This is a genomic window from Mycolicibacterium gilvum (assembly GCF_900454025.1).
GTDB lineage: Bacteria > Actinomycetota > Actinomycetes > Mycobacteriales > Mycobacteriaceae > Mycobacterium > Mycobacterium gilvum.
The window spans coordinates 3,273,908-3,327,906 of sequence record NZ_UGQM01000001.1; the positions used below are offsets into that span (position 1 = coordinate 3,273,908).

64 protein-coding genes and 1 pseudogene (2 of these 65 running past the window's edge) are annotated in these 53,999 nt (G+C 68.0%); 27 read left to right on the forward strand and 38 right to left on the reverse strand.

The features are described 5' to 3' along the window. On the reverse strand, positions 1-1,122 hold the 5' portion of the coding sequence (locus tag DYE23_RS15245; protein WP_115327560.1) for a cytochrome P450. 147 nt of this gene lie to the left of the window's left edge; only the first 1,122 of its 1,269 coding nucleotides appear in the window; the start codon lies at positions 1,120-1,122; its stop codon lies beyond the left edge, outside the window. A 157-nt stretch (positions 1,123-1,279) separates the two neighbouring features. Between DYE23_RS15245 and DYE23_RS15250 the strand changes: the two genes are divergently transcribed. After that, positions 1,280-1,789, forward strand: coding sequence for a hypothetical protein (locus DYE23_RS15250; RefSeq protein ID WP_115327561.1), 510 nt, complete (start codon positions 1,280-1,282; stop codon positions 1,787-1,789). Here the strand turns inward: DYE23_RS15250 and DYE23_RS15255 are convergent. From DYE23_RS15255 to DYE23_RS15270, 4 genes are all read right to left on the reverse strand, one after another. Beyond that, positions 1,786-4,047, reverse strand: coding sequence for a molybdopterin-dependent oxidoreductase (locus DYE23_RS15255; protein WP_115328988.1), 2,262 nt, complete (start codon positions 4,045-4,047; stop codon positions 1,786-1,788). The two genes, DYE23_RS15250 and DYE23_RS15255, sit on opposite strands and share 4 nt — an antisense overlap. Positions 4,048-4,055: 8 nt before the next feature. Continuing rightward, positions 4,056-4,640 (reverse strand): TetR/AcrR family transcriptional regulator, encoded by a 585-nt coding sequence (locus tag DYE23_RS15260; protein WP_115327562.1) that lies wholly within the window; start codon positions 4,638-4,640, stop codon positions 4,056-4,058. Positions 4,641-4,790: 150 nt separating this feature from the next. Continuing rightward, the gene (locus DYE23_RS15265) at positions 4,791-5,924 is read right to left on the reverse strand and encodes a nitronate monooxygenase (protein ID WP_011894147.1); all 1,134 of its coding nucleotides are present in this window, start codon (positions 5,922-5,924) and stop codon (positions 4,791-4,793) included. 53 nt (positions 5,925-5,977) lie between these two features. After that, the gene (locus DYE23_RS15270) at positions 5,978-6,745 is read right to left on the reverse strand and encodes an HAD family hydrolase (RefSeq protein WP_013471610.1); all 768 of its coding nucleotides are present in this window, start codon (positions 6,743-6,745) and stop codon (positions 5,978-5,980) included. Between the two features lie 203 nt (positions 6,746-6,948). Between DYE23_RS15270 and DYE23_RS15275 the strand changes: the two genes are divergently transcribed. Continuing rightward, positions 6,949-7,338 (forward strand): STAS domain-containing protein, encoded by a 390-nt coding sequence (locus tag DYE23_RS15275; RefSeq protein ID WP_011894145.1) that lies wholly within the window; start codon positions 6,949-6,951, stop codon positions 7,336-7,338. Between the two features lie 45 nt (positions 7,339-7,383). After that, a complete protein-coding gene (locus tag DYE23_RS15280; protein ID WP_011894144.1) occupies positions 7,384-7,830 on the forward strand; it encodes an ATP-binding protein in 447 nt (148 codons plus the stop codon). Here the strand turns inward: DYE23_RS15280 and DYE23_RS15285 are convergent, their stop codons facing one another. Continuing rightward, positions 7,831-8,907 (reverse strand): NAD(P)H-dependent amine dehydrogenase family protein, encoded by a 1,077-nt coding sequence (locus DYE23_RS15285; protein WP_011894143.1) that lies wholly within the window; start codon positions 8,905-8,907, stop codon positions 7,831-7,833. 80 nt (positions 8,908-8,987) lie between these two features. On the opposite strand from DYE23_RS15285, the gene DYE23_RS15290 reads away from it, so the two are divergent. The 3 genes from DYE23_RS15290 to DYE23_RS15300 are packed head-to-tail and all read left to right on the forward strand — an operon-like array spanning position 8,988 to position 11,324. Further along, positions 8,988-9,734 carry a glucose 1-dehydrogenase gene (locus DYE23_RS15290; protein ID WP_011894142.1) on the forward strand — a complete coding sequence of 249 codons (747 nt, stop codon included), beginning with the start codon at positions 8,988-8,990 and terminating at the stop codon, positions 9,732-9,734. A gap of 44 nt (positions 9,735-9,778) precedes the next feature. After that, positions 9,779-11,047 carry a competence/damage-inducible protein A gene (locus DYE23_RS15295; RefSeq protein WP_011894141.1) on the forward strand — a complete coding sequence of 423 codons (1,269 nt, stop codon included), beginning with the start codon at positions 9,779-9,781 and terminating at the stop codon, positions 11,045-11,047. Positions 11,048-11,099: 52 nt separating this feature from the next. Further along, positions 11,100-11,324 (forward strand): hypothetical protein, encoded by a 225-nt coding sequence (locus DYE23_RS15300; RefSeq protein ID WP_011894140.1) that lies wholly within the window; start codon positions 11,100-11,102, stop codon positions 11,322-11,324. 5 nt (positions 11,325-11,329) lie between these two features. Here DYE23_RS15300 and DYE23_RS15305 read toward each other — a convergent pair whose 3' ends face one another. From DYE23_RS15305 to DYE23_RS15320, 4 genes are all read right to left on the reverse strand, one after another. Next, positions 11,330-12,247, reverse strand: a complete 918-nt coding sequence (locus DYE23_RS15305; RefSeq protein ID WP_011894139.1) for an alpha/beta fold hydrolase — start codon at positions 12,245-12,247, stop codon at positions 11,330-11,332. A 24-nt stretch (positions 12,248-12,271) separates the two neighbouring features. Further along, positions 12,272-13,132 (reverse strand): hypothetical protein, encoded by an 861-nt coding sequence (locus DYE23_RS15310; RefSeq protein ID WP_011894138.1) that lies wholly within the window; start codon positions 13,130-13,132, stop codon positions 12,272-12,274. A 62-nt stretch (positions 13,133-13,194) separates the two neighbouring features. After that, complete coding sequence (locus tag DYE23_RS15315) at positions 13,195-13,560, reverse strand: hypothetical protein (RefSeq protein WP_011894137.1); 366 nt, start codon at positions 13,558-13,560, stop codon at positions 13,195-13,197. A 1-nt stretch (position 13,561) separates the two neighbouring features. Continuing rightward, on the reverse strand, positions 13,562-13,810 hold the full coding sequence (locus DYE23_RS15320; RefSeq protein WP_011894136.1) for a hypothetical protein: 249 nt from the start codon (positions 13,808-13,810) through the stop codon (positions 13,562-13,564). Positions 13,811-13,942: 132 nt separating this feature from the next. Between DYE23_RS15320 and DYE23_RS15325 the strand changes: the two genes are divergently transcribed. Then, on the forward strand, positions 13,943-14,446 hold the full coding sequence (locus DYE23_RS15325; protein WP_011894135.1) for a hypothetical protein: 504 nt from the start codon (positions 13,943-13,945) through the stop codon (positions 14,444-14,446). 1 nt (position 14,447) lies between these two features. On the opposite strand, the gene yaaA is transcribed toward DYE23_RS15325, so the two are convergent. The 6 genes from yaaA to DYE23_RS15355 form a co-directional block, all read right to left on the reverse strand. Further along, positions 14,448-15,194, reverse strand: a complete 747-nt coding sequence (yaaA, locus tag DYE23_RS15330) for a peroxide stress protein YaaA (protein WP_115327563.1) — start codon at positions 15,192-15,194, stop codon at positions 14,448-14,450. 26 nt (positions 15,195-15,220) lie between these two features. Beyond that, a complete protein-coding gene (locus tag DYE23_RS15335; protein WP_115327564.1) occupies positions 15,221-15,832 on the reverse strand; it encodes an NlpC/P60 family protein in 612 nt (203 codons plus the stop codon). A gap of 267 nt (positions 15,833-16,099) precedes the next feature. Next, complete coding sequence (locus DYE23_RS15340; RefSeq protein WP_115327565.1) at positions 16,100-17,233, reverse strand: alkaline phosphatase family protein; 1,134 nt, start codon at positions 17,231-17,233, stop codon at positions 16,100-16,102. 1 nt (position 17,234) lies between these two features. After that, positions 17,235-17,675 carry a response regulator gene (locus DYE23_RS15345; RefSeq protein WP_011894131.1) on the reverse strand — a complete coding sequence of 147 codons (441 nt, stop codon included), beginning with the start codon at positions 17,673-17,675 and terminating at the stop codon, positions 17,235-17,237. After that, positions 17,672-19,261, reverse strand: a complete 1,590-nt coding sequence (locus DYE23_RS15350) for a sensor histidine kinase (RefSeq protein WP_115327566.1) — start codon at positions 19,259-19,261, stop codon at positions 17,672-17,674. Before DYE23_RS15350 ends, DYE23_RS15345 begins: the two co-directional genes overlap by 4 nt. Next, the gene (locus DYE23_RS15355) at positions 19,258-20,433 is read right to left on the reverse strand and encodes a PP2C family protein-serine/threonine phosphatase (protein WP_011894129.1); all 1,176 of its coding nucleotides are present in this window, start codon (positions 20,431-20,433) and stop codon (positions 19,258-19,260) included. The genes DYE23_RS15350 and DYE23_RS15355 overlap by 4 nt, the downstream gene beginning before the upstream one ends. Before the next feature lie 230 nt (positions 20,434-20,663). On the opposite strand from DYE23_RS15355, the gene DYE23_RS15360 reads away from it, so the two are divergent. The 4 genes from DYE23_RS15360 to DYE23_RS15375 all read left to right on the forward strand — a co-directional run bounded on the left by DYE23_RS15360 (position 20,664) and on the right by DYE23_RS15375 (position 23,428). Next, a complete protein-coding gene (locus tag DYE23_RS15360) occupies positions 20,664-21,878 on the forward strand; it encodes an acyltransferase family protein (protein ID WP_115327567.1) in 1,215 nt (404 codons plus the stop codon). A 60-nt stretch (positions 21,879-21,938) separates the two neighbouring features. After that, complete coding sequence (locus DYE23_RS15365) at positions 21,939-22,628, forward strand: Rv0518 family GDSL lipase (protein WP_115327568.1); 690 nt, start codon at positions 21,939-21,941, stop codon at positions 22,626-22,628. A gap of 29 nt (positions 22,629-22,657) precedes the next feature. After that, positions 22,658-22,951 carry a Dabb family protein gene (locus DYE23_RS15370; RefSeq protein WP_115327569.1) on the forward strand — a complete coding sequence of 98 codons (294 nt, stop codon included), beginning with the start codon at positions 22,658-22,660 and terminating at the stop codon, positions 22,949-22,951. A gap of 102 nt (positions 22,952-23,053) precedes the next feature. Then, a complete protein-coding gene (locus DYE23_RS15375; protein ID WP_011894125.1) occupies positions 23,054-23,428 on the forward strand; it encodes a group I truncated hemoglobin in 375 nt (124 codons plus the stop codon). Positions 23,429-23,437: 9 nt separating this feature from the next. Here the strand turns inward: DYE23_RS15375 and DYE23_RS15380 are convergent, their stop codons facing one another. Beyond that, a complete protein-coding gene (locus DYE23_RS15380; protein ID WP_115327570.1) occupies positions 23,438-24,181 on the reverse strand; it encodes a glutamine amidotransferase in 744 nt (247 codons plus the stop codon). Positions 24,182-24,205: 24 nt separating this feature from the next. Then, positions 24,206-25,354 carry an ABC transporter permease gene (locus DYE23_RS15385; RefSeq protein WP_115328989.1) on the reverse strand — a complete coding sequence of 383 codons (1,149 nt, stop codon included), beginning with the start codon at positions 25,352-25,354 and terminating at the stop codon, positions 24,206-24,208. A 45-nt stretch (positions 25,355-25,399) separates the two neighbouring features. On the opposite strand from DYE23_RS15385, the gene DYE23_RS15390 reads away from it, so the two are divergent. After that, positions 25,400-26,173 (forward strand): O-succinylbenzoate-CoA synthase, encoded by a 774-nt coding sequence (locus DYE23_RS15390; protein WP_011894122.1) that lies wholly within the window; start codon positions 25,400-25,402, stop codon positions 26,171-26,173. A gap of 6 nt (positions 26,174-26,179) precedes the next feature. On the opposite strand, the gene aceA is transcribed toward DYE23_RS15390, so the two are convergent. The 5 genes from aceA to tenA form a co-directional block, all read right to left on the reverse strand. Next, positions 26,180-28,468, reverse strand: coding sequence for an isocitrate lyase ICL2 (gene aceA, locus DYE23_RS31125; protein WP_115327571.1), 2,289 nt, complete (start codon positions 28,466-28,468; stop codon positions 26,180-26,182). Positions 28,469-28,526: 58 nt separating this feature from the next. Continuing rightward, entirely contained in the window at positions 28,527-29,162 is a 636-nt protein-coding gene (gene upp / locus DYE23_RS15400) for a uracil phosphoribosyltransferase (protein ID WP_011894120.1), read from the reverse strand. Continuing rightward, on the reverse strand, positions 29,162-30,394 hold the full coding sequence (locus DYE23_RS15405) for a URC4/urg3 family protein (protein ID WP_115327572.1): 1,233 nt from the start codon (positions 30,392-30,394) through the stop codon (positions 29,162-29,164). The genes upp and DYE23_RS15405 overlap by 1 nt, the downstream gene beginning before the upstream one ends. Then, positions 30,391-31,629, reverse strand: coding sequence for a GTP cyclohydrolase II (locus tag DYE23_RS15410; protein ID WP_099961695.1), 1,239 nt, complete (start codon positions 31,627-31,629; stop codon positions 30,391-30,393). The genes DYE23_RS15405 and DYE23_RS15410 overlap by 4 nt, the downstream gene beginning before the upstream one ends. A 62-nt stretch (positions 31,630-31,691) precedes the next feature. Beyond that, positions 31,692-32,441, reverse strand: a complete 750-nt coding sequence (tenA, locus tag DYE23_RS15415; protein ID WP_115327573.1) for a thiaminase II — start codon at positions 32,439-32,441, stop codon at positions 31,692-31,694. A gap of 89 nt (positions 32,442-32,530) precedes the next feature. On the opposite strand from tenA, the gene DYE23_RS15420 reads away from it, so the two are divergent. From DYE23_RS15420 to ripD, 3 genes are all read left to right on the forward strand, one after another. After that, the gene (locus DYE23_RS15420; RefSeq protein ID WP_115327574.1) at positions 32,531-33,226 is read left to right on the forward strand and encodes a DUF899 domain-containing protein; all 696 of its coding nucleotides are present in this window, start codon (positions 32,531-32,533) and stop codon (positions 33,224-33,226) included. A 42-nt stretch (positions 33,227-33,268) separates the two neighbouring features. Then, positions 33,269-33,766, forward strand: coding sequence for a thiol peroxidase (gene tpx, locus DYE23_RS15425; RefSeq protein WP_011894115.1), 498 nt, complete (start codon positions 33,269-33,271; stop codon positions 33,764-33,766). A 197-nt stretch (positions 33,767-33,963) separates the two neighbouring features. Next, positions 33,964-34,584, forward strand: coding sequence for an NlpC/P60 family peptidoglycan-binding protein RipD (gene ripD, locus DYE23_RS15430; RefSeq protein ID WP_115327575.1), 621 nt, complete (start codon positions 33,964-33,966; stop codon positions 34,582-34,584). Between the two features lie 18 nt (positions 34,585-34,602). On the opposite strand, the gene DYE23_RS15435 is transcribed toward ripD, so the two are convergent. Next, positions 34,603-35,565, reverse strand: a complete 963-nt coding sequence (locus DYE23_RS15435; protein WP_172527784.1) for an oxygenase MpaB family protein — start codon at positions 35,563-35,565, stop codon at positions 34,603-34,605. Between the two features lie 147 nt (positions 35,566-35,712). On the opposite strand from DYE23_RS15435, the gene DYE23_RS15440 reads away from it, so the two are divergent. Beyond that, the gene (locus DYE23_RS15440) at positions 35,713-36,309 is read left to right on the forward strand and encodes a TetR/AcrR family transcriptional regulator (protein WP_041787878.1); all 597 of its coding nucleotides are present in this window, start codon (positions 35,713-35,715) and stop codon (positions 36,307-36,309) included. A gap of 415 nt (positions 36,310-36,724) precedes the next feature. Next, complete coding sequence (locus DYE23_RS15445) at positions 36,725-37,804, forward strand: PE-PPE domain-containing protein (RefSeq protein ID WP_235660413.1); 1,080 nt, start codon at positions 36,725-36,727, stop codon at positions 37,802-37,804. 30 nt (positions 37,805-37,834) lie between these two features. Here the strand turns inward: DYE23_RS15445 and DYE23_RS15450 are convergent, their stop codons facing one another. Beyond that, positions 37,835-38,443: a YdcF family protein gene (locus DYE23_RS15450; protein WP_011894110.1), complete on the reverse strand. Its 609-nt coding sequence runs from the start codon at positions 38,441-38,443 to the stop codon at positions 37,835-37,837. Positions 38,444-38,564: 121 nt separating this feature from the next. Between DYE23_RS15450 and DYE23_RS15455 the strand changes: the two genes are divergently transcribed. Beyond that, positions 38,565-39,128: a hypothetical protein gene (locus DYE23_RS15455; protein ID WP_115328991.1), complete on the forward strand. Its 564-nt coding sequence runs from the start codon at positions 38,565-38,567 to the stop codon at positions 39,126-39,128. Between the two features lie 30 nt (positions 39,129-39,158). On the opposite strand, the gene DYE23_RS15460 is transcribed toward DYE23_RS15455, so the two are convergent. Next, complete coding sequence (locus DYE23_RS15460; protein ID WP_011894108.1) at positions 39,159-39,911, reverse strand: alpha/beta hydrolase family protein; 753 nt, start codon at positions 39,909-39,911, stop codon at positions 39,159-39,161. 103 nt (positions 39,912-40,014) lie between these two features. On the opposite strand from DYE23_RS15460, the gene DYE23_RS15465 reads away from it, so the two are divergent. Continuing rightward, positions 40,015-40,893, forward strand: coding sequence for a TIGR03854 family LLM class F420-dependent oxidoreductase (locus DYE23_RS15465; protein WP_115327577.1), 879 nt, complete (start codon positions 40,015-40,017; stop codon positions 40,891-40,893). Here DYE23_RS15465 and DYE23_RS15470 read toward each other — a convergent pair. After that, complete coding sequence (locus DYE23_RS15470) at positions 40,865-42,424, reverse strand: class I adenylate-forming enzyme family protein (protein ID WP_115328992.1); 1,560 nt, start codon at positions 42,422-42,424, stop codon at positions 40,865-40,867. The two genes, DYE23_RS15465 and DYE23_RS15470, sit on opposite strands and share 29 nt — an antisense overlap. A 61-nt stretch (positions 42,425-42,485) precedes the next feature. On the opposite strand from DYE23_RS15470, the gene DYE23_RS15475 reads away from it, so the two are divergent. Beyond that, positions 42,486-42,998 carry a DinB family protein gene (locus DYE23_RS15475; protein ID WP_011894105.1) on the forward strand — a complete coding sequence of 171 codons (513 nt, stop codon included), beginning with the start codon at positions 42,486-42,488 and terminating at the stop codon, positions 42,996-42,998. Between the two features lie 53 nt (positions 42,999-43,051). Then, on the forward strand, positions 43,052-43,435 hold the full coding sequence (locus DYE23_RS15480) for a DUF4267 domain-containing protein (RefSeq protein ID WP_081437671.1): 384 nt from the start codon (positions 43,052-43,054) through the stop codon (positions 43,433-43,435). Here DYE23_RS15480 and DYE23_RS15485 read toward each other — a convergent pair. Then, positions 43,343-43,963, reverse strand: a complete 621-nt coding sequence (locus tag DYE23_RS15485) for a class I SAM-dependent methyltransferase (RefSeq protein ID WP_115327578.1) — start codon at positions 43,961-43,963, stop codon at positions 43,343-43,345. The two genes, DYE23_RS15480 and DYE23_RS15485, sit on opposite strands and share 93 nt — an antisense overlap. A 10-nt stretch (positions 43,964-43,973) precedes the next feature. Further along, the gene (locus DYE23_RS15490) at positions 43,974-44,324 is read right to left on the reverse strand and encodes a DUF3253 domain-containing protein (RefSeq protein WP_011894103.1); all 351 of its coding nucleotides are present in this window, start codon (positions 44,322-44,324) and stop codon (positions 43,974-43,976) included. A 113-nt stretch (positions 44,325-44,437) separates the two neighbouring features. Here DYE23_RS15490 and DYE23_RS15495 point away from each other — a divergent pair, with 113 nt between their 5' ends. Then, on the forward strand, positions 44,438-44,704 hold the full coding sequence (locus DYE23_RS15495; RefSeq protein ID WP_041800123.1) for a hypothetical protein: 267 nt from the start codon (positions 44,438-44,440) through the stop codon (positions 44,702-44,704). Positions 44,705-44,766: 62 nt separating this feature from the next. Here the strand turns inward: DYE23_RS15495 and DYE23_RS15500 are convergent. Next, positions 44,767-45,722, reverse strand: a pseudogene (locus DYE23_RS15500) (alpha/beta hydrolase). A gap of 177 nt (positions 45,723-45,899) precedes the next feature. Between DYE23_RS15500 and DYE23_RS15505 the strand changes: the two are divergent. Then, on the forward strand, positions 45,900-46,145 hold the full coding sequence (locus DYE23_RS15505) for a hypothetical protein (protein WP_099961688.1): 246 nt from the start codon (positions 45,900-45,902) through the stop codon (positions 46,143-46,145). A gap of 4 nt (positions 46,146-46,149) precedes the next feature. Here DYE23_RS15505 and DYE23_RS30890 read toward each other — a convergent pair whose 3' ends face one another. From DYE23_RS30890 to DYE23_RS15525, 3 genes are read right to left on the reverse strand one after another with little or no spacing between them, the layout of a single operon-like run. Continuing rightward, positions 46,150-46,926, reverse strand: coding sequence for a DUF6498-containing protein (locus DYE23_RS30890; protein ID WP_172527785.1), 777 nt, complete (start codon positions 46,924-46,926; stop codon positions 46,150-46,152). 6 nt (positions 46,927-46,932) lie between these two features. After that, positions 46,933-47,298 carry an Hsp15 family ribosome-associated heat shock protein gene (locus tag DYE23_RS15520; protein WP_011894099.1) on the reverse strand — a complete coding sequence of 122 codons (366 nt, stop codon included), beginning with the start codon at positions 47,296-47,298 and terminating at the stop codon, positions 46,933-46,935. Positions 47,299-47,327: 29 nt separating this feature from the next. Further along, the gene (locus tag DYE23_RS15525; protein ID WP_099961686.1) at positions 47,328-47,909 is read right to left on the reverse strand and encodes a TetR/AcrR family transcriptional regulator; all 582 of its coding nucleotides are present in this window, start codon (positions 47,907-47,909) and stop codon (positions 47,328-47,330) included. 74 nt (positions 47,910-47,983) lie between these two features. On the opposite strand from DYE23_RS15525, the gene DYE23_RS15530 reads away from it, so the two are divergent. Further along, complete coding sequence (locus tag DYE23_RS15530) at positions 47,984-48,826, forward strand: alpha/beta fold hydrolase (protein WP_011894097.1); 843 nt, start codon at positions 47,984-47,986, stop codon at positions 48,824-48,826. On the opposite strand, the gene DYE23_RS15535 is transcribed toward DYE23_RS15530, so the two are convergent. Then, entirely contained in the window at positions 48,801-49,379 is a 579-nt protein-coding gene (locus tag DYE23_RS15535) for an FKBP-type peptidyl-prolyl cis-trans isomerase (RefSeq protein WP_011894096.1), read from the reverse strand. The genes DYE23_RS15530 and DYE23_RS15535 overlap by 26 nt on opposite strands. Before the next feature lie 100 nt (positions 49,380-49,479). Between DYE23_RS15535 and DYE23_RS15540 the strand changes: the two genes are divergently transcribed. The 3 genes from DYE23_RS15540 (at position 49,480) to DYE23_RS15550 (ending at position 50,829) form a co-directional block, all read left to right on the forward strand. Next, positions 49,480-49,800: an ArsR/SmtB family transcription factor gene (locus DYE23_RS15540; protein ID WP_013471590.1), complete on the forward strand. Its 321-nt coding sequence runs from the start codon at positions 49,480-49,482 to the stop codon at positions 49,798-49,800. 12 nt (positions 49,801-49,812) lie between these two features. Beyond that, positions 49,813-50,301: an SRPBCC family protein gene (locus DYE23_RS15545; protein ID WP_011894094.1), complete on the forward strand. Its 489-nt coding sequence runs from the start codon at positions 49,813-49,815 to the stop codon at positions 50,299-50,301. 63 nt (positions 50,302-50,364) lie between these two features. Continuing rightward, positions 50,365-50,829: an SRPBCC family protein gene (locus tag DYE23_RS15550; protein WP_011894093.1), complete on the forward strand. Its 465-nt coding sequence runs from the start codon at positions 50,365-50,367 to the stop codon at positions 50,827-50,829. Between the two features lie 20 nt (positions 50,830-50,849). Here the strand turns inward: DYE23_RS15550 and DYE23_RS15555 are convergent, their stop codons facing one another. The 4 genes from DYE23_RS15555 to DYE23_RS15570 form a co-directional block, all read right to left on the reverse strand. Continuing rightward, positions 50,850-51,416: a dihydrofolate reductase family protein gene (locus tag DYE23_RS15555; protein WP_115327581.1), complete on the reverse strand. Its 567-nt coding sequence runs from the start codon at positions 51,414-51,416 to the stop codon at positions 50,850-50,852. A gap of 78 nt (positions 51,417-51,494) precedes the next feature. Then, positions 51,495-51,644: a hypothetical protein gene (locus DYE23_RS15560; protein WP_085981132.1), complete on the reverse strand. Its 150-nt coding sequence runs from the start codon at positions 51,642-51,644 to the stop codon at positions 51,495-51,497. 63 nt (positions 51,645-51,707) lie between these two features. Next, on the reverse strand, positions 51,708-53,384 hold the full coding sequence (locus DYE23_RS15565; protein WP_011894091.1) for a GMC family oxidoreductase: 1,677 nt from the start codon (positions 53,382-53,384) through the stop codon (positions 51,708-51,710). 36 nt (positions 53,385-53,420) lie between these two features. Continuing rightward, positions 53,421-53,999, reverse strand: the 3' portion of a protein-coding gene (locus tag DYE23_RS15570; protein WP_147292288.1) for an LLM class flavin-dependent oxidoreductase. The gene runs 324 nt beyond the window's last position; the window shows 579 of its 903 coding nt (coding positions 325-903); its start codon lies off the right edge, out of view — the gene reads right to left on this strand; its stop codon occupies positions 53,421-53,423.

A 53,999-nucleotide genomic window follows, 5' to 3' on the forward strand; every position in this document is an offset into this window, starting at 1 on the left:
GAACATCAGGTCGATCGTCATCCGCGCCAGATTGGCGCCGATGCAGTAGTGCGCACCGGTTCCGCCGAATCCGACGTGCGGGTTCGGGTCGCGCAGGATGTCGAACCTGAACGGGTCCTCGAAGACCTCCTCGTCGAAGTTCGCCGACCGGTAGGACATGACGACCCGCTGGCCCTTCCTGATCTGCACTCCCGACAGTTCGTAGTCGGTCAGCGCGGTGCGCTGGAAAGAGGTCACCGGCGTGGCCCACCGCACGATCTCGTCGACCGCGGTGACGGGGCGCTCGCGTTTGTAGAGCTCCCACTGGTCGGGGTGCTCGGTGAACGCGATCATGCCGTGGGTGATCGAATTGCGCGTGGTCTCGTTGCCCGCGACCGCGAGCAGCACCATGAAGAATCCGAACTCGTCGTCGGAGAGCTTGTGACCGTCGACGTCGGCCTCGATCAGCTTGGTCACGATGTCCTCGCCCGGATGCTCCGCGCGCACGGCGGCCAACTGCATCGCATACATGATCAGTTCGGTTGCCGCATTGCGGTTGTCGTAGTGGGCGTACTCGGGGTCGTCGTCACTGACCATCTGGTTGGACCAGTCGAACAGCTTCTTGCGGTCGTCCACCGGCACCCCGAGAAGCCCGGCGATCGCCTGCAGAGGAAGTTCACAGGACACCTGCTCGACGAAGTCGCCGGAGCCCGCCGACGCCGCCGTCTTCGCGATGTTCTGCGCCCGGGCGTTGAGGTCGTCGCGCAACCGCTCGACCGCCCGCGGGGTGAAGCCGCGCGAGATGATCTTGCGCAGATGGGTGTGGCGCGGGGCGTCCATGTTGAGCAGCACGAGGCTCCCGGTCTCGATCTGCTCGCCGGTGGAGCCCTCCGGGTACCGGGGGAGCGCCGTCTTCACCTCGCTGGAGAACACATCGCTGCGTTTGGAGATCTCCTTGACATCGTGGTGTTTGGTCACCACCCAGTAGCCGCCGTCACCGAACCCCCCGATGCCGTCGGGCTGCTCGTTCCACCAGATCGGCGCGCAGCGACGGAGCTCGGCGAGTTCCTCCACGGGCAGCCGTTCACGGTTGAGGTCGGGATCGGTGAAGTCGAATCCGGGGGGCAGGGTCGGAGTCGCCATGCATTCGCTCCTAAGCGTCGACTGGCCGTACCGCATTGCTACACCACCGGGCTACCGGGGGTGGCGAAGTTGCGCAAACGTCAGTCTGCGGTTGTAACGAAATGGCCCGCGGATCTGATGCATTCTGTGACAACACCAGGGACCGGGAGGATGCATCGTGAAGTTCGGTTTCCGCGCGAAGACGGCGTCGATCATCGGGGCGGCCGCCGCCGCGACACTGATGGCCGCCGCACCGACGGCACTGGCCGAACCCGCAGGACCGGCACTGCCCGAGCCGGTTCCGGCTCTGCTGTCGGCGCCCGCACCACTGGCCGCACCCGAGGCCCCGATCCCCACGCCGGTCGCGCCCGCGGCCCCGGCCGCTCCGGTGGTCGCAGCCGCCGGCGACCCGGCTGCTCTTCCTCTGGCCGCACCGGCGCCCGATGCCGGCGTCCCCCATCTGGCGAGCCCGGAGAACCTCCCGCCCGGCACCAGTGTCACCCCGACCCAGCAGGGTCGTTTCGGTTACTTCCGGGAGTTGTGGCATGCGATGCGCACCCAGGAGGTCAGCGGCAGCGACGCCCTGCTGCTCCTGACGCAGCGGCCCATGAGCTCGGGCCCGCAGCAGGCCATGTCTCCGGTGCCCCCCGCACCGGCGCCGGCGCCGGCTCCCGCGCCGGCCCCTTAGGTCACACCGACGAGACCGTCGGCACACACCCTCTCGATCCGCGCAGGCACGTGTTTGTGCCACGGCGTCCCGGCGTACGCGTCGCGCCGAGCGCTCGACGTCAACGTGTTCGGTGCGACGCCCGGGGACAGGGATTCCCCGTCCGGACGGAGATGGTCCACCCCGAAACCGTTCGGCAACGACGCGTGCCCGGGCAACATCGCCTCACTGATCTCCACCGTCGCCTCCGCAGTGCCCGCTGCCGTGGTGATGCGCGCACGGCCACCGTCGACCAGGCCCAGCACAGCGGCGTCGTGCACGCTGACCCGTAGCGCTCCGTCGGGGTCACGGGTACGCCACGCGGGGTCGCGGATGATGTCGTTGGCGGTGTAGGCGCGCCGCTCGCCCGCGGACAGCACGATCGGGAACTCGTCGTCGGTCAGGGCGTCCGCAGCGTCGGCCAGGGCCCGGATGTCCGCGAGCATCTCAGGGATCTCCAGTGCGATCCTGCGGTCGGGGTGACTGATCAGAGCGAAGTCATCCTGGTACTCGTGCTCGGTGAACGTCACCCCCGAACGTCCGTCGAGGATCGCGGTGAACAGCGCGTTGCCGTCGGCGTGCCCCGCCCGGTGTACCGCCTCGGGATAGGTCAAGGCCGCCTTCTGCGCCAGCCCCCACAGCGCTGCAGCCCCTGAAAGACCCTCGGGCAGGGTGGGTCCCAAGGTCTCGTACAGCACGAACGGCAGCACCTTGCCCAGGCCGGGGTTCGCCGAGACCGCGGTCAGGAAGGCCTCGGTGTAGGCCGGCAGGCCTTGGGCGGCGGCCCTGCGCAACGGCGCGAGCTCGGCATCGTCGACGACGCCGAGCGCACGCATCAGGCGTGCCCAGATCTCCGGTTCCGGCAGCGTGCCGGGCAGCGGCTCCATCAGCGGGTGCCGCAGATGAAAGGTGTTGTGCGGGAACTCCAGATTGAAGAACGTCGCCTCGACCTTCTCGAACTGACTCGCCGCGGGCAGCACATAGTGGGCCAGGCGGGCGGTCTCGGTCATCGCGACGTCGATGACCACCAACAGCTCGAGTTCGGAGAACGCGCGGCGAACCGCTGCCGAGTCGGCAACCGAGTGCGCGGGGTTGCTGCTTTCGACGATCAGTGCGCGAAACCGGTCGGGGTGGTCGGTGAGGATCTCCTCGGGTATCACGTTGCTGGGCATCAGGCCGCCGATGATCGGCGCGCCCGTGACCGGTGTCCGGCCCACCCCGCCGGGCCGGAACAGCGGCGCAAACGACGAATGCAGGTGCTGCGCACCACGTTTGGCGAAGTTCCCGGTCAGGATCCACAGCATCTTGTTCAGGTACGAACACAACGTGCTGTTCAGCGACTGCTGGACGCCGAGGTCCTCGAACACCGCGACACTGCCGGCGGCGGCGATCCGGCGCGCGGCCGACCGGATCAGCGCCTCGTCCACGCCGCACCGACGGGCATACTCCGCGACGGGCACCTCGCGCAGCACCTCGCGGACCGCGTCGACGCCGTTGACATGTGCGGCGAGAAAGGCGTCGTCACAGAGGTCTTCCTGCACCAGCACCCCGGCGAGCGCCGCCAGACACCACGCGTCCGAGCCGGGTCGGACGCGCAGGTGGATGTCGGCCATCCGTGCGGTGTCGGTGATCACCGGATCGATGACGATCATGGACCGTCCCGGGTCCCTGGCGATCTCGTTGAGCACCACCCGTGCCCGAGGGAAACTCTGCGACATCCACGGGTTCTTGCCGACGAAGACCGCCACCTCGGCGTGTTCGAACTCGCCGCGGGTGTGGTTGCCATACAGATGTGTGTCGATCCAGTGTTCGCCCGTCTTCTCCTGAGCCAGCGCATTGGACCGGTAGTGGGAGCCCAGGGCTTTGAGGAAGGCTCCGCTGTACGCACCGCCGAGGTGGTTTCCCTGGCCGCCCCCGCCGTAGTACAGGATCGTGTCTCCACCGTGGTTCGCCGCGATCGCCCGGAAGCCGTCGGCGATCTCGGAAATCGCGGTTTCCCAGTCGATCTCCTCGTAGGTGCCGTCGGGGCGGCGGCGCATCGGGGAGGTCAGGCGATTGGGGTTGTTCTGGTAGTGGTCGAGACGCAGCGCCTTGTTGCACGTGTAGCCGCGCGAGGCGGGATGTTCTTTGTCGCCGCGGATGCGGGCGAGCGTGCGGTCGCGCACCTGCACCACGATGCCGCAGTTGCACTCGCACAGGATGCAGGCGCTCGCCTGCCACCCGTTGGGCTGTTCGGACATCGCGGTGCTCACTTCCGTCGGGTGCCGGTCCGGGCGTCGATCAGCGAGGTCAGCTGTCCCGCAACGAGATCGAGGGGTTTCAGGTCGCGTGTCGCTCGTGCGACGACGATTGCCCCCTCGAACGACGTGAGCACCAGCATGGCCAGGGCCGCAGCGTCCGCCCTGGGCACGCCGTCGGCGATCAGGCGTTGCTCGATGATGTCGCTCCAGCGGGTGAGCGCCGCTGCGGCGCGCTCGATCACCGGCGCCGACTGCTCGGGTTTGTCCGGATCGCCCGATTCGACGGCGACCGCGACCACGGGACATCCGGCACGGAAGTCACTGTCCTGCAACTGTGTGCGGTAGTAACCGAACAGGTCGTCGAGAACCTCGAGGCTGGAGGACGCCCGACTGAGCCGCTCCGCCATGAATTCCGCGGCGTAGTCGACGGCTTCGCACAGGAGCTGCGTCCGCCCGCCGGGGAAGTAGTGGTAGGCAGATCCGCGGGGGGCGCCGCTGTGTTGCAGGACATCGGCGATGGCCGTGGGGTGCGCTCCGCGCTCGCGGATCAGCAACGCGGCCGAGACGACCATGCGCTCACGGGGAGTTGTCACAGGCGTACTTCCCTTCGAGGTATGTATGCAACACTACATAACCCGGCGCAGAAAACACGCGGTTTCGGTGTAGTTGGTCAACACCACATAGACCAACTACACCGAAGACCAACTACACCGAAGGCCAACTACACCGAAACCGCAGGAGAGCTAGACGCTTGCCGCCTCGTTGAGTTCGTTGAGCCGGCCGGTCGCCTCCAGGTACTCCTGAACCCAGCGCTCGATCACCGTCGCGGTCTTCTCGACCTTGGTGAACTGACCGACCACCTGGCCGATCGGGTTGAACGCGACGTCGACGGATTCGTTCGGGTACTTGTGCGTCGCGGCCACCGCCATTCCGGAGACCATGTACTGCAGCGGCATTCCGAGCGGCTTGGGGTTGTTCTCGTCCTCCCACGCCTCGGTCCAGTCGTTGCGCAGCATGCGCGCCGGCTTGCCGGTGAAGGAGCGGCTGCGCACGGTGTCGCGGCTACCGGCCTTGATGTAGGCCTCGTGTTGCACCGGCGTGTTCTCCGACTCCTCGACGATCACCCACTGCGACCCGGTCCACGCGCCCTGCGCGCCCAGCGCCAGCGCCGCCGCGATCTGCTGGCCGCTGCCGATACCGCCGGCGGCCAGCACCGGCACCGGTGCGACCTCCTTGACCACCTGCGGCCACAGAACGATCGAGCCGACCTCGCCGCAGTGGCCGCCGGCCTCGCCGCCCTGGGCGATGATGATGTCCACCCCGGCGTCGGCGTGCTTGCGCGCCTGAGACGGCGACCCGCACAGTGCCGCGACCACACGGCCCTCGTCGTGGATGTGCTTGATCATGTCCGCGGGCGGGGTGCCGAGCGCGTTGGCGATCATCGTGACCTTCGGGTGCCGCAGCGCGACCTCGACCTGCGGGGTCGCGGTCGCCTCGGTCCAGCCGAGCAGTTGCAGCGCATCGTCGTCGCTGTGGTCGACCGGTACGCCGTGGTCGGAGAGGATCTTCTTCGCGAAGTCGATGTGCTCCTCGGGCACGAGATCGTTGAGCGTCTTCTTCAGGACCTCGGGGTCCATGTCGGCGGCATCCATGCCCTCGTATTTGTTCGGGATCACGATGTCGACGCCGTAGGGGTGGTCACCGATGTTCTCGTCGATCCAGTTCAGCTCGATCTCGAGCTGCTCGGGCGAGAAGCCCACCGCGCCGAGGACGCCGAACCCGCCGGCCTTGCTGACGGCGACGACGACGTCGCGGCAGTGGGTGAAGGCGAAGATCGGGAACTCGATACCCAATTGGTCGCACAGGGGAGTATGCATAGTCCGCTCCTGGTGGGGCTATAGGCACGTAGGACACAAAACTGAAACGTGTTCTACTTTAGTACACCACGCAGGCCGCCGTGATTGCCCTTGCCGGGATTTTCCACCCTCAGCACCGGCCAGCCCCGGGCCGCCGCCATCGCCGCCAATTCGCGCCGCGGGTTGACCGGACGGGGATGGCCGACCAGCGACATCAGCGCGATGTCCTCGTTCCCGTCGGCATAGAAGTAGCTGGTCTGCAACGCGATCCCGTGCCGCCCACAGAACTCCTGCACCGCGGCCGCCTTGCGTTTTCCCCAGATCACCGGCCTGGCGATGCGCCCGGTCAACCGGCCTTCGGCGTCCACCTCGAACTGGTTGCACAGCACGTGGTCGATCTCCAGGAACTTCGCCACCGGCTCGGCGTGGATGGTCAGCGCCGACGAGCTCATCACCACGGTGTGCCCACGGCGCTGATGAGCCAGCACGATCTCGTGCATGACGGGGTACATCCGCGACTGCACGCGCTCCTGGAACAGCCGTTCGCCTACGGCATCGAGGTCGGCCAGCGACTCGCCACGCAGGTAGCCCGCGGCGCGTTCGAGCAGCTTCGCGAAGTTCACCCTGCCGAGCCGGTAGCGCATCGCGGCCTCGATCACCCCGGTGACCTCACCGATGCGGGCCTGCCGGCGGCGGATGCGGTCTCCCGCGTGTGCGGTGGCGGTGAAGCCGTCGACGAGCGTGCCGTCCAGGTCGAAGAAGACACCGATCTGCGGGCCCTCGGGACCGGCTTCGATCCGGGCCACCGGATCGACCGGTGTCACGGCGTCGGCAGGCTCCAATTTTCTCCTCGTATCGCGGGCAGGCACCGGGCCTGACAAGCCATGCTACGGGCGTTGCCCAACCTCCTGGTTTAATCTGTCGTCTGGTCGCCGAACACGGCCACGGTAGGTTGGTCTTGCCGGGTTCAGGATGCAGCCTGCGCGAGTAGCACTGATGTGCGCTCTGCAGATTGCAACGAGCGGCCTGACATGGAAGGTGAACATTGGACGAGCAAGCAGCCGAGGGCACGGCCGCCGGAGGGGCACCCTCTTCGACATGTGTCGTCACGCAGCGATGGGTCGACACGACGGCTGTCGTCGCAGTGACCGGCGTCGTCGACATGCTCACCTCGCCCCAGCTGGAGACGGCGATCGACGACGCGCTCAACCAGAAGCCCGGGGCCGTGGTGATCGATTTCACCGAGGTCGAGTTCCTCGCGTCCGCCGGTATGGGTGTGCTGGTGGCGGCCCATGACAAGGCAGGCTCTGAGGTGAAGATCAGCGTCGTGGCGGACGGTCCCGCGACCAGCAGGCCGCTGAAGCTGGTCGGTATCGCCGACATCGTTGCGCTGTACTCCAACCTCGACGAAGCCCTTGCGGCGCGCGACACATAGGAAAGTCGCTTAAGAACGTGCTTTGTGGGGTAGCCACCGACTGCCATGATCGATGCCATGCCTCCGACTGAGGTCGCCAATGCCGAACGTTTCGAGCGATTCGGCCTTGCCGCGGACGCCGGAGCGGTGGCCCGTGTGCGTCAGGACTTCACAGAGTGGCTCCGGCGGTTCTTCGACGTCGACGATGTGCGTCGCAGTGACGTGGTGCTCGCGATCAACGAGGCGTTGGCCAATGCGGCCGAGTTCGCCTACGTTCAGGCCGACCGCCCGGGGACCGTGGACATCCAGGCGGTCTACGACGCCCCGACACAGACTCTGTCGGTCTGCGTCGAGGATCGCGGGAGGTGGCGCACCCGCCAGACCGAGCCCGCACCGCGGACTCGCGGGCGCGGGATCCCGCTGATGGAAACGCTGTCGGACTCCGCGGAGATCGAACCGTCGGCCAGTGGCACCACCGTCAAGCTCGAATGGCGCGGCATCACCCGATTGTGATCATGCCGGCCGGTAGGTGCCGTTGCCGGTCACCAAGGGCAGATCAAGCGTGGTCCGGATGCCGGCTTCTGCCGCGACCACCTCAGGAATGGCATTGACGATGCGCCCCGCCGCGGCGAGGATCGCCGCGTAGTTGTGGTCGCCGTTGCGACTGGTGGGGCGGATGTCCATGACGTAGGACGGCTCGCCGGTGATCTCGACGCGGTATGAGCCGCCCTCCTGGGCGGGCTGGGCCCAGTCCGGACGGAGGTCGCCACGCAGTCGCGTGATGTGTTCGACCACGATCGCCGGCCGCCCGTCGACGAGGCCCTCGATGAGGAAACGCACCGCCGCGACCGTGCCCTTGCGGATCGTGCCGACCGCGACCTCGAAGTCCTCGGGGGCCGGTTCCTGCTCGACGGAGTCCCGGATCTCCTCGACCTCGACGCCCAGACCCGCCGCCAGCTGACGGATGCCCACGCCCCAGGCGGCGCTGAGCATGCCGGGCTGATACAGGAACGGCAGATCACCGATCTCGTTACCGAAGCCCATCACGTCGAACATCACCGTCGCGCCGTCGTAGGTGGCGTAGTCGGCGATCTCCATGGTGCGGATCTGCTCGATGTGCTGGCAGGTGCTCGCCAGGGCCAGCGGCAGCAGGTCGGTGACGAAGCCGGGGTCGACCCCGGTGATGAACAAGCTCGAATTGCCTTGCCGCGCAGCGGCTTGCACCTTCTCGATGGTGTGGTCGCCGATCACGCCCCACGGGTAGGACAGGAATCCGGGGGAGGAGCCGACCACGTTGATGCCCGCTTCCAGCAGCTTGCGGACGTCGGCGAGCGCCTCGCGTGGACGGACATCGCCCATCGCGCAGTAGACGACGCAGTCGGGGCGGGTCGCGACGAGGGCATCGAGGTCGTCCGTCGCGGCGATCCCCGTCGTCACATCCAGCCGCGCGAGCTCACCGGCGTCCTTACCGACCTTCGCCGGCGTCGACACCCACACCCCGACCAGGTCGAACCTGGCGTCCTCGATGAGCTGGCGCAGCGCCAGGCTTCCGCAGTTGCCGGTTCCGATGAGCGCCACACGAATAGCCATGGGCAGCAGTATGCGTGCTGCCGAGCCGGATTGGAACAGGTTCTAATTCGTGTCGATGCCGTGCGGTAACCTGACGCCCCATGGGACGCGTGGACGGAAAAGTGGCACTCATCAGCGGTGGTGCGCAGGGGATGGGCGCCGAGGACGCGAGGGCTCTGATCGCCGAGGGCGCCAAGGTCGTGATCGGTGACATCCTCGACGAGAAGGGGCAGGCGCTCGCCGACGAGATCAACGCCCAGACACCCGATTCGATCCGTTACGTACATCTCGACGTGACGCAGGCTGACCAGTGGGAGGCCGCCGTGGCCACCGCGGTCAACGACTTCGGCACGCTCAACGTCCTGGTCAACAACGCCGGCACCGTCGCGCTCGGCCAGATCGGCCAGTTCGACATGGCCAAGTGGCAGAAGGTGATCGACGTCAACCTCACCGGGACCTTCCTGGGAATGCAGGCGTCGGTCGAGGCGATGAAGGCCGCCGGCGGCGGTTCGATCATCAACATCTCCTCGATCGAGGGTCTGCGCGGCGCGATCATGGTCCACCCGTACGTGGCCTCGAAGTGGGCCGTGCGCGGGCTGACCAAGTCCGCGGCACTCGAGCTGGGCCAGTACAACATCCGCGTCAACTCGGTGCACCCGGGATTCATCCGCACGCCGATGACCAAGCACTTCCCCGACAACATGCTGCGCATCCCGCTGGGGCGTCCCGGGCAGCCCGAGGAGGTCGCGACGTTCGTGGTGTTCCTGGCCAGCGACGAGTCCCGCTATTCGACGGGCGCCGAGTTCGTCATGGACGGCGGCCTGACCAACGACGTCCCGCACAAGTAGCCGCGTACCGTCCCCTCGGGCAGCGGTGCGTAAGGTCTCCTGACGTGAGCGCACGGGCCGGAATCGTGGTGACGGGGACCGAGGTCCTGACCGGACGCGTCCAGGATCTCAACGGTCCCTGGCTCGCCGACCGGTTGCTGGAACTGGGCGTCGAACTGAGCCACATCACCCTGTGCGGCGATCGTCCGGCTGACATCGAGGCGCAGCTGCGGTTCCTGGCCGACCAGGGCGTCGACCTGATCATCACCAGCGGAGGCCTGGGTCCGACCGCCGACGACATGACGGTCGAAGTGGTGTCGCGGTTCTGCGGTCGCGAGCTGGAGCTCGATCCGGGGCTGGAGACCAGGATCGGCGAGATCGTCACCAGGCTCATGGCCCGTTTCCCCGACGTCGATCCGGCGGCGGTCATCGCCGCCAACCGCAAGCAGGCATTCGTTCCCGACGGTGCGGTGATCCTCGATCCGGTGGGTACCGCCCCCGGTGTGGTGGTGCCGGGCACGCCGACGGTGGTGGTGCTTCCGGGTCCGCCGCGGGAGCTGCAGCCGATGTGGCAGGCCGCCGTCGCCGCCGACGCCGTACAGACCGCGATCGCCGACCGGGTCAGTTATCGGCAGGACACCGTCCGGATGTTCGGCCTTCCCGAATCCGGTCTCGCCGAGACGCTACGGGAGGCCGAGGGCAGCGTCGCCGGTTTCGACCGCCTGGAGATCACGACGTGCCTGCGCCGCGGGGAACTGGAGATCGTGACCCGGTACGAACCGCGGGACGCCGACGCCTATGACGGACTCCTGAACATGTTGCGGGACAAGCACTCCCGTGAGTTGTTCTCCGAGGACGGGGCGCTGGTCGACGACCAGGTCGCCGCGTTGCTGGCCGGCCGGACGATCGCGACCGCCGAGTCGTGCACGGCGGGCCTGCTGGCCGCGCGCCTCACCGATCGCGCGGGCTCGTCGGCCTACGTCGCCGGCGGCGTGGTGTCCTACTCGAACGACGCGAAGACCGATCTGCTCGGCGTCGACGCCGAGCTGATCGCCGCGCACGGCGCAGTGTCCGAACCCGTCGCCGAGGCGATGGCCGCCGGCGCGTTGCAACGGTTCGGAGCCGATACGGCGGTCGCCATCACCGGGATCGCCGGACCCGGCGGCGGAACGCCCGCCAAGCCCGTCGGCACGGTCTGTTTCAGCGTCGCCCTGGCCGACGGCACATTCCTGACCCGGACTTCTCAGTTGCCCGGCAACAGGTCAGATGTTCGCGAACGCTCCACCACCGTCGCGATGCATCTGCTCCGCAGAGCACTGTCCGGCGGCGGTTAGGGTGGGTCGGATGCCTGGCACCCACGCAGTCCCGACAGTTGGAGAAGCACGAATGGTTGACACCGACGAGCGGCAGACCGTCACGGCGGTCGCCGAGGCGGCCGGCTGGAATCACCGCGTCGCCGAGCGCAGCGACTATTTCGACAAGGGCGTGGTCCGGATCCACATCGTGTGGCGGGGCGACTCGGCGATCAGCGGGGGCTCGCTCTACCACGACGATCTGCTGCAGACCTACAGCAACGACCTCGCAACCGTCACCGGCTGGCTCAAGCGCTGAGGACGTCAGCTCTGGCCGGCGCCGTCCCAGAGTTCTCCCATCGCACCCATGATCGCCTCGGCCTCACCCAGCCCACCGAGGTGACTCTCGCCCGGCAGCGGATGGAACTCGGCATCCGGTAGCAGCGCGACGACGTGCTTGCCGTGCTCGAACGGCACGATGTGGTCGCAGTCGCCGTGCCACCACCGGACCGGGACCTTCACCTCGTCGAGGCGGAAGCCCCAGTCGCGGGCGAACACGACGACGTCGGCGAACGGAGCGGCCAGTTGCTTGCGGCTTCCGTTGAGCAGATCGTCGAGGAACATCGCCTTGAACTCGGGGCGTACCAGCAGCCTGCGGTCACCTTCGGGGGAGATGCTCGCGTAGAGGTACAGCGCGGGTTCGGCGACCGGCTTGATCAGGCGGATCAGGCCGGTCGCGACGAACGACAGGGGCGTGCCGACGTGCTCCAGTAGCGGCGCCACCGGGAGACCCACGTGGCCCATCACGCCGCCACCGATGCCGTCGGCGCCCCGGGTCGGCGCCACCCCGCCCAGGATGCCGACCGAGACCACCCGGTCGGGCATGGCCGCGGCACACCCCAGGGTGTAGGGACCGCCGCCGGACAGCCCGATGACCTGCATCTTGTGGATGCCGAGCGTGTCGGCCACCGTGCGCAGATCGTCGGCGAAGTCGATGACCTTGGAGTACTCGTGCGGCGTGGACGATCCGATGCCGGGTCGGTCCACCCCGATCAACCTGATGCCGTTCTTCTCCGCGAAGATCCGGGCCTCGACCGGGACCTGACGGCGTGCGCCCGGCGTGCCGTGCAGCCAGAAGATCGCCCGGCCCTGCGGATCGCCGAACTCGGCGAACCCCAGCCTCCGATCGGTGCCGACGAGGATGTTGCCTTCGAGCTTGGGGCGGGCGATCTCGACTGCCATGGCCGAAAGTGTCCCACGCCTCGATCAGCTCTCCGGGTCGCTCCGGCGAAAGAGGTAGGAGCCGACGGTGGTCAGCCTGTCGTCCGAGCCCTCGTCGTGCATCGTGACCCGAACCGCGATGCCGCCGTCCGCGCCGACCATGGGTTCGGTCTCGACGCGGAACGGTCCGACCTTGCCGCGGGCCACGAACATCACGTGCGAGGACACACCGTGTAGGCGTGTCGCTCCGGTCAGTTCGGCGGCGCGGTGCCGGGCGGCGGTTTCGGCCACCACGAACTGCGGACCGATGTGCAGCGCCGCGTCCGGGGAGGCGACGTCGACGGAGAGTTCGGGCAGTACCCACCGATCGTCGGTGCGCAACCGAGCGCCGAACACCTCCCACAGCGGGGGCAGATCAGGGCCGTCGACCACGACGAGCGGGTTGGCCTCCATGCGCTCGAGTCCTTCGGGTGGGGTGCCGATACTGATTCCCTGTCCCTCGGTCAGCGCGAGGACGCGCGCGGGATTGTCGGCGTCGACGACCTTCGAGCGGCTGTATCCCATCTGCCGCCCACGTTTGAGCTCTTCGGAGATGACCTCGATACGGCCGACCCCGATGCCGGGATCCAGAATCTGGCAACTGTGGATCACCGGGTTGGGTACCGCTTCGAGGTCGGACATGTGGCCGCCCTCCGGTGAGGCGATGCCCAGGACTGCGAGCAGCAGACCGCCTGCACCGTCGCGCATGTCGCGCCGCACGGTCACCGTGTTGTCGACCGGACCCAGGTCCATCTGTGCGTAGCGGCGACCGATGTACCGGTAACTGAGCAGTCCGCCCCACCTGCGACGCAACTCGTCGGCGTACTCCTGTGGCGAATCGGTGAGCTCCCGGATGTCCCTGACCATGCGCACCCCTGATCCGCCTGTCGCCGTCGTGTCCGTGCGATGGCCTCACGGTAGCGGTGCCCTCAGGTGACCGCGGCCGAATAGGCCACCATTCCGATCGCGAGGGAGAGCACACACAGCGCCAGTGTTCCGACAGCGAACGGCCATGCCGGTTTTGCGCGGATCAACTGGACGATGGTCACCGACGCCCCGATCACGCCGAGGCCCCCTGCGGTCAGGACAGCGGTGAAGACGGCGTTCACGGCCCCGTCGACGCTGCACGTCGCCGGCGGACAGTGGTCCAGGAAGGCCAGCAGGAAGAACCCGAAGAACCCGCTGACGACGCCGACGACCACGGTGAGCACCAGCAGCGCGATCGAGAGAGCGATGTCCCACCCCGAGCGCTGCGGCGGAGTCGGCGGCGCGCCGAAGACCGGATGGCCCGTCATGTCAGTCTGTCTCCGGCGTGCGCCGGGCTGCCCCGGCCCCGGTGAGCTCGCGGCCCCTGTTCACCGTGGCGTCGGTGATCACCAGTGCGATGAGGATGTCGGCAGCGGTGATGAACAGACCCCACCAGTACATCCACCGCACCGTGATGTCGGGTTGCACGGCGAAGTAGACGAACAGGAAAATCGGCCCGACGATGCCGAAGACGAACATCATCGCCTGAATCCGCAGGTACACCCACAGTGTGGACATCGCGCGAAGTTTCCCCCGTACGTCGCGGGTCGTCAACGTGAAACGACGAACCGATCCGGTCGAGCGCCTAATCTTGTCCTCGGCATCCGCGTCGGGACCGTCCGCGACCGCCGAACACGAATCGAGATCGAAATGCGTCGAACTGCGCGCACGGCAGCGGCCTTCCTCGCCGCGGTGTGTGGACCCGCCCTGTGCATCAGCACGCCGGGGACGGCGACCGCCGCGCCGGGCGCGGCCGGACCGGAGATCCTGCCGTTCACCCAGACCTGGCGACGGTGCGACCACAGCAAGTTCGACTACATCGGCGGCGGCTACTACGGTCGGCCCAACGCCGCGGTCCGCGTGGAAGGCGGCGAGGTCGTCGCCGACCTCCAGTTCGCCACCGGGGTGCCCAACACCCCGTACGACGTTCGGCTCATCCAGGTGCCGCGGTCGTCCGCCCAGACCTGCAACCCCGGCGACCCCGGCGTGGCCGCCACGACGATGTTCACCGACGGTGCCGGCGGCGGATCCGTCACAGTGCGGGCGCCGATCGCGCCGGGGGCCACCGGCGCGTGGCTGTCCATGACCCGCCCGAACCCGCTCACCCAGACACCGCTGGAGTTCTACACCAGCACCCTCGTCTTCGAGTTCTGAGTCACGCGGGCACCACGACCGTGAGGTGATCGTCGCGGCGTTCGACGCGCATGCCGGCACGGCGGGCGACCGCGGCGACCGCGGCCGCATCGGCGGGCTCTGAGCGCGTCCCGGCCAGCGTCCGCGCCAGGCGCCCCTTGTGCGCCTTGTTGAAATGACTGACGGTGCTGCGGCGCCCGTCGGGGCGCTCGGCGACGACGTCGACGGTCACCGCACCGGGAACCTTGCCCAACGCGGCGTAGGAGCCCGATCGCAGATCGACGACCAACTCCCGCTCGGCGATACCGGCGAGAACGGGTTCGAGCGCCGGTTTCCACCGAGCCGCCATCGTGGGGCGCCCCGGCAGTTTGGAGCCCGCCGACAGGCGGTACGCCGGGATGCGGTCGTCGGCGCGCACCAACCCGAACAGCGCCGAGACCACGGCCAGCCGCGTCTGCGCCCGCGCGGCGGAAGCGCCTCGCAGGGACTCGATGTCGAGTGCGTCGTAGAGCACCCCGGTGTAGCGCTGGATGGCGGGCAGCGTCGCAGACGTGCGCAGCGAGGCGTTGCGGTCGATCTCGGCGTCCTGCGATGCCGAGATCCCCAGCGCTGTGCGGCTTGCCGGGCGGTCGGCGGCCAGCGCGACGAGGTCGTCGATGAGTTCGCGCCGGGTGTCGGTCAACTCGGGCGAAGTCAATGCGTCCAGCGACAGGGCAGGTCCGTCACCGCCGTCGCGTTTGGTCTCCGAGGGCGGCAGCAGCACGATCACGCCACAGACGCTATCGACCGATCCGATCAGGCCGGCGCGCCGGGCGGCGGAGGGGGCGGGGGCATTCCCGGCGGGGGCGGCGGAACGGGCATTCCGGGTGGCGGTGGAGGTACGGGAGCGCCGAGCGGGGGAGGCGGCAGCGGCGCGCCGGGCGGCAACGCGGTCTCGTGACCCATCATCACCACCGGAGCCGCGCCGGGCGGCGGGGGAGGCGGTAGCTGGTTGATCGGGGGAGAGAGGAAGGGGTCCGGCGGCGGGGGAACGGCGGCCGGAGCGGGGAGGAACATGTGGTTGGTGAACTGGTCCTGGTAGGCGCCTCCGCCGCCGACCCGCACGCCGCCACCCTCGCCGGAGGACACCGGGGTGCCATCGGGCAGCGTCACCGCGGTGTGGCCGGAGTTCCAGCCGACGACGAGTGCCCCCGGCTGCGTTCCGTACTGGAAGCCGCGCGCGAGCAGCGCGCTTTCGATGTTTCCGGTGTGGAACCTGTCTCCGTAGACGGGCCTGCCTGTCGCGGCGTTCGTGACCCACGAGACCAGGCCGGAGCAGTCCGTTCCGGACGGGGAGTCGCCACCGACCACGTACGGAGTGCCCGACACCTGGTTGACAAGTGTCAAGAGAGTTGCGAGAGCAAACATGTCGCCGGACGTTAACAGAGGGTCTCTAATACGGCCAAAATCTGTGACCGTGGGCACAATTGGCCCGTCATCAGGGGCTTTGTCACGAGAAGCATTGTCTGTGGGCCATTTTCACCGACCTACACACGACATCGGCCGGTACCGCGAAAGTGATTGCTGCCGAGCGCTTTCCGTGCCGATCGCGGTGTCAGACGAGGCAGCGGGGGCCCGATGCGGGATCCTGTCGAGGACTTTGCTGACGCGCGCAGCGCCGCTGCCGTGGACCGCTCAGCGATGCGTCAGCAGGAGGGGTACGGTCTGCTCGGCCGCGGTCAGCGAGCCGTGCTGACCCACCAGCGAAGATTCGACCGGTTCGGTGGCCCGGCGCAGCATGCCCGCGCAACCTCTCGCGGCGGCCACGACGTCACCGATCCGGGGCCGCACGTCGTCGGCGACACGTTCGCCGAACCAGCCGCTCGCGATGGCCTGGTCCCGGGAGACCACCCACGCCCGGTCGCCCAGCGTGGTCTGCCACGTGGCCAGCACGTCCTCGGCAGCTCCGGGGCGGGTGTAGACGTGGCGTGCGCGCACCTCGCCACCGATCCCCTCCGTACCGGCGAGCAGCGCAGCCGCGACGTCCAGATCGACGACGTTCTCGTCCAGCGCGATCATGCCGTGATCGGCGACCACCACGAGCAGACCGCCGCGCGGCAGACCCTCCACGATCGACTCCACCAATCTGTCGACCTGGCGCAGCTGCAGGCGCCAGGCCTCCGAACCCGGGCCGTGCAGATGCCCGACGAGGTCGAGGTCGGCGTGGTAGCCGTAACAGAAGCCCCGGTCGGCGAGGACCGACCGGATCGTCGCCGCCAGATCGCCCATGGTGTGCACCCCGACGTAGGCGCCTCCGCGCAGCACGGCCCTGGTCAGCCCGGACCCGGCGAACTGGGCTCCGGAGATCACGCTCACCGCGACACCGGTCGCCGCCGCTCGCTCGAACAGCGTCGGTCGGGGCTGCACCGTCTCCGGTGTCACCCGATCGCGGAGGTCGTCACCCCACGGGTGGGGGCGCCACCGCAGCGCGTTCACCACCCCGACGTCGGGCAGCCGGAAGGTCATCCCGACCATGCCGTGCTCACCCGACCGGCATCCGGTGCCCACCGCAGCCAGGCCGGCCGCCGTCGTCGACGGAAAGCCGACGTTCAGCGTCACACCGCGCATTCCGGCGAGGACCGGGGCGTCGTCGGCGTAGCGGTCGAGAAGTTCGGCGCCGAGCCCGTCGACGAGGAGCACACACGCGCCGCCGATGTCGAAGGGCAGATCGATCCGCGGCTCGAAGCCCGGTACGCCCATCGCGGCCAGAACAGAAGGCGCCACATCGGCCAGATGGGGCTGCGCCGGGTCGGGACGGGGCAGTTTCACGTCAGAACTGCGGAAGCCGTACCACCTGGACGAAGAACTCGTCGATCTGCCGGACCGCGTTCATGAACTGGTCCAGGTCGACAGGCTTGGTCACGTAGGCGTTCGCATGCAGCTTGTAGCTGCGCAGGATGTCCTCTTCTGCCGACGAGGTGGTGAGCACGACCACCGGGATGTGGCTGAGGTCGGCGTCGGACTTGATCTGCTCCAGCAGCTGCCGTCCGTCATACTTCGGCAGGTTGAGGTCCAGCAGGATCAGATCGGGACGGGGCGCGCCTTCGTATACTCCGCGCTGGTAGAGGAAGTCCAGCCCCTCCTCGCCGTCGTGGGCTACGTGCAGGTTGTTCTTGATCTTGTTGTGCTCGAAAGCCTCGCGTGTGATCAGCTCGTCACCGGGGTCGTCCTCGATGAGCAGGACATCGATGGCGCGTTCGGCGGGTGTCATGTCGGCGATTCTTCCAGGGACTTGTCCGCGGTGTCATCCGCGGTGACCGGGAGGGTGAACCGGAAACGGGTGCCTTCGCTGAATTCCGTGTCGATCCAGATGGTGCCGCCGTGGTGCTCCACGATCTTCTTGCACAGCGCCAGACCGATTCCGGTGCCGGTGTAGGCATCACGGCCGTGCAGACGCTGGAAGATCACGAAGACCTTGTCCGCGAACTCCGGCGCGATGCCGATCCCGTTGTCCGTCACCGTGATCGACCAGTTCTGCGATTCGCCGTCGGCGATCTGCTCACACTCGATGGCGATGTGCGGCGCCGTATCCTCCCGGCGGAACTTCACAGCATTGCCGATCAGGTTCTGCCACACCATCGTCAGCAGGGTCGGGTCGCCCTTGACCGACGGCAGACCGCCGGTGGGTCTGTCGACGATCGCCCCGGACTCCTCGACCGATGCGGACAGATTTCCCAGCGCGGCATCCAGCGCCGCGTCGAGATCCACATCGGATTCGGTCGCATTGAGCCTGCCGACACGGGAGAAGGTCAACAGGTCGTTGATCAGCACCTGCATGCGCTTGGCGCCGTCGACCGCGAAGCCGATGTACTCCTTACCCCGTTCGTCGAGCTGATCGCCGTACCGCTTCTCCAACAGCTGGCAGAACGATGCGACCTTGCGCAGCGGTTCCTGCAGGTCGTGAGACGCGACATACGCGAACTGCTCGAGCTCGGCGTTCGACCGGCGCAATTCCTCGGCATGGACGTCGAGCGCGTCGGTCGCGGCGCGCGACCCCTCGAGCTCGGAGACGATGCGTTGCCGCATGTGCTCGACGTCGAGGCTGATGAGCCGGATGTCGCGGGGTCCGTGCGGGACGATCCGTTCGCCGAAGTTCCCCTCGGCGATGCGCCGGCAGGCAGCCGCCAGGGCGTCCAGCGGCCGGACCAGCGCGCGGCGCAACACCACCGCGAGCAGCACGATGGTCAGCCCGAAGGTGACCGCCATCGCCAGCAGGATCGCGTTGCGCAGCGTGCGCGACCTCTCCAGCTCGGCGACCCCGTCATTGCGGGCCTGCGCCAGGTGTTCATTCTGGGTGTCGAAGAGGGTGCGCAGCGTGTTGGAGTAGTTCTTGCCGATCTCGGTCAGCGCGGGGTCGACCGGACCGGGCGTGCCGGGACGCACGTCGGCGATCACCGGTTCGGCGTACTCGACGCGCCAGGCTCCGGACGCCTGCTCGATCGCGTCGAGGTCGTCGAGCAGGTCCGGACGGTTCTGTTCGAGTTGGCGGATGTTCGCGGCAGCCTCCTGCTCCACGACCCGCCCCTCGTCGTAGGGGAGCAGAAACTGCTGGTCCGCGGCGATCAGATAGCCACGCACCGCGGTCTCCTGGTCCCGCAGCGCCGCCTGCAGCTGATAAGCCGCCACCCGAGCCGGCTGGATGTTGTTGATCAGTTGCCCGGACAACTGGTCGGTGCGGTGAAGCAGCACCGACACCGCGATGCCGCCGACGAGCACCACCAGCCCCATGACGGCCAGGACGACGTACTGCCAGCCCTGCACGGTCAGGGCGCGTACCCCTCGCTGATCGGGGCTCATCGGCGCGGCGTCCGCTCCACGCGCACGACGGCGATGTCGTCGCTGATCCCGCCGTGCGACGCCGCACGCGCCTCGACGCCGTTGATGAGTGCGTCGACGAACTCGCGGCCCGGCAGATGGGCCAGCGAGCGTGCCATTTCCAGCAGCCCCTCCTCGCCCAGGCGCTCGTTGCCGCGTCCGATATGGCCTTCGAAGAGTCCGTCGGTGAGTAGCACCAGTCCCATTCCCTCGGGCAGCTCGAGATGCTGCGGAGCCCAGTCGCTGCCGTGCAGCCCTAGTGCGGGACCGCCCGGCGGCTCGACCCATTCGACGGTGCCGCGGCCGTGCAGCAGCATGCCCGGGTGGCCGGCCCGCACCGCGGTGACCGTGGACCCGGTCGGCGGAATCCGCAGGCTCAGCACCGTCGCGAAGATGCCGCGCCCGGCACGCTCGGCGCGCAGGATCCTCTCCAGCTGCCGCATCCGGTCCGATCCGTGCAGGCCGGCGAACGTCAGCGCGCGCCACGCGATGCGCAGGGCCACCCCGAGCGCGGCCTCGTCGGCGCCGTGGCCGGCGACGTCGCCGATCATGACGTGGACGGTGCGGTCCGGTGTCTGCACGAAGTCGTAGAAGTCTCCGCCGAGCAGCGCGTTCTCCCGGCTGGGCCGGTACTGGGTGACGATCTCGACGCCGGGATCGTCGAGCAGCAGCGGAGACGGCAGCAGGCCTCGCTCAAGCCGGGCGTTCTCCCGGGCGCGCAGCTGACTGGCGTGCAGATCGACGGTGGTGAGCTCGGCACGCTTGCGCTCGATCGCGTAGAGCACGGCCCGCCGCAGCACCTCGGAATCGACTCGACCCTTGATGAGGTAGTCCTGGGCGCCGGCGGAGACCGCCGAGACACCGAAGTGCTCGTCGTTGAGTCCGGTCAGCACGACGACCGGGATCGTCGCATCCTGTTTGGAGATCCGGTTGAGACCGTCGATGCCGGTGGTGTCGTGCAGATGGAGATCCAGGAGCACACAGTCGGGCCGGGCGATCGCGATCTCCTGCTCGGCCTTGGCCATCGATTCGGCCCAGACCACGTCGATGTCGACGCCGGCGTCGGCGATCAACTCTTCAACCAGGATCGCGTCGGCGCGATCGTCCTCCACCAGCAGTAGCGACAACATCTCGCCGTCAGTCGGTGCAAGCATGTTCCCCCGCACCCTCGCCGGCGCGCGCACGGCGCGAGCCAATGTGTTCGATTGACAATTCCTGAGGAGGATACCTGGGCGACATGCCGCGCGGACGACATCACGCGCGGCGTTGCGGACCGTCGGGACGTACTGCCGCTGGTAACGTCCGACCGGTCGCCGGTAATCGTTGAGTGGGGCCGCTGCGCCGTGAGACCGGCCTGGGACAGACACCGCCGAATGTTGACGAAATGAGTCGTGTGCGCACCGGAGAGATCAGAGCCTTGTCCGGCTTGCGCATCGTCGCCGCTCTGTGGGTCGTCCTGTTCCACTTCCGTCCGATGCTCGCCGAGGCCGCGCCCGGCTTCACCAGCGCCCTGGCCCCGGTGCTCAACGCGGGCGCCCAGGGGGTGGACCTGTTCTTCATCCTCAGTGGATTCGTGCTCGCGTGGAACTACCTCGACCGCATGGGCGACTCCTGGTCGACGCGGTCGACGCTGCGGTTCCTCTGGCTGCGGCTGGCGCGCGTCTGGCCCGTCTACCTGGTGACCATGCACCTGGCCGCCGCGTTCGCGGTGTTCACGCTTTACATCGGCGGGTTCCCGCTGCCACCGCCGGTCATCGAGTCCCTCAACGCGCTGAGCTGGCTCAAACAGGTCTTCCTCGTCCAACTGTGGTTCCAGCCGTATTTCGACGGATCGAGCTGGAACGGCCCCGCGTGGTCCATCAGCGCCGAGTGGCTGGCCTACCTGCTCTTCGGCGGCCTGGTGCTGATCATCTTCCGGATCGCCTCGGCGACGCGCGCCCGCGGCCTGATGTGGCTGGCCATCGCGGCGGCACTGGCGCCGACCCTGCTCCTGCTGGCCCACGGCGTCTTCTACACACCGTGGAGTTGGCTGCCGCGCATCATCATGCAGTTCACCGCCGGAGCGCTCGCCTGTGCCGCGGTGCGCAAGCTCGTCCTGACCGAGAGCACCAGGAGGGCGGCCGGAATCGCGTCACTTCTGCTCGGCGTGGCGATCGTCGGCGGGCTGTACGCACTGGACACGTGGCCGCCGGGGGACATGCTGGACGCGGGTGGGCTGGTGGACGTGCTGTTCGTACCGCTGGTGATCGCACTGTCCATCGGCGCGGGCACGCTGCCGGCGTTCCTGTCGACCCGGGTGATGGTCTATCTCGGCCACATCTCGTTCGGGCTGTACATGGTGCACGAGATCGTGCACACGATGTGGAACTGGGCGGTGCTGCAGTTCGACATCGTGCTGACGCCGAGCTGGTGGGCAAAGCTCGTCGTGCTGGGCCTGATCTTGTTCGCCGGGATCGCTGCAGCGGTGCTCTATCACGTGGTGGAGGAGCCGGCCCGGCGCTGGATGAGGCGGATGATCGAGCCGGAGCGGCCGCGCGCCGCCGCGGCTTCGGAGCCCTCCACCGGTAGGCTTCAGTCCGTCGCGGCCCGAGCCGGGTGACGGTTCGGTCAGCGGCGCGTCGTCGGGGCAGTAATCGTCCGCCAACCTTAGGCTGGTGTAGTGAGTCGCGTTCTGACACTTGTGCTTTGCGTCGCTGTGTTGTTCAGCGCCGGGTACGCCCACGCTCCCGGATCTCAACAGCATGAGGTGCGCTACACCGATTTCGCCCGCAACCGCGTCGCCATCATCGGGGACTCGTACACGACCGGTAGCGACCAGGGCGGCAACGGACCGCAGGGCTGGACACCGCAGGTGTGGGAGGCGCTGACCGATCACGGCATCGCGGTGACCCCCACGGTTGCTGCCGAGGGCGGCGCCGGGTACTGCACGCGGGGCAACCGCGGCGGCGTCTTCGAGGACCTGACCGTGCGCGCGGTGAAGCCCGACGACGTGCTGGTGGTGTTCTTCGGGTCCCGCAACGACATGCAGGTCGATCCCACCCGGCTGTCCGTCGCGATGTACGGCACACTGCGACTGGCCCGCCAGATTGCGCGCTCGGCCGAGTTGCTGGTGATCGGGCCGCCCTGGCCGACGACGACACCGCCGCCGGAGGTCCTGCGAATCCGCGACGTACTCAGCTATCAGGCCGACCTCGCCGGTGCGACGTTCGTGGACCCGATCGCCGCGCGCTGGTTCGCCGGCCGGCCCGAGCTGATCGGCAAGGACGGAGTGCATCCGACCGACGCCGGGCACGCCTACATGGCGGCGAAGATCGCTCCGCTGATCAGTGCGAAGCTGCACCCGTTCTGATCCGGCCGAGTCGCTGTTAGGGTTCGCTCGTGATCCGGAACGTGGTGCTGGCCAAGTTGACAGCGGGCTACGACGCCGCCGAGGTGGAAGCGATCCAGGACGGCCTTCGCGCGCTGAACACGCCGGGCACCGTGCGCTACACCGTCGGTACCGACGCCGCGCTGCGCGAGGGGAACTGGGACTTCGCGATCGTGGCCGACTTCGCCGACGTGGCGGCCTACCGCCGCTACGACGAGGACGCCGCCCACAACGCGCTGCGTGCCCGCCTGGCGCCGTTCGTCGAGCAGATCGCCCGCGCGCAGTTCGAGATCCCGGCGTCCTGAGCACCGACCTCACCGCCGTCCACTGCGCGCGGTGAGCGAAAGTTAACCCGTTCTCAAAGCGCCACGACGGCGGGTGTTACCGGTGGCGGCCACGATTTCGCGATGAGTATCTTCGACCGGATCGGTGGCGCTGCCGCCGTCACGGCAGCTGTCGACGACTTCTACCGGAGGCTGATCGCCGACCCCGCGCTGACCCACTTCTTCGACGGTGTCGACATGAAACGTCTGAAGACCCACCAGCGTTCGTTCATCGCCGCGGCGCTCGGCGGGCCCGAACCGTACCTCGGCCGCTCGATGCGGGAAGCGCACTCCCACCTGGACATCTCGGCGGCCGAATTCGACCGCGTGGTCGCGCATCTGGTCGCGACGCTGACCGACCTGGAGGTCAGTGCGTCGATCATCGAGCAGGTCGGATCGAAGCTCGCACCGCTCAAAGCCGAGATCGTCGCCGACAACCCCACCGCGCGTGCCGGCTGACGACGCGCGTCACCGACGGGTGGTGTAGCGCTCGACGAAAGACCGAAGGATCGCCATCGGGTGGGTCACGGTATGCCCGCGCGCAGCGCCCTTGAGTGACTCCGCCGTCTCGGGCGCGAAGTACCCGTGGTTCTTGTAGACGTCGATGCGGGTGCAGACGCCGTCGAGGTCGAGCTCGGGATGGAACTGCGTCGCGTACACATTCGCCCCGACACGGAAGGCCTGCACCGGGCACACCGGAGAGGTGGCGAGCCGGACCACACCCGGGGGCAGGCTCGTTGCAGCCTCCTTGTGTCCGCCGTAGGCGTCGAAGGTGTCCGGCAAACCGGCGAACAGGGGATCGGCACGCCCCTCCGGGGTGACCTGCACCGTGACCCCGCCGACCGGTTCACTGTGCGCCCGGTCGATCACCGCACCGACGGCCGTGCCGACGGTTCCGACTCCGTAACAGCACCCGAGGAACGGAAAATCGACGTCGATGACCTCGCGCAGCAGCGCGGCCAGTTCGGCTTCGACGCGCACCTGGGTCGCCGACTTGCCGGCGGCGTCGTCGCTGACGTTGTACGGGCCGCCGCCGAGGATGATCCCGGACCACTGCGACAGATCGACGGGGCCGAGTTCGCGGTGGGTGAGCCCGATCCGGTGCAGACCGGCCTCGTCGAGACCGCCGAATCGCATCACCGCCCGGTACTCGTCGTCGGCGGCCTCGTCCTCGTCGCGGATCGACAGCAGGAGAAACGGAGCGTCGGCCACGGCGTAAGGGTACGACTGCGCACGTCACTGCGACCGGCTGTACACCACCATCTCCCGCGACAACACCCGCCGGACACGCGCATCCCGACTGCACGCCACCGCGAACACGGTGAGCAGGATCCAGCTCAGCACCGCGCTGGCGAGCACCATCGTGAACGCGGCCCACGCGCCGCCGGCCAGTTCGGTGGACGCTGTGTACTTGGCCCACAGTCGCCAATAGATCATCAGGTTCACAGTCAGCCCGACGCCGTAGGAGATCGCGAAGGACAACAGGAACGGCTTCCACGTCCCGTCGTGCAGCCGCGCGGAGACCGGTTCGTGGCGTAAGGGAAACACGACCGACAACACGTTGCCGACACCCAGCCAGATGAGCACCATGGTCACCAACTGGTCGATCATCGGCACCGGATTGACATCGCCGGCCACCGAGAGCACACCGATCACCGGCAGGCCCGCGACCGTGATCATCGCGGCCATCGCCAGGTTCTTCGCCACCAGGATCCGCCACAGCGGGTCCCCACGCTGCAGCATCCCGCGGACCCTTGCCGCGTCGAAACACAGTGCGTTGGTGCAGATCACGCTGCCGACGACGGCGGAAAAGAGGTAGAGCGTGAGACGGCCTGCATCGTCATACCTGGTCAGCCCGGTGAAATGGTAGAAGGTCACCAGGGACAGCGCGATGGCCAGGGTGATCACGACGCGCGCCAGGATCGCACGCGGCCGGTCGGCCAGCAGGTGACGCACCTCCTCGATGACGGGCCGGGGGAGGGTCCCCAGTCGATGCACCCACGACCTCGCCGCGTCACCGCGCACGGGCGCACCCGCCGTCTGCGCCACCGCGCGCCGGGCAGCGGCCACGGCGATGACCGCCTCGGCGATCGCGGCCCGGGCCAGCCCGACCGCGACGACCGCATCCGCGTCGGCCTGGGTGGGCGACGTCGCCGCCGCCACCGCAGGAGTCGGCTGTGCCGCGCACCTCTGTGCCCGCTCCCGCCACAGCGGACCGGCTGCCGAGGCGGCGATGTCGGCGCCACCGGACATCGCGGCCAGCTCGGCGCGGGCACGTGCCTCGGCACGGAAGAGCGTCGCGTCGTCATCCCAGTCCGCCGACACGGCGGCCGCGTTCAGACGGTTCAGGGAGTCGGCGAGGTGGCGCAGCTCGTCGATCGGCATGGCGCCCACTCAATCACGTCGTCGACGAGCTAGCTTTGTCCGACAGTGAGAACGTTCATCGATTTCGACGACGCCCCGGTATTCGCCGTCCCGACCGCCTCCGGCGTGCGGGAGGGCGTGCTGCTCGACGGACCCCAGGGCTGGGGTGAGTTCAGTCCTCCCGCCGATGCCGACGACGAACTCGCCGCACGCTGGCTGACCGCCGCGATGGAGCCGAGCACCGTCGGATGGCCCGACGCGGTGCGCGGACGGGTGCCGGTGTCCGGTGAGGCGACGGCACGTGTCGTGGTCGCCGATGTCGACGACGCCGTCTCCCGGATCGCCGCGCTCGGATCGGTGGATCTGGTGGAACTCGTGTGCCGTACACCGCGGGACGCCTCGGAGGTCCGGCGCCGGGTGCAGGTCCCCGTGGCCGTCGATGCCGCTGTGGCCGCGGAAGACCCGCAGTGCGCGGACATCGTCGTGCTGCGGGCCGGACCTCTCGGGGGAGTGCGCCGGGCGCTGCGCCGCGCTGAACGGCTGGGACTGCCCGCGGTGGTGGCCTTCACCGGCACGACGAGTGTCGGGCTGGCCGCTGACGTCGCCCTGGCCGCGGTGCTGCCGGACCTGCCGTTCGCGGTGGGCCCGGTACCGGAATGGCTGCACGACAACGACGTCGTCTCGGCGGCCCGCTCACTCGTGCCCTCCGACGGGTTCCTACCCGCCGCACCGATGCCCGCCGGTCCCGATCCCGAACGGCTGGCACGCTTTCGGGTCACCGATCCCGCCACCACGGCGCGGTGGCGGGACCTCCTGCACCGGGCCGCGGCGCTGCTGTAGCGCCCCTCAGTCCTGCTTGGAGATCAGGCGCGTCAACGCTTCCCGGTCCGGGGCGAGGAGTTCGTCGATCCGGGTCTGGTTCACGTCGGCGACGATGATCTCGCCGACCTCCTGGTAGACGTCGCTGAAGATGCCGTGCGACTTCATCTTCTCGGTCTGATAGATGTTGTCCTCGGTCGGCGTCACGTAGTAGACGATCTCCGCCTTGAACCGGTGGATCAGCCACAGGTGGATGACGTCCATCAGCCGCTTCTGCCGCAGGTGCTCGGCGAAGGTGTTCTGGTCGCGGACGGTCAGGATGCTGCGGCCGTGACGGTCCTTGATGGGGTCGACGACCACGTTGGCCAGCGGATCCTCGGAATCACCCAGGATCTGCAGGTCCAGCACGTCCGACCCGGCGCGGCGCGGCCGCAGCTGGACGTGCAGCCGCTCCGGCAGCTTGTTGTGCTCGCTCCACAGGGCCAGCCATTCCTCCAGCAGTTTCTTGGGCACCTCGGTCTGCACGAGGTGCTGATGCTGGGTCGATCCCTTGCCCATCGATTTCGTCGTCGCGGTCCGGCCCGACGACGCGGCCAGCGCCGCATCGCTGCGGGGGCCGCCGACGAGGGTTTGCGGTGTGCGGTAGGGGGATTCGACGAGTCGCATCTTGCGCTGCAGCCGCGCCAGCGCGAGCATGCCCTCCTGGCGCAGCGAGGTCGCGAACTCCTCGGACGCCACACCGTCGACCTGGTGTCCGCCGTAGGTGATGAAGTTGAAGACGAACCCCATCTTGCCGATCTCCTCGGGGAAGGCCCGCATCTCCTCGTCGGTCATCCCGGTGGTGTCCCAGTTGAACGACGGCGACAGGTTGTAGGCCAGCATCTTGTCCGGATAGACGGCGTGGATCGCGTCGGCGAACTGCTTGGCGTCGGCGAGGTCGGCGGTCTTGGTCTCCATCCACAGGATGTCGGCGAACGGTGCGGCGGCCAGAGACTTCGCGATCGCGTACGGGATGCCGCCGCGAACCTGGTAGTAGCCCTCAGGGGTCTTGACCCGCTCGCAGTCCCACGCGACGTCGGCGCCGAGCTCCTTGGCCTTCTCCCGCGCGGTGTACAGCGGCGCCCGCTCGGCGAACTCCCGCCACTGCGCGACGCTCATCGGCGACGGTTCGCCCTCACGTTCGCGGAACTCCAGCAGTTCGGCGACGGCTTCGCCGTAGGTGTTCAGACCGGCGTCGTCCTGCCATGCCTCGACGAACCTCGACTCGACCTTGTCGAAGGCGGCGTCGAGCGAGGCTTCGGTACCGTCCTGCCATGCCGCCGCGGTCTGGTCGACCAGGTCGAGCACGCCCTGGCGCTGCAGCCACGCCTCGGCGGTGGCGTACTCCCCGTCGGGCAGCGCGTAGAGGAGGTGCCCGTTGAGCTCGGTGACGCCCTTGTCGTAGAACCGCCGCATCATCGCCAGGTAGCACGATTTGTACGACGGGATCTTCAGGTTGGTGGCTCCGAGCAGGAAGGGCTGGTCCCGTTCGTCGGCGCGACTGTCGATCAGGTTGGCCGCCTCGGCATCGGTGCGGGCCACGATGATGCCGGGCACCCGCATGATGTCGAGTTGGAAGCGGGCGGTGTTGAGCCGCTTGATCTGTTCGTCGGACGGCACCAGCACCTTGCCGCCCTGGTGACCGCACTTCTTCGTGCCGGGGCGCTGGTCCTCGATGTGGTATCCGGGCACCCCGTTCTCGACGAAGCGTCGAATCAGGTTGCGTACGTGAGGATCTCCGCCGTGTCCGGTGTCGGCGTCGGCGATGATGAACGGCCGGTAGTCGTAGGCGGGCGTGGTCGCTTGCTGTTCCGGGGTCATCTGCAGCCGCAGGTACTGCTGGTTGCGGTCGGCGGTCAGCAGCGCGCGCACGATGCCGGCGGCCTCCTCCGGTACCTGACTCAGCGGATAGCTGGCGAGGTCGGGGCCGGGATCTTCGCTGATGGACCCCTTCGCCGACGTCGCCCAGCCGCCCAGATAGATACCCTCGATGCCCATCCGCTTCATCACCACGGCCTGACCGGGGGAGTACGGCCCGAACGTGGTGATGCTGCGGCCCTGGCCGAACAGCTCCCGCAGGTGGGGGAAGAACGCGGTCGCCGCCTCGCGGGCGACCGGATAGTCGGCGGGGATGGTGCCGCGCTGTTCGGCGACCTGACGGGCCGTGTAGAGGCGGATGATGCCCTCGAACCGGGGGCTGTCGAAATAGCGCTGCGTCTCGACGACGTCACGCTCGAACGGAGTCTGCGACTGGAGGTCAGCTTCGATGATGGCCATAGCCCACCCTACGGCGCGGACGGCGCCGCGCGGAGGGCGTTGGGGCGGCGGACGGGACTTATTTCGTCCCGAACAGACGATCACCCACGTCGCCGAGGCCGGGCAGGATGAACCCGTGCTCGTCGAGTCCGTGGTCGATCGCGGCGGTGTAGATCGGCACCTCGGGGTGGGCTCCGGTCAGCGCCGCGACGCCCTCCGGACAGGTCACCAGGCATACGAACTTGATCGACTTCGGCCGGTGCTCGCGCAGCCGGTCGATCGCGGCGATCGCGGAGTTCCCGGTGGCCAGCAGCGGGTCCAGCACGATCAGATCCCGCTCGTGCAGGTCGCCGGGCATTTTGAAGTAATACTCCACGGCCACACGGATTTTCGGATCGCGGTAAAGGCCGATGTGGCCGACCCGGGCGGACGGAACCACGTCGAGCATCCCCTCGAGGAGGCCGGTGCCCGCGCGAAGGACCGACACGAAGACCACCTTCTTGCCGTCCATCACGTTCCCGGTGGTGATGCCCAGCGGGGTCTCGACCTCGATCTCCTGGACGGCCACGTCGCGCATCACCTCGTAGGCCATCATCGCCGACACCTCCCGCACCAGCCGCCGGAAGCTGTTGGTGGACGCCTCTTTCCGCCGCATCAGCGTGATCTTGTGCTGCACCAGGGGATGGTCGATGAGGTGCACGCCGCCGTTCGTCATCAGAACACCGTGCCATCGCTGGCGACCTGCAGCGGCGGCGACCCGCCGCGCAGGCGCTGTGCCGACGCGCGTCCGGCCGCCCAGGTGCCGCCCTCGAGTACACAGGCCAGCGGCAGCTGCGGGGCACCGAGCCCGGTGCGGACCAGCGGCGCGAGTTCGTCGAGCAACGCGACCGTCAGCGCGCGCCACTCGACCACCAGCTCGTCGCCGGGGTGCCAGGTGCGCGCGGCGGCGTGCTGGTCACGCAGGCCGAGCACGCCCGTGTCCAGCAGGAGGCCACCGTTGCGGTATTCGGGCAGTCCGGTCAGCGCATCGATGTCGAGCACCTCGACACCGGCCCAGACGAACGGCTCGATCAGCGAATACGTCAACCACTGCGACAGCTTGTGCAGCGGGACCCACCCCGCCGTCAGCCCCGGCCCTTGCACGGCGTCGTGACGCCAGCAGTCCCCGACGGGCACCTCACCGATTCTGTTGTCCGACGGCCAGATCGGCGACAGTGTCACCAGCAGCCGGGTCAGGATGTCGTGGGCGCGCACAGTCCCGCCGCGGCCGAGCAGGTCGAACAGTCCGCCGGGTCGGCCCTCGTCACCGAAATCGCCCGGCTGGCTCGCCAGCGCGTCGCCGAGGCGGTGCATGAGCGTCACCCGGCCGGCGAGGCCCACGAGTGGGTTGTCCGGCCTCACCTGCAGCATCTCGGCGAGCCGCTCCTCGGTCAGGCCGCGCAGGCCGTCGGCGTCGACCCGCAGGGGCCGGTGCGGATCCCCGGAGAACACACCCGAGACGAAGCCGTGCCAGCTGGCCACGCCCAGACCTTCGGAGCGGGTGTACCGGGTGACCTCGCCGCCGCGGGATTCCACGCCGCGGGATTCTACGAACCCCCAGTCAGCGCCGGCGCCGGCGTCGAGCAGCACACTGACCACCGCCAGGTCGATTCTCGCGCGCGCCCGCTCGGCGTCGTCCGTCCCGGCCAGCAGCGCGTCCAGTTCGGCCCCGCGGTCGACGCCGCCGGCGTCGAAATGCCGCCATCGGCTGTGAAACGGTATGTCCAGGTTGGGGTATCGGGTTCGGGTGACGGCGACGACGTCCTCGGCGGCGGCGGGCAGTGCGTCGTCGTGCACGGTGAACCACCGCGACCGGCCGCGACGCGCACGGTCCAGCAGCTGCGCCGAGCGGGTGCGCACCGCGTCGGTGCTCTGCAGCGCAGCCACCGCCTCGGCGGGGGAGGTCACGGGTGCAGCCCCCGGCCCTTGGCCTTCTTCAGCTCGTCGGTGTCGGGGACGACACCGGCCGTGTAATAGCCGGCGGCCGTCTTGGCGTCGATCTCGACCTGTGCGTCGGCGGGGATCAACTCGTCCGGAATCGACACCCGCTCGCCGACCTCGATACCCGAGCCGGTGATCGCGTCGTACTTCATGTTGCTCATCGACACCAGCCGGTGGATGGTACGGATCCCGAGCCAGTGCAGCACGTCGGGCATGAGCTCCTGGAATCTCATGTCCTGTACGCCCGCCACGCATTCGGTGCGGGCGAAGTACTGGTCGGCGGTGTCACCGCCGGCCTGCCGCTTGCGCGCGTTGTAGACGAGGAACTTCGTCACCTCGCCGAGTGCCCGACCTTCCTTGCGCGAGTAGGCGATCAGGCCGACGCCGCCCCGTTGCGCACCCTGGATGCATTCCTCGATGGCGTGGGTCAGGTAGGGCCGGCAGGTGCAGATGTCGGAGCCGAACACGTCCGAACCGTTGCACTCGTCGTGCACCCGCGCCGTCAGCTCCACCGACGGATCGGCGAGGTCGCGCGGATCGCCGAAGATGTAGATCGTCTGCCCGCCGATCGGGGGGAGGAAGACCTCGAGGTCCGAGCGGGTGACGAGTTCGGGATACATCCCGCCGGTCTCTTCGAAAAGCACGCGGCGCAAATCGGATTCGCTGCAGCCGAAGCGCCGCGCGACGCCGGGCAGGTGCCAGACCGGTTCGATCGCCGCCTTGGTCACCTGCGCGGCGCCGGTGCTCAGCAGGACCCGCCCGTCGGGGGTAAGCCTGCCTCTGGCGAGGGCGTCGTGCACTTCGGGCAGGATGACCTGCGCCTTGGTGACCGCGATCGTCGGCCGGATGTCGACTCCGTCGGCGATCTGTCCGCGGAACGCGTCGGCGACCATGGCGCCCCACGGATCGAGGCTGACGATCGTCTCCGGGTCGGCCCACTGCGGGTACGGACCGATCACGTCGGTCGGCGAGGTGTTGGTCAGGTCGGCGCGATGCTCGCGCGACAGCGCGCCCGCGGCGACCGCGAGTGCGCGGTACACGCCGTAGGCGCCGCTGTGGGTGCCGATGACGTTGCGGTGCGCCCGTGTCGTCGTGGTGCCGACGACGGGGCCGCGCTCCGCGGCCGTGGCCGCGCCCCACTGCAGCGCCGGCGCATCCGCGCCTCCACTGTGCGACGTCAACCTGATGTGCCCGCCGGGCATAGCGCTCCTCGCTGGAGGGGAGTCGCCAGCATAGTCGGGCACGTCGCACCGCGCCGGTCGGATCAGACGGGCCAGGCCTCGCGCCGGTAGGCCGCGTCGAAGAACATCCATTCGTAGCGCGACGTCGTCACGAAATGCGCACGCGCTGCTGCCTCGTCGGCCGCGGCGAGGCCCGGGGCGGTGCGGTCGGCGAGCTCCAGCACCTCGGCGACGGTGGCGGCGAACTCGTCGCCGCCGTAGCTGTCGATCCACTGCTGGTACCTCGGATCGGCCGAGCCCCGTTCCGCGAGAGCCGCGCCGACCTCGGCGTAGATCCAGTAGCAGGGCAGCACCGCGGCCAGCCCGTCGGCGAAGCCGCCGGCGTGCGCGGTGGCCAGCAGGTAACTCGTGTAGGCCTGCGTCGTCGGGGACACCGGCACGGCGTCGAGGTCGGACGCGGACAGGCCCAGGGCGGGCAGCAGCTCACCGTGCAGTTGCAGTTCCACGTCGAACACCTCGGCGGCGTGTCTGGCGAACATCGCCGTGGTGGACAGGCCCGGGGCCTTCGCCGCGACGACGGCCAAGGCGCGGGCGTAGGCGCGCAGGTAGTGGACGTCCTGGGCGACGTACCCGGCGAAGACGTCTCCCGGCAGGCTGCCGTCGGCCAGTCCGGTGATGAACGGGTGGGCGATGATGCCGTCGTAGATCGGAGCGATCTCCGCCCACAGTGTTCTAGTCCACGTCGTTCTCGTCCACGTCTGCGTCCCCGTCGCCGACGGGGTTGTGGATCCGTTCTGGCGGTGGGCGGAACCGATCTGGGGAGCCACGGGCATGTCGGATGTCCTTTCGGCGATGAGTTTGCGGCGGCGGACGGGTCGGTACCGGTGTCCTGTGAGAACCAACCCGCCGGAGGCTGACTGTAATGACTGAGAACGCTGCGATGCCGCCCATCGTCGGCGCCGACGTGTGGCGTGCGGCTCTCGACGACCTGCGGGCCCGCGAGAAGGCCGCGACGCGTGAGCTCGATGCGATCGCCGCGCAGCGCCGTCGGCTCCCGATGGTGCAGATGCCCGACTACACGCTGATCGGCGCCGACGGCCCGGTGAGCCTGGCCGACATCTTCGACGGTCGCTCCCAGCTGATCGTCTACAACCACATGTGGACCGACGGTGCCGAATGGCAGTGCGGCGGCTGCACGGGCTACACCAGTCAGTTCACCCGGCTGGATTTTCTCGCCAACTACGACGCGCGGTTCGTCATCGTGACCGCGGGGCCGATCGAGGAGGCACTCGCGTACCGCGAGAAGGTCGGCAACACGATGGAGTGGTACTCGTCGTCGGAGAGCCCCTTCTCCGCGGACGTCGACGCCGCACCGGGGACGGGTTTCGCGGTCAACGTCTTCCTGCGCTGTGCAGGTCCGTCGGGCGACACCGTGTTCCGGACGTGGCACACCAACGGCCGTGGCACAGAACAGCTCAGCCACACGTTCCCGTTGATCGACATCCTGCCGTGGGGCCGCCAGGAGGTCTGGCAGGATTCGCCGGACGGCTGGCCGCAGAGCCCCACCTACTCGAAGTGGCTGGACTCGCCGGACGTGGCACGCCTCTACGGGTCCTGACCCCGGCGCGACGGGACGGGACGCGCTTGGCAGACTGTGCCCATGGCACAGATCACTTTGCGTGGAAACCCGATCAACACCGTCGGAGAGCTGCCCTCGGTCGGCTCCGCGGCACCTGGCTTCACGCTCACCGGAACGGATCTCGGCACGGTCAGCGACGAGCAGTTCCGCGGCAAGCCCCTGCTGCTCAACATCTTCCCGTCGGTCGACACCCCTGTCTGCTCGGCGAGCGTCCGCAAGTTCAACGAGGCGGCGGCATCCAGCGGTGTGACCGTGCTGAACGTCTCCAACGATCTGCCGTTCGCGCAGAAGCGCTTCTGCGGCGCCGAGGGCATCGAGAACGTGACGTCGGCGTCGGGATTCCGCGACAGCTTCGGCGATGATTTCGGGATCAAGATCGTCGACGGCCCGATGGCCGGACTGCTCGGCCGCGCGGTGGTCGTGGTCGATGGCGACGGCAAGGTCACCTACACCGAGCTCGTTCCCGAGATCGGTCAGGAGCCCGACTACGACGCCGCTCTCTCCGCGCTCAAGGCGTGACGCGCGGCACACCCTAGAGGGCGACGCCCCGGCATAGGTCACTGTTCGGTTCCGGTAGCGCATCTGCTTGGACAGGCGTCCTGCGACGACGGAAATACACCACCTCAGGTGGTGTAGAAGTGGTCATAGTGACTTCTGTTAACAACTGAGTCCAGCGTCGACCCCGGCGCTGGCGTGCCGGAAAGCAGGAACGTGCCATGCGACGCCTCTACGTCTTCGTGATCGCTCTCGCTCTGGTGTTGGCGACACCGGGTGTGGCGACGGCTCTGCCCGGGCGGTCGGCGACCAACCAGAAAGCGGTCGAGGCCGTCATCGCCCGCGCAATGTCGCAGCGCGGGGTTCCGTTCGCCTACGGCGGAGGCGGAGCGTCGGGCCCGAGCAAGGGCACCGTCGCGCTGCCCGAAGCCGCGCCGGCCGTACCGGACCAGGCCGAGATCGATGCGCAGGCGCTCAGGGAGTCTCCCGGACTCAATCTTCCGGGCGTCACGCCGAACGTCGCGGTGCCGACACTGCCGGCACCGCCCGCTCCGCGCGTCGAGGTGGTCGGCTTCGACGCCTCGGGGCTGATGGTCTATGCGTTCTCCGGCGTCGGTGTGAAGCTGCCCCGCTCGTCGGGGGAGATGTACAAGGTCGGCCAGAAGGTCGCCCCCGCGCTGGCGATGCCCGGTGACCTGATCTTCTACGGCCCCGAGGGCACCCAGAGCGTCGCACTGTTCATCGGCAACGGTCAGATGGTCGAGACCACCGACACCGGTGTCGCGGTGTCGCCGGTGCGCACCAACGGCATGTCGCCGTACCTGGTCCGCATCATCGCCTGACGGGCGCGGCCGGGAACCTCAGGGCGCCACCGCGCCCGGCACCTTGTAGACGAACGACTTCTTCTGCCGCTGCTTCATCTTCTCCAGCACCTGGTGATGCTTGCGGGCGTGGTAGGCCAGCGGGAAGTAGGTCAGCCGGTCGGGTAGAACGCGATACGCCAACCGGATCAGCGCGTAGATGCGCATCAGCCGGCGCTGCTCCTGCGGGCTCCAGGTGACGCCCAGTTTTGCCCGCAACCTCGGGTCCAGCAGCCCGACGATCGACAGGTAGTTGAGCCGCAGTCCCGGGCGCGCCAGCGCGCGGGCGACCGGGTGGAGCAGCCTCGGCACCGATGGAGGCAGGTCGACCCGACCCGTCGTCAGATCCTCGATGAGCCGAAGCGCCTGAGGCGTGCCTTCCAGCCTGTCGATCCAGGACTCGAAGTATTCGTCCATCTCGGCGATCGTCTTCGGATAGCCACGCATCGGCACGTGCAGCAGGCGCGCGAGTCGGCGGTTGTCGCGCAGCAGCTCGTCCTTCTCGGCGTCGGTGAATTCCCGGCCGATCAACAGCTTTCCGCCCTGCGCGGTGACGATGTAGCCCGTGGCGATGACCCATTGGTAGGACTCGGTGTTCAGCGCACTGATCTGTTTTCCCGTGACCGCGCTCGTCATCGTCAGCGGCTTGTGCATGGCACGCACCCGGTTACCCTCGGCCACCGCCTCGGTCCCGCCGTAGGTCCAGCGCAGCACCGAGTCGATCGACCTGATCGCGCGACCGCCCGGATCACCCTGGAACGCCGCGGAGTAGCGCCCGGTGACTTCGGCGATCACCGGTTCCATCGCCTGCATCATGAACGCGGCTCCGTCGACGATCAGGAAGGTCCACCGGCCGGTGTGTTCTGCGGTCAGGGAGTCCAGCGGTACCAGCTCGGGCGCACCCGGTTCGTCGACGTCGGCCATGGGGGCGGTGTCGAGCACGGTGTCATCAGTGGCGGTCATGGCGGTGCACTCCTGTGGTCTCGAAGGTCGCCCGAACGCTAATCTGACCCTCAGGTCGCATTCAAGTCGCGTAAGGAAACACCCATGAGCGCAGAAACTCACAGTTCAGGACGTCGGAAGGTGCCGAAACAAGACCGCTCCCGCGAGATGGTCGCAAAAATTGTGCAGACCACCGCCGCTCTGCTGATCAAGACGGAGCCCGAGCAGGTGACGACCAACCTGATCGCCGACCGCGCCGGCATCAGCAAGGGCTCGATCTATCAGTACTTCTCGGACAAGGAAGAGATCATCGAGGCCGCCGTCGAGCACCTGGCCGCTCAACAGGCGCCGGAGATCGAGGAGATGCTGCGGTCGGTGACCATGAGCCGGCCCGAAGTGGCGATGGAGTCGTCGATAGACATTCTCATCGACTTCACGATCGCCAACCGCCGCCTCATCCGCTACCTCGCCGAACGACCCGACCATGTCCGGACGTTCGAGGCCATCTCCGGGCTCAACGCGACCCTGCTCGCGATGGCGACGTTGCACATGGGTCACTACCGGGATCAGTACCGTGACGAACTGAGCCCGCGGGCGCTGGCGTGGCTGTTCTTCAACATGGCCGTCGCGACCACGTTGCGCTACATCGAAGCCGACGATCCGATCAGCCTCGACGAGCTGCGCAGCGGCTTGAAGTTCGCCTCGACCGGCCTGCTCGCCGGCGCGGTCTCGGGCGGACACGTCGGCGAGCCCGGACCCACATGAGCACGGCGTTGACGGGCATGTAGATTCCCCGATCTTCACATCGGCGTGCAGCAAACGCATCTGGCGACACCTCCGGCTCGGGTTCCGAACCTGGAGTCGGGTTCGCTGCATCCGGCCGGGCGATCGTGTCCTGGATAGTGAAAATAGTGATCTGTCCCACATTTCAAGTTAACGGCGTGTGTACGGTGCCGCAATATGCACTCCGCGTGCCCGCCGACTTATCCAGAAGTGGTGCAGTTTTGACGCTTGTCCATTAATCTCATGTCCGCCCGACTTTCTTCTCCGGCATTGCTGGAGCGCTATCAACGAAGGATCGCCCGTGCGCGGAATTCTCGCCGCAGCAGGTATTGCCGCAGTTGCTGCGAGCAGTGTCGCGCCGACTCCGTCGGTAGCGTTGGCAGCAAATGTCCTCACGGTGACCGGGTACACGTTCGGCGGGACGATCAAGTGGGACATGGACGAGATGTTCGGCGGCCGGTTCTGCTCGCAGAACTCGGGAAACTCGTGCACGCCGGTGCGCTACAACTCCGACCAGTCCGAGGGCGGAGAACAGGACGGGCTGCGCGCGCTCACTTCCGCCGTCACCGCGGCCTCGGGCCCGACGACTGTGCTCGGCTTCTCGCAGGGGGCGACGATCTCCGGTCTGTGGATCAGGGAGAACGCCGGTGAAGCCGACGCGCCCTCACCCCGCCAGTTGTCGTTCGTGATGGTCGCCAATCCGCACCGCCAGTACGGCGGCATCAGGCCCCACTACGACATCGGCGACTCGACGCCGACCAGCGACTACAAGGTCCTCGACATCGCGGTCGAATACGACGGCGCGGCAGACTTTCCCGCGAATCCGCTGAATCTGTTGGCCTTCGCCAATGCGCTGGCCGGGTTCCAGTACGTGCACGTCCCGGGGTACAACGAGCTCGATCTCGACACCGCGGAGAAGCTGGTCTGGGTCGAGGGGAACACCACCTACGTCCTGATCCGGCGGGAGAATCTTCCGCTGCTGGAGCCGCTGCGCAACCTCGGGCTGGGCGCGCTCGCCGACCAACTCAACGCGCCGCTCAAAGAGATCATCGATTCGGCCTACGACCGCGACTACCCCGACCTGGTGGACGAGGAGGACCACGCCGAGGTACTCCAGCAGGCGCTGGCGACCCGCGGGCGATCCACGGCGACCCTGTCGACGCGCATCAGCACCGCGGTCGAGAACGACATCGATCCCGAGATCGACAACACGGCCGAGATCGACAACACGACCGAGGTCGAGATCGAGGCCGATGCCGAGGTCGATATCGAGGCCGGGGATGATTCGGCGGCAATCGAATTGGACGACGACGCGTCCGCGGACTCCGACCCCACGGGCACCGGGGATGCGTCGACGGGTCCCGCCGATTCGTCAGAGGATGCCGGCAAATCGTCCACGGATGCCGCTGATTCCGACGCCTCTTCGGACTCCGCGAAGCCCGATGCGAGCGAGGACCGGGGCGACCCGGGCGAGTAGCCGCCCGACCATCGACGGACCGCGGCCCGGCTAGGTGATCGCGATGAACGGGCTCATCACGTCGCGCACGAATTGCGCGATGTTGGTCGACGGGTTGTTGTCGGGGAAACTCACGGTCGCGAGCACGTTGCCTCCGGCGTCGGCGAAGATCCCGTCGGCACGGTCCTGATGCGAGGACGACGTGACCAGGATGATGCCCGACGCACCCGCCTGCTCGGCCAGCGGCACCGAGAACGCCGCGTTCTGCACGGTGCTGTTGGCCCGTTCCTCGAGGATGATGCGTTCGCGGGGAGTGCCGTAGAGCCGCAGCATCTTGCCCATCTGTTCGGCCTCGGTATTACCGTTGCGAGGGTTTCCACCCGTCACGATGATCGGGGCCTGCGGGAACATCTGCGCGACGGCGAGTCCGGCCAGCACCCGGGTGTGCAGGATCAGGCGCATCGTGCCGTCGGGTTTGAGGCCGTAGCCCAGGATCACGATCGCGGGTTTGGAGAAGTCCTTGGCCACGATCGGCGGTGCGGCGTGCGCGGTCGCGGCGGTGGACCCACCGAGCGGCACGGCACATGAGACGACGAACGCAGCGAGCACGGCCGCGCAGCGCGCCGCCGTGCCTCGACGTGAGCCGGATCGTTGAGTCATCAACCGGTTCATCGCCGCAAGAGCGCAACTCATTACGGTCGGGTCTCGAAGCGCCAACGATGCGTGATCATCGCGGGTTCGCATTGGCGCCGGCCGTGGCTGCGTGGTCTGGTGGAAGGTGATGTCCTCCCACAGATCATCTTCGTACCGCATCGCCATCGCCGGGGCCGCCTGCTGTTCGGCGGCGCTGTTCGTAGCCGTCGCGCCACCGGCGGCGTCCGCCCCTGCCTACGACAGCCAGGGCTATGTCGATTCGACGGCCCGCTGTTCGGAACCCGCGAGCGTGGTCGTGTTCGGCAGCACCGCGACGTCCCGGGTCGCGATCTGCGTGGACGCCGACGGCGCCTACCAGTACCGGGGCGTGCGGGTCCGCGACGGTGCCCGGCTGATCGCGCCGGCGTCGCAGTCCTCCGACGGCGCATTCACCGCCGTCAGGGACGGCGTCGAATACATGGCTTCGTCCGACGCACTGGTTGTCAGCATGGGGGAGAAGGTGATCCGCGACGAAGAGATGGTGGACTTCCATCGCGCCGGCACCGCGGGAACCCAGACGGAGTCCGATTCCACGTCGGCGCCCACGACAACCCCCACGTCCACACCGGTGCCGTCGAGCCGGACCGCCACTCCGTCCACGTCGTTGCCGCCGCCGCTGCCCGCCGAGGTCGGAGGCGGAGAGGAAGGCTGACAGCTCGCACCGGGACGTGTGGCCCGCCTCCTACAGATAGGGGTCAGCCCACGCGCTGATGATCCGGGCTGCGCGCGCCGCCTGGTTCTTCCCCGTGAGCAGGTGATCGGCACCCTCCAACGACACGAAACTGCGCGGGTGCCGCGCCGTCTGGAAGATGTCGCTGGCGTTGTCGATGCCGACGGTGTTGTCGGTCGGCGAGTGCATGACCAGCAGCGCCCGCCGCAGCGTCGTGATGCACTCCCGCAGATCCGCGGATCGGACGTCGTCGATGAAGTGCTTGCGCAGGGTCAGCGCCTTACCGCCCACCCGGAACGACGCCTCACCGTCGGACTCGATCCGGCTGAGCAGTGCGTCGTAGTTGCGCTCGACGTGGCTGGGCTCGAACGGCGCGCCGATGCTGGCCACCGCAGCCACCGACGGGCATCCGTGTGCGGCGGAGAACACCGCCGCGCCGCCGAACGAATGCCCGACGAGCAGGCGTACGTCGTGGCCGCGCTCGGTCATGAACTCCACGGCCCGGACGGTGTCGGCGACCTTGTGGGAGAACGAGCCGTCGCCCCAGTCACCCTCGGAATCACCGAGTCCGAGGTTGTCGAATCGCAGCATTCCGATTCCCTCGGACGCGAGCTGCTTACAGATCCGGCTTGCCGCGGGGCTGTCCTTGCCGAGGGTGAAACCGTGGGCGAACACGCCCCACCCCCGGGTCTCACCCTCGGGGAGGTCGATCAGACCGGCCAGCGTGGGACCACTGCTACTGGGGAAGTCGACGCGTTCTGCCACCCGCCCATCCTGTCATCGCGATCCGCGAGGGACACCCGGCAGTCGTGCACGAGGTCAATCGCGCGTTGCGTAGCGTCAGAAGCGACGCTAGGAGGGCCACACGGTGAAGATCCGCTTCGGAGTCGGTCTCGGGGCCGAGGTCGCGCCCCCTGAACTCCCGGCCGTCGTCGACCGGCTGGAAAGCACCGGTGTGGACTCACTGTGGCTTTCCGAGCTGGTCTATTCGCCGGCGGTCGAGCCGTTCGTCGGGATGGCCCATGCGCTGGGGCGGACCAGCAGGCTCAAGGTCGGCACCTCGGTGGCCGTCTTGCCGGGGCGCCACCCGGTTCTGGTCGCCAAACAGCTCGCGTCGCTGGCGGCGCTGGCCCCGAAGAGGGTGCTGCCGGTGTTCGGGCTGCGGTCGGCGATGCCCGCCGAACGCGAGGCGTTCGTCGTGCCCGCCGGACGGCGAGGGGCGGTCTTCGACGAGTCGCTGAGGTTGCTGCGCGCCTCCCTCGAAGGCCCGACCACTTTCTCGGGTGAGTTCTTCTCGGTGCGTGATGTCGAGGTACTCCCCAAACCTGCTTCCCACCTTGATATCTGGCTCGGAGGATCGAGCCGGGCGGGATACCGCCGGATCGGTGAGCTCGGCGACGGATGGTTGGGCAGTTTCGTCACGCCCGACGAAGCCCGCGACGCCGTGCGCACGATCCGGGCCTTTGCCGAAGCGGCGGGTCGTGAAGTACCCGAGGATCACTACGGGATCAATCTGGCCGTCGGTGACGGCGATCTACCGGCGCCGGTGATCGCGGCGATCCGCACGCGGCGGCCCGATCTTGACCCTGAGGAGCTGGTGGCCCGCGACTGGGCGCAGCTGCACCGCCGGCTCGACCGGTACATCGACGCCGGGCTGACGAAGTTCGTGATCCGGCCCGCAGGACGCGGCTCCATCGATGCCTTTCTCGACGCGTTCGTCACCGAAATCCTGCCGCGGGAGAACTGATCACCCACTCCCGCAACGCTTTCCGGTTCAGTTTTCCGCTGGGCAGCGTGGGTATGCGAGCGCTGTCGACGGGGATCCACCGGGTCGGCACCTTGAACGGCGACAACAACTCCCGGGTTCGCTCGGCCAATGTGGCGGTGTCGACGGTGTCACCGCTCGGAACGAGAACCGCGCAGACCTCCTCGCCCCGTTCGACATGGTCGATCCCGACGACGACGCATTGAGCGACCTCGTCGAAGCTCTCGATCACCGCTTCGACCTCCAACGGCGACACGTTGGCGCCCGAGGTCTTGATCAGCTCGGTGGTGCGACCGACATAGAACAGGCGGGGATCGCCGGCGCTGCGGTAGACACGGTCCCCGGTGTGATACCAGCCGTCGGCGTCGAAGGTATCGCTGCGTTCCCGCTTGTTGTATCCCGCCATCACCCCGACGCCGCGCACCCACAACTCGCCGACCGTGCCGTCGTCGACGGGTGCGCCGTCGGCGTCGACGATCTTCATCTCGGTGTAGGCGAATCCGCCTGCGGTCTCGGTCATCGTGCGGTGCACCGGAAATCCGTCGGGCACGTCCGTCATGGCGATGTCGAGTGGCCCGCTGCGCAACATCGGCACCGACGACAGGTCGCGTCGCGGAAAACTGGGGTGCTCACGCATCCGCTGGGTGAACGCGGGCCAGCCCACGATTCCGGTGGCCCGCTCGGCTTCCACGAGATCCAGCGCGGTGGCGGCGTCCAGACGAGGCATCACCAGAAGTGTGATCGGTTCGTGCAGGGCCCCCATCGCGGCGAGCACTCCGCCGATCCAGAAGAAGGGCATGGCCGACAGGATGACCGGATCGGCGGGGGAGCCGGTGACGGCCCTGATCGCGGCGGGCCACGTGGAGGTCTGCCGGACCAGGGTCCCGTGGGTGTGCAACACGCCCTTGGGATCGGCGGTCGACCCCGAGGTGTGCACCATGATCGCGAGGTCACCGGGGAAGACCTGCTTCTGCGCCGCGAGCAGGATGTCGGACGAGACGGTCTGCGCACCGTCGACGGCGGTGGCCCACGGCGCGTCGCTGTGCCCGGTGATCGCGATCGAACGCAGGTAGGGTGCCGCCGCGATCTGCAGGTGCGGGGTGCGGTGGCCCTCCAGGCCCGGTAGCGCCGCTTCGAGACGCTGCGCGACGTCGATGTCGAGCACCCGGTTCGGGGCGACCAGCAGGGCGACATCGGCGAGCCTGAGGACTTTGGCGATCTCGGCGGGCCGGTAGAGCGTGCTCAACGGCACGGCGAGGGCGCCGATACGCGAGACCGCCAGCCACCAGGTCACCCACTCGGTGTCGTTGGCGAAGAACAGTCCCACCCTGGTGCCCTTGCCGGCGCCGTTCGCGAGCAGCCAACGCGCCTTGTCCGCCGACTGTGCCTCCGCGTCGGCGTAGGTCAGTCGGGTGTCCGGTGTGCCGCCGGGGGTCACGACGTAGGTCCGCTCGCCGAACCGCCGGACGGCGTCGGTCAGCAGGGCGGGCACTGTGAGAGGGGTGTGGTCCACGGTGTGATCTTCTCCGATCACGGACCGTCGATGTCGCATTCGGGTGGCAGGATCGGCGGACGTGACGGGACTGGAACGCGCGACACCGCCGATGACCGGTGATGAACGGACGACGATCGAGGCATGGCTGGACTTCCAGCGACACACGCTTCTGCTCAAATGCGAGGGTCTGGACGACGCACAGCTGCGGCTGATGTCGGTGCCGCCGTCACCGTTGACGCTGCAGGGTCTCGTGCAACACATGGCCGAAGTGGAACGCAACTGGTTCCGTCGCGTTCTGGCCGGCGAGAACGCGCCGCCGATATACGGTCGCGCGTCCGACACCTCCGGCCACGACGGTGGTTTCGAGCTACTCGACGACGTCGGCTTCGCCGAGGCGGAGGAGACCTGGCAACGCGAGATCGACGCGGCGCGCGCGATATGTGCTCGCTTCGCGCTGGACGACACCCGCCCGTTTCACGGCGCCGAGGTGTCCCTGCGCTGGATCTATCTGCACATGATCGGCGAGTACGCCAGGCACAACGGTCATGCCGATCTGATCCGGGAACGGGTCGACGGTGTCACCGGCATCTGATCGTGTTGTCGAAAGCGCAACGCGCGCTGAATGATCCACGTAGGGTACCCGCCATGGCGGTCGATCGTGCAGCCCTGGTGGTCGGTGGTATCCGCCTGGCGTCGGGGGTCCAGTTTCTGGTTGATCCGTTGCGCGCCAACAGGTTATGGGGTGATTCCGGGGATCCGCCGCCGACGGCGAGGTTGCTTCTGCGGTCGATGGGATACCGCGACGCTCTGATCGGCGGCCTGCTGATCGCCGCGGCGATGCGGGGCCGGGACACCCGCGGGTGGTTCCTCGCCTCCGGCGGTGCCGACGTATCGGATCTCGTCGGCGGGCTGAGTGTGCACGATCAGCTGGGGCAGTCACAGAAGCTCGTCGGGATGGGCGGGGCGATCGTCGGGATTACGGTGGGCCTGTGGGGCGCGCTGAGGAAGCCCGCGCCGACGCCCCAGTAGCCAGGCCTGGCCGTCGGCCTCGCCGTGTTCGATCACGTCCACCGCGCCGAAGGCCCGCAGCAGTTCGCCCGGACCCGCCCGGAACCGTCCCGGTGCGGCACCGACCTCACTGAGCGCGCTCACCGCGAGCAGCCCACCCGGCGCAAGCCGTTCGACGAGTGCGGCGTCGAGCCGTGGGTCGCGGAACATGCTGCACAGCACCACATCTGCAGGACCGACACCGGGGATGCCGTGGTCGAGGTCGACCACTTCGAACGTGCACCGTTCCGATTGTCCGTCGAGGCGGGCACGTTCGGTCGCCGCCGCGACAGCCACCGGCGAGATGTCGCACGCCCACACCCGCAGTCCGCGCCGTGCCAGCCAGACGGCCGCGGCGCCGGTCCCGCAGGCGAGTTCGATGGCATATCCGGCAGTGGGGAAGAGGTCGGAGTGGGACGCGAAGACCGCCGGTAGTGCTGCGTGGCCGGCGAGCGTGCGGTCCCGGGCCGTGTAGCGCCGGTCCCAGTGCTCCCGGTCGGCGTCGGCCACGGCGTGCAGCCTACTCGGCGCAATCCCGGACGATTCGGATCCTGATAGGTCCGCGCCAATCGCCGTCGGGGTCGATCACTTCGCCGCCCTGGGTGATCTCGACCTCGCCCGATATTGCGAGCCGCCGGCTGATCTCGCGGGCCTCATCCATCAGCTCTCGCCATCCGGACCCGCCGACCGCCCGTGCCGCATCCGACGGGCAGGTGCTGCTGCCGGGTCCGCGGTGCGTGGCGAGCGCGCGGAGGGCGGCTGCGAGACGCTCGCCCGTGGGCCCCTCACCGAGTGCGGTGCGGGCCGCGGTCGCGGCCCGCCCGTCTCCGGCGGCGATCCGGGTCAGTTCGGAGTGCAGCGGCGCCGGCATGGGACCAGTGTGCAGCAGACCACAGATTCGGGGGTTTACCGACGGTGGCTCCCGGTCAACTTCGTAGATGTACTCAACGAATTTCGAGTCTCACCCCGGATTGGAGTCTGACGATGAAGTTGAACCAGGTTCTTGCCAGCGCAGCGGTGTTGGGCGGTCTGACCGCGGGCGCCATCGGCGTCGCGTCGACCGCGTCCGCCCAGCCGGGCTGGACGCCGCCGCCGGCCCCGCCCGCCGGACCGAACGTGGGCCAGGCACCGGCGGGTGCGCCGCCGAAGCCGGTCGATCCGCTGTGGGCCAACGGCCAGCCGCAGGTCTGGGACGAGGGTTGGCAGCATTGGGGCGTCTGGTTGAACGGCGTGTTCGTTCCGACCTACTGACCCCGCGACCGAACGAAGGCCACCGCAGACCTCTGGTCTGCGGTGGCCTCGTCCATTGGCCGTCAGGCGCCGAGGACCCGTTGGATGTCGGGCTTCATGGCGTTGAGCTGCGAACCCCAGTAACCCCATCCGTGAGTGCCGTTCGGCGGGAAGTTGAACACGCCGTTGCCGCCACCAGCGCTCTGGTACTGCCGCTGGAATTCACGGTTGCTGTCCAGGGTGATGGCCTCGAGGAGCTGTCCGGGGACGTCGCCGCCGCCACCGAGTTCTCCGGGCCGGCCGGTGCCGCAGTACACCCAGATCCTGGTGCCGTTGGCGACCAGCTTGCCGACGTTGACGGTCGGGTCGTTGCGCTTCCACGCCGCACTGCCGCCCAGACCCCACATCGAGGTCGCGCTGAACCCGCCCGCGTCGCGCATCGCGATGCCGACGAGCAGCGGCCACACCCCTTCCGACAGGTTCAGGTAACCCGAGAGTGATCCCGCGTAGCTGAACTGACCGGGGTGGTAGGCGGCCATGATCAGCGCCGCACTGCCGGACATCGACAGACCCACCACGGCGTTTCCGCTGGGGGAGATGCCCTTGTTCGCCGCCAGGTAGGCGGGCAGCTCCGAGGTCAGGAACGTTTCCCACTGGTAGTTGTGCGTGCCTCCGTTGCCGACGGCGGGGCCCTGCCAGTTCGTGTAGAAGCTGGACATGCCGCCCACCGGCATCACCACGGACAGTCCCGACTCGAAGAAGGTCTCGAATGCGGCGGTTTCGATGTCCCAGCCGCTGTTGTCGTCGCGTGCCCGCAGTCCGTCGAGCAGGTACACCGCTCTGGGCCCCCACCCTGGAACTTCACCGGGATGTCGCGCCCCATCGCGGCCGAGGGCACCATCAGTGTCTCCACCGGCAGACCGGGGCGCGAGTAGGCGCCTGCGGTCGCTCCTCCCGTCACGGTGATGAGACCGCAGACCAGCAGCGCCGTCACCGCGGCGGTGCCGAGTCGTCGAACGACGATTCGCATCAGATTCATGTGATCGCACCTGTTCTTCTTGAGCGCGTCCGCCGGACGCGCGTGCCTGGTTGCCGCGCACAGGTTCCCCGCTACCGGTGTGCCGCACGTGTTACTTCGTCATGTGACGATTCGCCGTTACGGACCGACGCCGGGTGCGTCGGGTGTGAAGTCGCACGGGATGGGCATCCGGTGCCGATGACGATCTCAACGCAGGACCTGCGCCGGCTGCTCGACGGTGACGAAGACTCGGCTCTCGTGCTGGTGGAAGGGCGTGTGGAGGTCATCACCGCGGACCAGAAATCCGACGAGGCCTTCCGTGGCGCGCTCGAGGTCATCTCACGCAGCGAGCTGCTCGACCGGGTCGGCTCGCGGTCGAGTGAGGACCGGCTTGAGGCACAGGCAGCCGCGCTCGACACCGCCGTCAACGAGTTGGGCGGGTAGCGCGTCAGCGACGCCCCACCGACCAGGGCTCTTCGTTGCGCTCCCGGCGCGCTCGTTCGTCGGCGCGATCCTTGGCCCAGAAGTCCTCGAACCGTTTCCCCGGATGCACGTTCGGCACCCTGTTCATCGCCCGGCTGAGCCAGCGGGGCGGAGTCGCAGGCTCCCACTGGGGAAGGACGAAGCTCAGCGCAGCAAGGCTTTTCAGGACGACGAACACCCCGAACAGCGCACTGGACGCGCCGGAGATCGCGACGCCGAACAGTCCGAAGATCAGCGTCAGGTGCACGACGATGACCCGGCTGAAACCCCGCTGCGCGGTCTGCTCGATCTGCCAGAACGACCACCGCCGCACGGTGGAGATGTCGACCACACAATCCACGCTCAAGATCCCCAGCACCATCAGACACGCGTAACCCACACTGCGCCAGTCGATCTCGGCAAGTTCAGGCTGAGCGTTGCGCCCGAGCAGAAAGATGATCACGGCGAGGAAGACACCGTGCGCAGCAGTGAACACCAGCGACGTCATCAAGAAGCCCGCGAGAAATGACGAGCTCGAGGGACTGTGCCGATTCGTGCTGGCCGCTTCGTAGCGGAAATGTCCGCGCCGCGGGTTCACGCGCCGGTGGACCAGGATTCGGGCGGCGACGAACAGCGACCCAGCGAGCGTCTCGAACCAGTACACAAGCAAGGTCGTCGCACCGGACCAGCCATCGACGAACCATCCGAGGAACGGGATACCGACGACGGCCAGCGCGGCCACCAGGTGGGTGAGACCTACCACGCGCTGTCAGCCCTGTTGCGCGAGCCATTTGTCGAGCAGCCGCCGGTCCCGTTTGGTGGGCCGGCCCGCGCCGCGATCGCGGACCGCGACGGGCACGGCTGCCGTCGGCGGCGGTGGGGGAGTCCGGTCCAGATAGCAGGTGACCGCGTCGGCGGCACCGACCCGCTTCTGGATGATCCGGGAGACCTGGACGATGCGGGTGGTGTCACCGACGCGGGCGCAAACCTCGTCGCCCGGAGACACCATCGTCGACGGCTTGGCCTGCCGACCGTTGACCTTCACCTGGCCGCCCCGGCACGCCGACGCGGCGTCGGGACGCGTCTTGGTCAGCCGGACCGCCCAGAGCCACCGATCGACACGGGTGGATTCCATGGCTCCATCATGGACTGCGGAGGCGCCGGTCACTGAGCGCATGCGAGGACAGCGTGCACCGCGGCCTGGACGCCGTGGCCGGCGATCAGCATCGGCTCCACCGACCGCAGCGTGCGGCACAGCACGAATGCCCCCTCCAGAGCTGTGAGCATCACCGTCGCCAGCCGACGACTCTGCTCGTCGCCGATGTCGAGTTGCCCGAACCAGCCGGCGAGCTGGTGCAGCCACGTCTCGAACACTTCGGCGGCCTCGCCTCGGAGCCGCTCATTGGTGCTCGCCACCTCCAGGGCGATCGTCTCGATCGAGCAGGCCTCGCTGTAGTCCTGCGATTCGAGCAGTTCGGCGGCGCTCGCGAAGACCGCCTCGATGCCGTTCGCGGGGTTGATGTCCGCCAACTGCGCGCCGACGAACGCGGCGTAACGGATGCCTTCGCTGCGGATGACCTCGGCGCTGATGGCCTCCTTGCCGCCGGGGAAGTGGTGGTAGATCGAACCGAACGGAGCACGCGCCGCAGCAGAGATCTGTTTGAGCCCGGTGGCCGACATCCCCTGTCGCCGGTACAGCTCCGCCGCTGCGTCGAGGATCCTGTCCCGGGTCGTCGGCTCCGTCATCGATCTCCTCCTTGCGCAGGGGTTGCAGACAGCATATCGTTCGCCTCAATAGAACGATCTATCTAGGAGGCTCCATGTCGACAGTAGGGGTGCCGTCCGGCACGATCGCCTATGAAGACACCGGAGGCGACGGACCGGTGATGGTGTTCGGTCACGGGTTGTTGATGGACGGTAGGCAGTGGCGCAAGGTCCTGCCCCAGCTACCCGAATATCGCTGCATTACACCGACATTGCCGATGGGCGCGCACACCTCGCCGATGCGCCACGACGCCGACCTGACCGAGACCGGGATGGCGAACATCCTGGCCGACTTCCTCGACGCGCTGGACCTCGATGACGTGACCCTGGTCCTCAACGACTGGGGCGGCGGCCAGTTCATGATCTCCGAGGGGCGCGACAAGCGCATCGGCCGCATGGTGCTGGCGTCGGTGACGGCTTTCGACAACTACCCGCCCGAACCGGCGCGTCCCGCCGCGCTGCTGTGTCGCATGCCCGGTGGAGGCTGGGTGTTGAGCAGGATGCTCGGCACCAGGTTCTTTCGCCACAGCCGGCGCGCCTACGGCGCGATGGCGAAGTCGGGCTTGCCCGACGAACTGTTCGACGCATGGTTCGCGCCGGCCGTCGAGAACCCGGCGATCCGCCGCGACCTGGTGAAGTTCGCGACCGGCGCGCCACCGCGGGCCCGACTGCTGGAGATGTCGGAGCAGATGCGGACTTTCGATCGGCCGGTGCTGGTCATCTGGGCGCGCGAAGACCGGATGATGCCCCTCGAGCATGCCGACCGGCTCGTCGAGCTCTATCCCGACGCCACCAAGATCGTCGTCGACGACTCCTGGACGTTGATCCCGGAGGACCAACCCGCCGCGATGGCGCAGGCGCTGCGGGACTTCGTCAGTCTGTCGCCCCGAGAATCTTGATCGCGAAGATCAGGGAGTCCCCGGGCAGGATTCCGGCACCCGGCTGCCCCTGCGGATAGCCGTCGGCAGACGTCATCGCGACCGCGACGGTCGAACCCACGTTCTGTCCGGCGATGGCTTTCTGGAAGCCCGGGATGACGCCGTCGAGCGGGAAGTCCACGGGGGCCCCGCGCTGGTAGCTGCTGTCGAAAATCGATCCATCGCGCCCGTTCACGCCCTGGTAGCAGACGGACACGGTGGCGGTGGGGGAGACCACGGGACCGTCGCCGGCCTGCAGCGTGCTCACCTGCGTCTCGGCCACGGTGAACGGCGACTCGACCCTGACCAGTGGCGCAGCGGTGTCGGTGGACCCGGTGACCGCGACGCTTCCCGTCGTTCCGGGCAGCGTCCACTCCGGGGCGGCATCGCTGTCCGGCAGCGCAGTCGGGCACGCGGAGGCGGCGGGCGCGGGCGGTTGGGCATCCGAGGACGGGACGACTCCGGAACCACAGGCGGTCAGAGCGAGCGCGCCGGCTGCGAGCGCGACGGAAGAGGACAGGCGTAGGGACTTCATCGACGCCACGCTACCGATCCGTGGACCGGGAGTGGCAGCGGGCACACGCGGTACAACATATTCCTTGACAGGAATATGTCAGGCATCTAGGTTCGGCGGTATGCAGTCGTCGGTCTTCGCGGCACTCGGTGAGCCGAGCCGTCTCCGCATGGTCGAACTGCTGCGTACCGGCCCGCTGTCGGTAGGGGAGATCGCCGAGAAGCTCGAGATCCGCCAACCCCAGGTGAGCAAACACCTTCGGGTTCTTGGGGATTCGGGCATCGTCAGCGTTGAGGCGTTGGCCCGCAAGCGGATCTACCACCTCATCCCCGAACCGTTTGAACAGATCGCCCAGTGGACCGAGTCCTTCGAGACGCTGTGGGAGGTCCGCATGGATTCCCTCGGCACATTCCTCGACTCCATCACTGATGACAACGACTGATCGGAGATTGTCGTGCTCCTGCAACTGCTGAAGCCCAAGAAGCTCAACTTCGAGCGGACCTACCCCGCACCGATCGACACGGTGTGGCGCGCGTGGACGGATCCCGAAATGCTGCGGCAGTGGTGGGGACCGGAGAAGACGCTGGTCCCCGAGTGCCGAGTCGACCTGCGTGTCGGTGGCGAGATCTACATCGTCATGGAGGCCGGCGCGGAGATGGGCAAGTACCAGGGCACACGCTGGCCCATGGCAGGCACCTTCACCCGCGTCGAGGCGACGTCGGGCCTGACCTATGACGCGCGTTCGTGGACAGTGGGCGAAGAAGAGGGCTCCACCATCCACCACACCAACGACGTCACCCTGAGCGAATCGGACGGCACGACGACGGTGCGGCTGCACGTCACGATCACCAAGATCGGGCCCAAGGCGAAGCTGGCGGCCTTCGGCATGAAGTGGGGTTACAAGGCGCAGCTCGACAAGCTCGACAAGCTCCTCGCGCAGTAACCGCACACGACGTCGGGGGGCGACGACGTTGCCGGATCAGGGAAGCTTCGGCACTGTGGAGGGATGAGCGACGAAACGAAGGTCACTGTCGAACGAACCATCACCGCCCCCGTCGATGCCATCTTCGATGTGCTGTCCAATCCCGAGCGCCACCAGGAGCTCGACGGATCGGGTTTCGTGCGCAGCGTCGATCACGCCGATCGCATCCAGAAGGTCGGTGAGGTGTTCACGATGAACATGCAGGGCGACCACATGGGCGGTGAGTACAAGACCGACAACCATGTGACGGGTTACGCGAAGGACAAGCTGCTCGCCTGGCAGACGGCGCCTGCGGGCACCGAACCTCCGGGCTGGGAGTGGTTGTGGGAGCTGGAGTCTCAGGGTCCTGGCGAGACGCTGGTGCGCCACACCTATGACTGGTCGAAGGTGACCGACAAGAAGCTTCTCGAAAAGGTGAAGTTCCCGCTGGTCAGCAAGGACCAGCTGTCCGACACGCTCGCCCGGTTGGCTGCCGCGGTCTCGTCCTGACGGGGCCGGCCCGTCGCCGATCAGTCGCGTCGGGCTTCGTAGCGCAGTAGGACCGTGCCGCCGGGGAAGGTGCGATTCTCCAGCAGTCGCAACGAGATCCACGACGGCAGATTCGGGAAGAACGGGAGTCCGCCGCCGACGGCGACGGGCGAGACGACGATGCGGTATTCGTCGACGAGCCCGGCTTGCACGATCGGCGCGGCCAGGGTCGCACCCGCCACCTCGAGCTGACCGCCGGTCTCGGCCTTCAGCTTCGTGACGACCTCCACCGGGTCGCCGCGTTCCAGCCGGGAGTTCCAGTCGACGGACTCCAGGGTGCGCGAGAACACGACCTTGGGCATGTCACGCCAGATGCGGGCGAAATCGACGATCAGCGGGGTGGCGTCCGGGTCCTCGTCGGCGGTCGGCCAGTAGTCCGACATCAGGTCATAGAGCCGTCGCCCGTAGAACGCCAGGGCGGTATCCCGTTCGAAATCGTTCCAATACTGGTGAACTTCATCGTTCGGATCCGACCAGTCGATGCTGCCTCGGGCGTCGGCGATGTACCCGTCGACCGACACGTTGAAGCCATAGATGAGTTTTCCCATGCTCTTCAGACTGCCGCGGCGAGCGGCACTCATCGCGACGCCGCGCGAGCGAGGGGGAGTGCTTCCCGACAGGATCCGTCAGTCGTCGCTTTCTTCCTCGCGGCGGCGCGCCGCCTCGATCACCTCGGGCGGGGCCGGCTTCTGGAGCCAGGCCCGCATCCGCATCAGTCCGCCGGCAAGCGTGCCGACGGCGAGCACGGCGATGAGGATCCAGAACGCAGTGGACATAGGTCAATTGTCCGCCTGCGGTCAACCACCGGTGCGTGAGACCGCGCGCCCGATACCGGAAACTCAGTGCAGGATGGCCCGCGCCGCACGCTCGGCGATCAGCATCACAGGGGCGTTGGTGTTGCCGGAGGTGATCGTGGGCATCGCCGACGCGTCGACGACTCGAAGGCCGGCGACGCGAAAAACGCGACAGTCGGTGTCGAGGACCGTGGTGGCCGACCGCGGCAGACCGCGCGCGTCAAAAGCGCCCATCGCGCAGGTCCCCACGGGGTGAAAGATGGTCGTCCCCAGTTCCCGGGCCGCGGCCTGCAGGTCGTCGTCGCTCACCAGATGCGGGCCGGGAAGCATCTCTTCCGGGCGGTAGCGGGCCAGCACAGGTGACGCCATGATCTTTCGCGTCATCCGGAGGCCGCGCACGGCGATGTCGCGGTCGGCGTCCGTGGACAGGTAGTTGCAGAAGATCTTCGGGTGGGTCAGCGGATCTGCGTCCGCCAGACGCACATGGCCTCGCGAGGTGGGTCGCAGATTGCAGACCGACGGCGTGATGGCTCCGTACGGGTGCAGGGGTTCGCCGAACTTCGTCAGAGACAACGGCTGCACATGCCATTCCAGATCAGGGCTGGCCAGGACGGGGTCGCTCTTGGCGAATGCCCCCAGCGTGGACGGCGGCATCGTCAGGGGTCCCGAACGCAGCAGGAGATACTGAATTCCCATGCCCGCCCGGGTGATCCAGTTGCGGTACAGGGTGTTGACGGTGCGCGCGCCCCGGACGCGGTAGACGGTACGCAGCTGCAGATGGTCCTGGAGGTTCTCACCGACCCCGGGTAGATCCACGGTCACCGGCACGTCGTGCCGGGCCAGCAGCTCGGCCGGGCCGAGACCCGACACCTGCATCAGGTGCGGGGAACCGATGGCTCCTGCGCTCAGGATCACCTCCCGACGCGCTCGGACGTCGACGATCTGTCCGTCTTTGAGCACGCGGAGGCCGGTGGCGCGGTGCGTTGCGGTGGTCCAGGCACCGCAACGCTGATCGTCGCGAACCTGGTCGTCGGTCAACAGCCGCAGAGCCTGGGTCTGCGTGTAGACGGTGAGATTCGGGCGGTGGGCGACAGGGTGCAGAAAGGCGTCGGCCATCGACCATCGCCGGCCCCGGCGTTGATTGACGTGGAAGTAGGCGCTGCCGGAGTTGTCGCCGCGGTTGAACTCGTCGATCGGCGCGATGCCCGATTCCGCAGCGGCGGCCTGCCAGGCGTCCAGGATCTTCCAGCGCACCCGCGGCCGCTCGACCCGGATCTCACCGCGCGCGCCGTGCCAGTCGTCGGCTCCGCCGAAGTAGTCCTCCAGATCCTTGTAGATCGCGAGTGTGTCGCCCGGACGGTCCGGGCCACCCCAGAGCCACCGCTCGTCACCGGTGGCCTGCGCCCACAGTTCGTAATCGCTGGCTTGGCCACGCATGTGGATCATCGCGTTGATCGACGAGCTGCCGCCCACGACGCGCCCGCGCGCGTAGAGGATGCTGCGGCCGGCGAGACCGGGGTCGGGCTCGGTGGTGTAGCACCAGTCGGTGCGAGGGTTGGCAATCGTGTACAGGTAACCGACCGGCACCTTGATCCAGAACCAGTCGTCCTTACCGCCGGCTTCGATCAGGAGCACCCGGTGATCGGGGTCGGCGCTGAGCCGGTTGGCGAGCAGGCAGCCTGCGCTGCCTGCACCCACGATGATGTAGTCGTATTCGGGCACAGGGCCAGTGTGCGCGATGACAGGACTGCAGCCCTATCAGATGCCGAGGACGTCGCGGGCGCGATCTATTTCGTCGGGATCGGCGGTTGTCGGGATGAGCCTGAGCTCGTCGAGGCCCGCTTCGCGCGCGCCGTTCACAGCCGTGAGGAGCGCAGACGGCCCGAAGTTGAGCATGCCTGTGGTCGCATCCGTGAGGTAGGAGCCGGCCGGTCCGGTGGCGACGACTTCCTGGTCCCAGAACTCTCGTACATGGTCTCGGAGCTGGGTCTCCGGGTCTGGACCGAGCGCAAACCAGATCGGGGTGGAGAAGTGCGGTTTGTCCGTCCTGCCGGCTGCCTGCCAAGCCTGCGCCACGCGCTCACGCTGTGCAGCCAAATTCTCGGCATCGAAGTGGAGTGAGTTCGCCGGATCACTCACGCCGACAGCCCATTTCGCGGCCCGCGCGAGCGCCTTCGGCCCGACCACGCCGGCGAGGAGAGGGATACCCGCAGCCTGCACCGGCGTGGGCCCTACGGGGTGGTGTCCTTCGACGGGGGGCTCCTGTGCCCACACCTTGCGCATCGTCGCGACCGCGGCGTCCATGCGCTGACGTTTCCGGTCGGTCGGACTGCCTGC

What these genes read in the sequence shown, in the direction of transcription:
- DYE23_RS15255 (WP_115328988.1), bottom strand. Translation starts at nt 4,047, where the DNA reads ATGTCCGAACAGCCCAACGGGTGGCAGGCGAGCGCCTGCATCCTGTGC.
- DYE23_RS15265 (WP_011894147.1), bottom strand. Translation starts at nt 5,924, where the DNA reads ATGCATACTCCCCTGTGCGACCAATTGGGTATCGAGTTCCCGATCTTC.
- DYE23_RS15280 (WP_011894144.1), top strand. Translation starts at nt 7,384, where the DNA reads ATGATCGATGCCATGCCTCCGACTGAGGTCGCCAATGCCGAACGTTTC.
- DYE23_RS15285 (WP_011894143.1), bottom strand. Translation starts at nt 8,907, where the DNA reads ATGGCTATTCGTGTGGCGCTCATCGGAACCGGCAACTGCGGAAGCCTG.
- DYE23_RS15290 (WP_011894142.1), top strand. Translation starts at nt 8,988, where the DNA reads ATGGGACGCGTGGACGGAAAAGTGGCACTCATCAGCGGTGGTGCGCAG.
- DYE23_RS15300 (WP_011894140.1), top strand. Translation starts at nt 11,100, where the DNA reads ATGGTTGACACCGACGAGCGGCAGACCGTCACGGCGGTCGCCGAGGCG.
- DYE23_RS15305 (WP_011894139.1), bottom strand. Translation starts at nt 12,247, where the DNA reads ATGGCAGTCGAGATCGCCCGCCCCAAGCTCGAAGGCAACATCCTCGTC.
- DYE23_RS15310 (WP_011894138.1), bottom strand. Translation starts at nt 13,132, where the DNA reads ATGGTCAGGGACATCCGGGAGCTCACCGATTCGCCACAGGAGTACGCC.
- DYE23_RS15315 (WP_011894137.1), bottom strand. Translation starts at nt 13,560, where the DNA reads ATGACGGGCCATCCGGTCTTCGGCGCGCCGCCGACTCCGCCGCAGCGC.
- DYE23_RS15320 (WP_011894136.1), bottom strand. Translation starts at nt 13,810, where the DNA reads ATGTCCACACTGTGGGTGTACCTGCGGATTCAGGCGATGATGTTCGTC.
- DYE23_RS15325 (WP_011894135.1), top strand. Translation starts at nt 13,943, where the DNA reads ATGCGTCGAACTGCGCGCACGGCAGCGGCCTTCCTCGCCGCGGTGTGT.
- DYE23_RS15335 (WP_115327564.1), bottom strand. Translation starts at nt 15,832, where the DNA reads ATGTTTGCTCTCGCAACTCTCTTGACACTTGTCAACCAGGTGTCGGGC.
- DYE23_RS15345 (WP_011894131.1), bottom strand. Translation starts at nt 17,675, where the DNA reads ATGACACCCGCCGAACGCGCCATCGATGTCCTGCTCATCGAGGACGAC.
- DYE23_RS15350 (WP_115327566.1), bottom strand. Translation starts at nt 19,261, where the DNA reads ATGAGCCCCGATCAGCGAGGGGTACGCGCCCTGACCGTGCAGGGCTGG.
- DYE23_RS15355 (WP_011894129.1), bottom strand. Translation starts at nt 20,433, where the DNA reads ATGCTTGCACCGACTGACGGCGAGATGTTGTCGCTACTGCTGGTGGAG.
- DYE23_RS15360 (WP_115327567.1), top strand. Translation starts at nt 20,664, where the DNA reads ATGAGTCGTGTGCGCACCGGAGAGATCAGAGCCTTGTCCGGCTTGCGC.
- DYE23_RS15375 (WP_011894125.1), top strand. Translation starts at nt 23,054, where the DNA reads ATGAGTATCTTCGACCGGATCGGTGGCGCTGCCGCCGTCACGGCAGCT.
- DYE23_RS15385 (WP_115328989.1), bottom strand. Translation starts at nt 25,354, where the DNA reads ATGCCGATCGACGAGCTGCGCCACCTCGCCGACTCCCTGAACCGTCTG.
- aceA (WP_115327571.1), bottom strand. Translation starts at nt 28,468, where the DNA reads ATGGCCATCATCGAAGCTGACCTCCAGTCGCAGACTCCGTTCGAGCGT.
- upp (WP_011894120.1), bottom strand. Translation starts at nt 29,162, where the DNA reads ATGACGAACGGCGGCGTGCACCTCATCGACCATCCCCTGGTGCAGCAC.
- DYE23_RS15410 (WP_099961695.1), bottom strand. Translation starts at nt 31,629, where the DNA reads ATGCCCGGCGGGCACATCAGGTTGACGTCGCACAGTGGAGGCGCGGAT.
- tenA (WP_115327573.1), bottom strand. Translation starts at nt 32,441, where the DNA reads ATGCCCGTGGCTCCCCAGATCGGTTCCGCCCACCGCCAGAACGGATCC.
- DYE23_RS15420 (WP_115327574.1), top strand. Translation starts at nt 32,531, where the DNA reads ATGACTGAGAACGCTGCGATGCCGCCCATCGTCGGCGCCGACGTGTGG.
- tpx (WP_011894115.1), top strand. Translation starts at nt 33,269, where the DNA reads ATGGCACAGATCACTTTGCGTGGAAACCCGATCAACACCGTCGGAGAG.
- ripD (WP_115327575.1), top strand. Translation starts at nt 33,964, where the DNA reads ATGCGACGCCTCTACGTCTTCGTGATCGCTCTCGCTCTGGTGTTGGCG.
- DYE23_RS15435 (WP_172527784.1), bottom strand. Translation starts at nt 35,565, where the DNA reads ATGACCGCCACTGATGACACCGTGCTCGACACCGCCCCCATGGCCGAC.
- DYE23_RS15440 (WP_041787878.1), top strand. Translation starts at nt 35,713, where the DNA reads ATGGTCGCAAAAATTGTGCAGACCACCGCCGCTCTGCTGATCAAGACG.
- DYE23_RS15450 (WP_011894110.1), bottom strand. Translation starts at nt 38,443, where the DNA reads ATGACTCAACGATCCGGCTCACGTCGAGGCACGGCGGCGCGCTGCGCG.
- DYE23_RS15455 (WP_115328991.1), top strand. Translation starts at nt 38,565, where the DNA reads ATGTCCTCCCACAGATCATCTTCGTACCGCATCGCCATCGCCGGGGCC.
- DYE23_RS15480 (WP_081437671.1), top strand. Translation starts at nt 43,052, where the DNA reads ATGGCGGTCGATCGTGCAGCCCTGGTGGTCGGTGGTATCCGCCTGGCG.
- DYE23_RS15490 (WP_011894103.1), bottom strand. Translation starts at nt 44,324, where the DNA reads ATGCCGGCGCCGCTGCACTCCGAACTGACCCGGATCGCCGCCGGAGAC.
- DYE23_RS15495 (WP_041800123.1), top strand. Translation starts at nt 44,438, where the DNA reads ATGAAGTTGAACCAGGTTCTTGCCAGCGCAGCGGTGTTGGGCGGTCTG.
- DYE23_RS15505 (WP_099961688.1), top strand. Translation starts at nt 45,900, where the DNA reads ATGACGATCTCAACGCAGGACCTGCGCCGGCTGCTCGACGGTGACGAA.
- DYE23_RS15520 (WP_011894099.1), bottom strand. Translation starts at nt 47,298, where the DNA reads ATGGAATCCACCCGTGTCGATCGGTGGCTCTGGGCGGTCCGGCTGACC.
- DYE23_RS15525 (WP_099961686.1), bottom strand. Translation starts at nt 47,909, where the DNA reads ATGACGGAGCCGACGACCCGGGACAGGATCCTCGACGCAGCGGCGGAG.
- DYE23_RS15530 (WP_011894097.1), top strand. Translation starts at nt 47,984, where the DNA reads ATGTCGACAGTAGGGGTGCCGTCCGGCACGATCGCCTATGAAGACACC.
- DYE23_RS15535 (WP_011894096.1), bottom strand. Translation starts at nt 49,379, where the DNA reads ATGAAGTCCCTACGCCTGTCCTCTTCCGTCGCGCTCGCAGCCGGCGCG.
- DYE23_RS15540 (WP_013471590.1), top strand. Translation starts at nt 49,480, where the DNA reads ATGCAGTCGTCGGTCTTCGCGGCACTCGGTGAGCCGAGCCGTCTCCGC.
- DYE23_RS15550 (WP_011894093.1), top strand. Translation starts at nt 50,365, where the DNA reads ATGAGCGACGAAACGAAGGTCACTGTCGAACGAACCATCACCGCCCCC.
- DYE23_RS15555 (WP_115327581.1), bottom strand. Translation starts at nt 51,416, where the DNA reads ATGGGAAAACTCATCTATGGCTTCAACGTGTCGGTCGACGGGTACATC.
- DYE23_RS15560 (WP_085981132.1), bottom strand. Translation starts at nt 51,644, where the DNA reads ATGTCCACTGCGTTCTGGATCCTCATCGCCGTGCTCGCCGTCGGCACG.